Annotated in this window: 48 protein-coding genes and 1 pseudogene (2 of these 49 only partly in view); 22 read left to right on the top strand and 27 right to left on the bottom strand. The window is 72.5% G+C overall.

What is annotated here, in order from left to right:
- Both ACZ45T_RS08930 and ACZ45T_RS08925 read left to right on the top strand, forming a co-directional pair.
- Window positions 1–993, top strand: partial view of an HTTM domain-containing protein gene (locus ACZ45T_RS08930; protein WP_468438966.1) — the 3' portion only. 255 nt of this gene lie to the left of the window's left edge; the window shows 993 of its 1248 coding nt (coding positions 256–1248); its start codon lies off the left edge, out of view; its stop codon occupies window positions 991–993.
- A 63-nt stretch (window positions 994–1056) separates the two neighbouring features.
- Entirely contained in the window at window positions 1057–1815 is a 759-nt protein-coding gene (locus tag ACZ45T_RS08925) for a TrmH family RNA methyltransferase (protein WP_468438964.1), read from the top strand.
- On the opposite strand, the gene paaN is transcribed toward ACZ45T_RS08925, so the two are convergent.
- Complete coding sequence (gene paaN, locus ACZ45T_RS08920; RefSeq protein WP_468438962.1) at window positions 1812–3518, bottom strand: phenylacetic acid degradation protein PaaN; 1707 nt, start codon at window positions 3516–3518, stop codon at window positions 1812–1814. The genes ACZ45T_RS08925 and paaN overlap by 4 nt on opposite strands.
- A gap of 124 nt (window positions 3519–3642) precedes the next feature.
- Here paaN and ACZ45T_RS08915 point away from each other — a divergent pair, with 124 nt between their 5' ends.
- From ACZ45T_RS08915 to ACZ45T_RS08905, 3 genes are all read left to right on the top strand, one after another.
- Window positions 3643–5154, top strand: a complete 1512-nt coding sequence (locus ACZ45T_RS08915; RefSeq protein ID WP_468438960.1) for a 3-hydroxyacyl-CoA dehydrogenase — start codon at window positions 3643–3645, stop codon at window positions 5152–5154.
- Complete coding sequence (locus tag ACZ45T_RS08910) at window positions 5151–5759, top strand: TetR/AcrR family transcriptional regulator (RefSeq protein ID WP_468438958.1); 609 nt, start codon at window positions 5151–5153, stop codon at window positions 5757–5759. The genes ACZ45T_RS08915 and ACZ45T_RS08910 overlap by 4 nt, the downstream gene beginning before the upstream one ends.
- Window positions 5760–5849: 90 nt before the next feature.
- Window positions 5850–7532: a PKD domain-containing protein gene (locus tag ACZ45T_RS08905; protein WP_468438956.1), complete on the top strand. Its 1683-nt coding sequence runs from the start codon at window positions 5850–5852 to the stop codon at window positions 7530–7532.
- 94 nt (window positions 7533–7626) lie between these two features.
- Here ACZ45T_RS08905 and ACZ45T_RS08900 read toward each other — a convergent pair whose 3' ends face one another.
- Window positions 7627–8217 (bottom strand): Lrp/AsnC family transcriptional regulator, encoded by a 591-nt coding sequence (locus ACZ45T_RS08900; protein ID WP_468438954.1) that lies wholly within the window; start codon window positions 8215–8217, stop codon window positions 7627–7629.
- A gap of 178 nt (window positions 8218–8395) precedes the next feature.
- Between ACZ45T_RS08900 and pdhA (ACZ45T_RS08895) the strand changes: the two genes are divergently transcribed.
- The 3 genes from pdhA (ACZ45T_RS08895) to ACZ45T_RS08885 are packed head-to-tail and all read left to right on the top strand — an operon-like array spanning window position 8396 to window position 11900.
- Window positions 8396–9556, top strand: a complete 1161-nt coding sequence (pdhA, locus tag ACZ45T_RS08895) for a pyruvate dehydrogenase (acetyl-transferring) E1 component subunit alpha (protein WP_468438952.1) — start codon at window positions 8396–8398, stop codon at window positions 9554–9556.
- Window positions 9553–10572: an alpha-ketoacid dehydrogenase subunit beta gene (locus tag ACZ45T_RS08890; protein WP_468438950.1), complete on the top strand. Its 1020-nt coding sequence runs from the start codon at window positions 9553–9555 to the stop codon at window positions 10570–10572. The genes pdhA (ACZ45T_RS08895) and ACZ45T_RS08890 overlap by 4 nt, the downstream gene beginning before the upstream one ends.
- Window positions 10572–11900: a dihydrolipoamide acetyltransferase family protein gene (locus ACZ45T_RS08885; protein ID WP_468438948.1), complete on the top strand. Its 1329-nt coding sequence runs from the start codon at window positions 10572–10574 to the stop codon at window positions 11898–11900. The genes ACZ45T_RS08890 and ACZ45T_RS08885 overlap by 1 nt, the downstream gene beginning before the upstream one ends.
- Window positions 11901–12103: 203 nt before the next feature.
- Here the strand turns inward: ACZ45T_RS08885 and ACZ45T_RS08880 are convergent, their stop codons facing one another.
- From ACZ45T_RS08880 to ACZ45T_RS08835, 10 genes are all read right to left on the bottom strand, one after another.
- A complete protein-coding gene (locus tag ACZ45T_RS08880) occupies window positions 12104–13081 on the bottom strand; it encodes an NAD(P)H-quinone oxidoreductase (protein ID WP_468438946.1) in 978 nt (325 codons plus the stop codon).
- Between the two features lie 26 nt (window positions 13082–13107).
- On the bottom strand, window positions 13108–14208 hold the full coding sequence (locus ACZ45T_RS08875) for a potassium channel family protein (RefSeq protein ID WP_468438944.1): 1101 nt from the start codon (window positions 14206–14208) through the stop codon (window positions 13108–13110).
- Window positions 14196–15542, bottom strand: a complete 1347-nt coding sequence (locus tag ACZ45T_RS08870) for a molybdopterin molybdotransferase MoeA (protein WP_468438942.1) — start codon at window positions 15540–15542, stop codon at window positions 14196–14198. The genes ACZ45T_RS08875 and ACZ45T_RS08870 overlap by 13 nt, the downstream gene beginning before the upstream one ends.
- Complete coding sequence (locus ACZ45T_RS08865) at window positions 15539–16393, bottom strand: NTP transferase domain-containing protein (protein ID WP_468438940.1); 855 nt, start codon at window positions 16391–16393, stop codon at window positions 15539–15541. Before ACZ45T_RS08865 ends, ACZ45T_RS08870 begins: the two co-directional genes overlap by 4 nt.
- A 141-nt stretch (window positions 16394–16534) precedes the next feature.
- Window positions 16535–17074 carry a bacterial proteasome activator family protein gene (locus ACZ45T_RS08860; protein WP_468438938.1) on the bottom strand — a complete coding sequence of 180 codons (540 nt, stop codon included), beginning with the start codon at window positions 17072–17074 and terminating at the stop codon, window positions 16535–16537.
- Between the two features lie 92 nt (window positions 17075–17166).
- Entirely contained in the window at window positions 17167–19923 is a 2757-nt protein-coding gene (locus ACZ45T_RS08855; RefSeq protein ID WP_468439391.1) for an FtsX-like permease family protein, read from the bottom strand.
- A gap of 101 nt (window positions 19924–20024) precedes the next feature.
- Window positions 20025–20774 carry an ABC transporter ATP-binding protein gene (locus tag ACZ45T_RS08850; RefSeq protein WP_468438936.1) on the bottom strand — a complete coding sequence of 250 codons (750 nt, stop codon included), beginning with the start codon at window positions 20772–20774 and terminating at the stop codon, window positions 20025–20027.
- A gap of 25 nt (window positions 20775–20799) precedes the next feature.
- The gene (locus tag ACZ45T_RS08845) at window positions 20800–21459 is read right to left on the bottom strand and encodes a PadR family transcriptional regulator (protein ID WP_468438934.1); all 660 of its coding nucleotides are present in this window, start codon (window positions 21457–21459) and stop codon (window positions 20800–20802) included.
- Between the two features lie 108 nt (window positions 21460–21567).
- Window positions 21568–22038, bottom strand: a complete 471-nt coding sequence (locus ACZ45T_RS08840) for a hypothetical protein (RefSeq protein ID WP_468438932.1) — start codon at window positions 22036–22038, stop codon at window positions 21568–21570.
- 177 nt (window positions 22039–22215) lie between these two features.
- Entirely contained in the window at window positions 22216–23889 is a 1674-nt protein-coding gene (locus tag ACZ45T_RS08835) for a protein kinase domain-containing protein (protein WP_468438930.1), read from the bottom strand.
- A 229-nt stretch (window positions 23890–24118) separates the two neighbouring features.
- On the opposite strand from ACZ45T_RS08835, the gene ACZ45T_RS08830 reads away from it, so the two are divergent.
- Window positions 24119–25699, top strand: a complete 1581-nt coding sequence (locus ACZ45T_RS08830; protein ID WP_468438928.1) for a protein kinase domain-containing protein — start codon at window positions 24119–24121, stop codon at window positions 25697–25699.
- An 82-nt stretch (window positions 25700–25781) separates the two neighbouring features.
- On the opposite strand, the gene ACZ45T_RS08825 is transcribed toward ACZ45T_RS08830, so the two are convergent.
- Together ACZ45T_RS08825 and ACZ45T_RS08820 are read right to left on the bottom strand one after the other, a co-directional pair.
- Window positions 25782–26198, bottom strand: coding sequence for a pyridoxamine 5'-phosphate oxidase family protein (locus ACZ45T_RS08825; protein WP_468438926.1), 417 nt, complete (start codon window positions 26196–26198; stop codon window positions 25782–25784).
- A 107-nt stretch (window positions 26199–26305) separates the two neighbouring features.
- Window positions 26306–26965 carry a response regulator gene (locus ACZ45T_RS08820; RefSeq protein ID WP_468438924.1) on the bottom strand — a complete coding sequence of 220 codons (660 nt, stop codon included), beginning with the start codon at window positions 26963–26965 and terminating at the stop codon, window positions 26306–26308.
- Between the two features lie 323 nt (window positions 26966–27288).
- Between ACZ45T_RS08820 and pdhA (ACZ45T_RS08815) the strand changes: the two genes are divergently transcribed.
- The 6 genes from pdhA (ACZ45T_RS08815) to ACZ45T_RS08790 all read left to right on the top strand — a co-directional run bounded on the left by pdhA (ACZ45T_RS08815) (window position 27289) and on the right by ACZ45T_RS08790 (window position 33157).
- A complete protein-coding gene (gene pdhA / locus ACZ45T_RS08815; RefSeq protein ID WP_468438922.1) occupies window positions 27289–28488 on the top strand; it encodes a pyruvate dehydrogenase (acetyl-transferring) E1 component subunit alpha in 1200 nt (399 codons plus the stop codon).
- The gene (locus ACZ45T_RS08810; RefSeq protein ID WP_468438920.1) at window positions 28488–29468 is read left to right on the top strand and encodes an alpha-ketoacid dehydrogenase subunit beta; all 981 of its coding nucleotides are present in this window, start codon (window positions 28488–28490) and stop codon (window positions 29466–29468) included. Before pdhA (ACZ45T_RS08815) ends, ACZ45T_RS08810 begins: the two co-directional genes overlap by 1 nt.
- 12 nt (window positions 29469–29480) lie before the next feature.
- The gene (locus ACZ45T_RS08805) at window positions 29481–30890 is read left to right on the top strand and encodes a dihydrolipoamide acetyltransferase family protein (protein ID WP_468438918.1); all 1410 of its coding nucleotides are present in this window, start codon (window positions 29481–29483) and stop codon (window positions 30888–30890) included.
- A 91-nt stretch (window positions 30891–30981) separates the two neighbouring features.
- Window positions 30982–31353 carry a hypothetical protein gene (locus ACZ45T_RS08800; RefSeq protein ID WP_468438916.1) on the top strand — a complete coding sequence of 124 codons (372 nt, stop codon included), beginning with the start codon at window positions 30982–30984 and terminating at the stop codon, window positions 31351–31353.
- A gap of 75 nt (window positions 31354–31428) precedes the next feature.
- Window positions 31429–32367 carry a GNAT family N-acetyltransferase gene (locus ACZ45T_RS08795; protein WP_468438914.1) on the top strand — a complete coding sequence of 313 codons (939 nt, stop codon included), beginning with the start codon at window positions 31429–31431 and terminating at the stop codon, window positions 32365–32367.
- A gap of 373 nt (window positions 32368–32740) precedes the next feature.
- Window positions 32741–33157 (top strand): hypothetical protein, encoded by a 417-nt coding sequence (locus tag ACZ45T_RS08790; protein ID WP_468438912.1) that lies wholly within the window; start codon window positions 32741–32743, stop codon window positions 33155–33157.
- Window positions 33158–33265: 108 nt separating this feature from the next.
- On the opposite strand, the gene ACZ45T_RS08785 is transcribed toward ACZ45T_RS08790, so the two are convergent.
- The 4 genes from ACZ45T_RS08785 to ACZ45T_RS08770 form a co-directional block, all read right to left on the bottom strand.
- Window positions 33266–33688, bottom strand: a complete 423-nt coding sequence (locus ACZ45T_RS08785; RefSeq protein WP_468438910.1) for a PPOX class F420-dependent oxidoreductase — start codon at window positions 33686–33688, stop codon at window positions 33266–33268.
- Window positions 33689–33770: 82 nt separating this feature from the next.
- The gene (locus ACZ45T_RS08780; RefSeq protein WP_468438908.1) at window positions 33771–34976 is read right to left on the bottom strand and encodes a DUF1266 domain-containing protein; all 1206 of its coding nucleotides are present in this window, start codon (window positions 34974–34976) and stop codon (window positions 33771–33773) included.
- A gap of 75 nt (window positions 34977–35051) precedes the next feature.
- A complete protein-coding gene (locus ACZ45T_RS08775) occupies window positions 35052–35789 on the bottom strand; it encodes a hypothetical protein (protein ID WP_468438906.1) in 738 nt (245 codons plus the stop codon).
- 28 nt (window positions 35790–35817) lie between these two features.
- On the bottom strand, window positions 35818–37953 hold the full coding sequence (locus ACZ45T_RS08770) for a protein kinase domain-containing protein (RefSeq protein ID WP_468438904.1): 2136 nt from the start codon (window positions 37951–37953) through the stop codon (window positions 35818–35820).
- Between the two features lie 232 nt (window positions 37954–38185).
- Here ACZ45T_RS08770 and ACZ45T_RS08765 point away from each other — a divergent pair, with 232 nt between their 5' ends.
- On the top strand, window positions 38186–40084 hold the full coding sequence (locus ACZ45T_RS08765; RefSeq protein ID WP_468438902.1) for a C1 family peptidase: 1899 nt from the start codon (window positions 38186–38188) through the stop codon (window positions 40082–40084).
- Between the two features lie 29 nt (window positions 40085–40113).
- Window positions 40114–40440: a protease inhibitor I42 family protein gene (locus ACZ45T_RS08760; RefSeq protein ID WP_468438900.1), complete on the top strand. Its 327-nt coding sequence runs from the start codon at window positions 40114–40116 to the stop codon at window positions 40438–40440.
- Here the strand turns inward: ACZ45T_RS08760 and ACZ45T_RS08755 are convergent.
- Entirely contained in the window at window positions 40424–41623 is a 1200-nt protein-coding gene (locus tag ACZ45T_RS08755) for a DUF418 domain-containing protein (RefSeq protein WP_468438898.1), read from the bottom strand. The two genes, ACZ45T_RS08760 and ACZ45T_RS08755, sit on opposite strands and share 17 nt — an antisense overlap.
- Before the next feature lie 130 nt (window positions 41624–41753).
- Between ACZ45T_RS08755 and ACZ45T_RS08750 the strand changes: the two genes are divergently transcribed.
- Both ACZ45T_RS08750 and ACZ45T_RS08745 read left to right on the top strand, forming a co-directional pair.
- The gene (locus tag ACZ45T_RS08750; RefSeq protein WP_468438896.1) at window positions 41754–42395 is read left to right on the top strand and encodes a GntR family transcriptional regulator; all 642 of its coding nucleotides are present in this window, start codon (window positions 41754–41756) and stop codon (window positions 42393–42395) included.
- Complete coding sequence (locus tag ACZ45T_RS08745; protein ID WP_468438894.1) at window positions 42392–43729, top strand: MFS transporter; 1338 nt, start codon at window positions 42392–42394, stop codon at window positions 43727–43729. The genes ACZ45T_RS08750 and ACZ45T_RS08745 overlap by 4 nt, the downstream gene beginning before the upstream one ends.
- Before the next feature lie 16 nt (window positions 43730–43745).
- On the opposite strand, the gene ACZ45T_RS08740 is transcribed toward ACZ45T_RS08745, so the two are convergent.
- Both ACZ45T_RS08740 and ACZ45T_RS08735 read right to left on the bottom strand, forming a co-directional pair.
- Entirely contained in the window at window positions 43746–45638 is a 1893-nt protein-coding gene (locus ACZ45T_RS08740) for a HEAT repeat domain-containing protein (protein WP_468438892.1), read from the bottom strand.
- Between the two features lie 312 nt (window positions 45639–45950).
- Window positions 45951–46781: a maleylpyruvate isomerase family mycothiol-dependent enzyme gene (locus tag ACZ45T_RS08735; protein ID WP_468438890.1), complete on the bottom strand. Its 831-nt coding sequence runs from the start codon at window positions 46779–46781 to the stop codon at window positions 45951–45953.
- A 149-nt stretch (window positions 46782–46930) separates the two neighbouring features.
- On the opposite strand from ACZ45T_RS08735, the gene ACZ45T_RS08730 reads away from it, so the two are divergent.
- On the top strand, window positions 46931–47710 hold the full coding sequence (locus ACZ45T_RS08730; protein WP_468438888.1) for a carbon-nitrogen family hydrolase: 780 nt from the start codon (window positions 46931–46933) through the stop codon (window positions 47708–47710).
- A 4-nt stretch (window positions 47711–47714) separates the two neighbouring features.
- Here ACZ45T_RS08730 and ACZ45T_RS08725 read toward each other — a convergent pair whose 3' ends face one another.
- Window positions 47715–48080, bottom strand: coding sequence for a hypothetical protein (locus tag ACZ45T_RS08725; protein ID WP_468438886.1), 366 nt, complete (start codon window positions 48078–48080; stop codon window positions 47715–47717).
- A gap of 93 nt (window positions 48081–48173) precedes the next feature.
- Window positions 48174–48692 (bottom strand): LURP-one-related/scramblase family protein, encoded by a 519-nt coding sequence (locus tag ACZ45T_RS08720; protein ID WP_468438884.1) that lies wholly within the window; start codon window positions 48690–48692, stop codon window positions 48174–48176.
- Between the two features lie 32 nt (window positions 48693–48724).
- Between ACZ45T_RS08720 and ACZ45T_RS08715 the strand changes: the two genes are divergently transcribed.
- Window positions 48725–49540: an ATP-grasp domain-containing protein gene (locus ACZ45T_RS08715; RefSeq protein ID WP_468438882.1), complete on the top strand. Its 816-nt coding sequence runs from the start codon at window positions 48725–48727 to the stop codon at window positions 49538–49540.
- A 52-nt stretch (window positions 49541–49592) separates the two neighbouring features.
- On the opposite strand, the pseudogene ACZ45T_RS08710 reads toward ACZ45T_RS08715, so the two are convergent.
- Window positions 49593–49850 (bottom strand): annotated as a pseudogene (locus ACZ45T_RS08710) (Uma2 family endonuclease); the annotation flags it as partial.
- A gap of 65 nt (window positions 49851–49915) precedes the next feature.
- Between ACZ45T_RS08710 and ACZ45T_RS08705 the strand changes: the two are divergent.
- On the top strand, window positions 49916–51775 hold the full coding sequence (locus ACZ45T_RS08705) for an NHL domain-containing thioredoxin family protein (protein ID WP_468438880.1): 1860 nt from the start codon (window positions 49916–49918) through the stop codon (window positions 51773–51775).
- Between the two features lie 82 nt (window positions 51776–51857).
- Here ACZ45T_RS08705 and ACZ45T_RS08700 read toward each other — a convergent pair whose 3' ends face one another.
- From ACZ45T_RS08700 to ACZ45T_RS08690, 3 genes are all read right to left on the bottom strand, one after another.
- Window positions 51858–53150: a M18 family aminopeptidase gene (locus ACZ45T_RS08700; protein WP_468438878.1), complete on the bottom strand. Its 1293-nt coding sequence runs from the start codon at window positions 53148–53150 to the stop codon at window positions 51858–51860.
- Between the two features lie 99 nt (window positions 53151–53249).
- Window positions 53250–53978, bottom strand: a complete 729-nt coding sequence (locus ACZ45T_RS08695) for a hypothetical protein (protein WP_468438876.1) — start codon at window positions 53976–53978, stop codon at window positions 53250–53252.
- 191 nt (window positions 53979–54169) lie between these two features.
- Window positions 54170–55822, bottom strand: partial view of an acyl-CoA dehydrogenase gene (locus ACZ45T_RS08690; RefSeq protein ID WP_468439389.1) — the 3' portion only. Its footprint extends 174 nt past the window's final position; the window shows 1653 of its 1827 coding nt (coding positions 175–1827); its start codon lies off the right edge, out of view; its stop codon occupies window positions 54170–54172.

Here is a 55822-nt window from a genome sequence, read left to right as displayed (position 1 = left end):
ACGGCCTCCAACGGGGCCTTCACGGTGCTGATGTGGTCGGACTCGACGCTGTGGTTCGAGATCGTCTACGCGGTGGCCGTGCTGGCGAGCGCGGGGCTGCTGCTGGGCTGGCGGACGCGGGCGACCTCGGTGGTCTTCATGATCGGCGTGCTGTCGCTGCAGAACCGCAGCGTGTTCATGGGCGACGGAGGGGACAACGTCATCCACCTGATGGCGATCTACCTGGTGCTGACCCGGTGCGCGCAGGTGTGGTCGCTGGACGCGCGCAGGGTCCGTACGCGCGGCTCGGCGACGGCCGGGGCGGCCGGGCCGGCGCTGTGGGGTGTGCTGGGACTGGTGTTCGCGTACGGGGCGGCGACCGGGCGGTTCAGCGCGGGCTGGCTGGCGGCGTTCGCGGCGGTGTGGGTGGGCTGCGGGCTGTGGTGGATGGCCGACCGCTACGAGCCGGAGGGCGAGCGGCGGGCGGTCCTGGACGTCCTGGCCAACCTGCTGCACAACGCGGGGATGCTGGTGATCATGGCGGAGGTCTGCCTGATCTACGCGACGGCGGGCTGGTACAAGATCCAGGGCTCGCGGTGGCAGGACGGGACGGCCCTGTACTACCCGCTGGGGCTGGACTACTTCACCCCGTGGCCCGCGCTGTCGTCGCTGCTGGCGGGCAGCGGGACGCTGGTGATGCTGCTGTCGTACGGGACGGTGGCGGTGCAGGTGGCGTTCCCGTTCACGCTGTTCAACCGGCGGATCAAGAACGTGCTGCTGGCCGTGATGATGCTGGAGCACGCGGGGATCGCGGTGCTGCTGGGCCTGCCGTTCTTCTCTCTGGCGATGATCGCCGCCGACGCGGTCTTCCTGCCGACGGCGTTCCTGGCGTGGGCGGGGGTGCGGGTCGCCGCGCTCCGGCCCGACCGGGTCCCCGCGGGGCTTTCCCCCACCCCGCCCCTTCCCGAAGCCGGTCTCTGCCCGGACCCGGTCCTCAAACGCCGGACGGGCTGAAGGACGGCGGGCAGAGAGCCCCGCACAGCGGCCGATGGGGGCCCGGACCGTAGGGTCGGGGGCATGAGCGACGAGCAGAGTCCCGAGGAGAACGCGCGGCACTGGCAGGAGGCCGCCGGGCGAGGGGACCTCGTTCTGCTGGACGGGTTTCACGCGCTGAAGCACGCCCTGCGCTTCGGGGCCGATGTGCGCATGGTCGTCGCCGGTGATCCGGACGCCGTACGGGCCCTCGCGCGCGAGCTGGCTCCGGACGTCGAGGCCGATGTGGCGCGGCTGGTGCGGCGGGCCGTGCTCAAGGAGTTCCTGCCCCGCGTGCATCCCACCGGGGTCGCGGCCCTCGCCGTACGGCCGGACCGGGCGGCGGGCCTCGCGGGGCTCGGCCGGATGCCGAGGCCCGCGCCCGTCGTCGTACTCGACAACCCCCGCAACCTCGGCAACGTCGGAGCCGTCGTCCGGCTCGCCGCCGGCTTCGGCGCCACCGGCGTGGTGACCCGCGGCGACCTCGACCCCTGGCACCCGAACGTGGTCCGGGCCGGGGCCGGGCTGCACTACGCCACCACCGTCGAACGGCTCGCACTGGACGAACTGCCGCCCGGGCCGCTCTACGCGCTCGACCCGGAGGGCGAGGACATCCGCGCCCTCACCCTCCCGGACGACGCCCTGCTCGCCTTCGGCTCGGAACGCCACGGCATCTCGCCCGAGCTGCGCGCCCGCGCCGACCACCTGGTGTCCCTGCCGATGCGCCCGCAGGTCTCCAGCTACAACCTGGCCACCAGCGTGGCCATGACCCTCTTCCACTGGGGCGGGCCCCGCCAGGACTAGGCCTGGCGGCGGACCTCCACCACGCGGAAGCGGTTCGCGACGAAGGCGCCGTCGCACAGGGCCGCGTTGGCCGCCGGGTTGCCGCCCGAACCGTGGAAGTCCGAGAAGGCCGCGGTCTGGTTGACGTAGACCCCGCCGGTCAGGTTCAGCGAGAGCTGCGCGGACTCCTCCAGGCAGACCTCCTCGATCGCCCGCTCGGTGTCCGCCGACGTCGTGTACGCGCCCACCGTCATGGCGCCCTTGTCCCGCACCGTGCGGCGCAGCAGGTCCAGGGCGTCCGCGGTGGTGTCCACGGCCACCGCGAAGGAGACCGGGCCGAAGCACTCCGAGAGGTAGGGCGCGTCCGGGTCGGCCCCTTCCCAGTGTTTCCGTGCTGCGTCCAGCTTGACCATCACCGGGGTGCGGACCACCGCGTCCGGGAACTCGGGGTTCGTGACCTCGCGGGAGGCCAGCGCGACCTCGCCCAGGGCGGCCGCCGCGTCCAGACGGGCCTTGACGTCCGGGTTGACCAGCGCGCCCAGCAGCGCGTTGGCCCGGGCGTCGTCGCCGAGCAGACCGCCGACCGAGGCGGCGAGGTCGGCGACGACCTCGTCGTACGTCTTGTGGCCGGCGTCGGTGTCGATGCCCTCGCGCGGGATCAGCAGGTTCTGCGGGGTGGTGCACATCTGGCCGCTGTAGAGGGAGAGCGAGAAGGCCAGGTTGGACAGCATGCCCTTGTAGTTCGAGGTGGAGTCGATGAGGACGGTGTTGACGCCCGCCTTCTCCGTGTAGACCTGCGCCTGGCGGGCGTTGGCCTCCAGCCAGTCCCCGAACTCCGTGGACCCGGTGTAGTCGATCAGCTTGATCTCCGGGCGGACGGCGAGGCTCTTGGCGATGCCCTCGCCCGGACGCTCGACCGTGAGCGCCACCAGGTTCGGGTCGAAGCCCGTCTCGGCGAGGACCTCGCGGGCCACCTGGACCGTGAGCGCCAGCGGGAGGACGGCCCGCGGGTGCGGCTTGACCAGCACCGCGTTGCCCGTGGCGAGGGAGGCGAACAGGCCGGGGTAGCCGTTCCAGGTCGGGAAGGTGTTGCAGCCGATCACGAGTGCGATGCCGCGCGGGACCGCCGTGAAGCTCTTGCCGAGCTCCAGCGGGTCCTTCTTGCCCTGCGGCTTCGACCAGTCGGCCTGCCCCGGGACCCGGGTCTGCTCCTCGTACGCGTACGCCACCGCCTCCAGGCCGCGGTCCTGCGCGTGCGGGCCGCCCGCCTGGAACGCCATCATGAAGGCCTGGCCGCTGGTGTGCATGACCGCGTGCGCGAACTCGTGGGTGCGGGCGGAGATGCGGGCCAGGATCTCGATGCAGACCAGGGCGCGCGCCTCGGGACCCGCGTCGCGCCAGGCGGCCATGCCCGCCTTCATCGCGGGCAGCAGCACGTCCGGGTCCGCGTGCGGGTACTCGACGCCCAGCTCCGGGCCGTACGGGGACACCTCGCCGCCCGTCCAGCCGTCGGTGCCGGGCTGCCCCAGGTCCAGCCGCGTGCCGCGCAGGGCCTCGAAGGCGGCGAGCCCGTCGGCCGGCGCGGTCTCGCCGTAGGCCTTGGGGTGCTCGGGGTGCGGGGACCAGTAGGCGCGGCTGCGGATCGCCGACAGGGCCCCGTCCAGGGTGGGCCGGTGCTTGGCGGAGAGCGCGGACAGCTGGGGGACGGTGAGCTCGGCGGCCATCAGGGACCAACTCCTCGTTGAACCGGGCGAAGGAGAGCAGACTGGAGTTAGAGTAACCGAACGATCGGTCGGGACAAGAGGGCCCGGCAGACCTGTGGATAAGTCGGTGCGGGAGGATCAGGACATGACAGCAATCGAGCGGTCCCGCACAGTGGCGGTCGTCGGCGCGGGCACCATGGGGCAGGGCATCGCCCAGGTCGCCCTTCTCGCAGGTCACCGCGTGCTGATCTACGACATCAACGCCTCCCTCGCCGCCGACGGGGTCTCCTTCGTGCAGGACCGCGTCGAGCGGATGGCCGCCAAGGGCCGCCTCGACCACGCCGAGGCCGAGGACGCGATCGGCCGAATCGATTCGGCCGACGGCCTGGCGAGCCTCGCCGGCGCCGCCCTCGTCATCGAGGCGGTCGTCGAGGACGTCAGCGTCAAGCGCGCTCTCTTCACAGCACTCGAAGAGGTGGTTTCGCCGGACGCACTGCTGGCCACCAACACCTCCTCCCTCTCCGTCACCGAGCTCGCCGCCGGGCTCGCGCACCCCGGCCGCTTCCTCGGCCTGCACTTCTTCAACCCGGCCCCGCTGCTGCCGCTCGTCGAGGTGGTCAGCGGCTCCGCGACCGACCCGGACGCCGCCGAGCGCGCGTACCGCACCGTCCTCGGCTGGGGGAAGACGCCGGTCCGCTGCGCCGACACCCCCGGCTTCATCGTCAACCGGATCGCCCGCCCCTTCTACGCCGAGGCCTTCGCGGTGTACGAGGAGCAGGGCGCCGACCCGGCCACCATCGACGCCGTGCTGCGCGAGAGCGGCGGCTTCAAGATGGGCCCGTTCCAGCTGACCGACCTGATCGGCCAGGACGTCAACGAGGCCGTGACCCGCTCCGTGTGGGACTCCTTCTTCCGCAGCCCCAAGTTCACCCCGTCCCTCGCGCAGCGCCGGCTGGTCCAGTCGGGCCGCCTCGGCCGCAAGTCGGGGCACGGCTGGTACCCGTACGGCCCGGAGGCCGCCGCGGCGAAGCCGCACACCGCCGGCCCCGAGGCGGCCCCGGACAAGGTCACCGTCGTCGGCGACCTCGGGCCCGCGGCGGAGCTGGCCGAGCTGCTGGAGGAGGCCGGGATCGCGGTCACGGCCACCGAGCACGGGGGCCCGTACATCCAGCTGCCCGGCGAGGGCCAGCTGGTCCTCGCGGACGGGAAGACCTCCGTCGAGTTCGCGGACGTCGTCTACTTCGACCTCGCGCTCGACTACCGGGGCGCCACCCGGATCGCGCTCTCCGCGAGCGAGGACACCAGCGAGCGGACCCTCGCCGAGGCGATCGGCCTCTTCCAGAAGCTGGGCAAGGAGGTCTCCGTCATCGGCGACGTCCCCGGCATGATCGTCGCCCGCACCGTCGCGATGCTGATCGACCTCACCGCCGACGCCGTAGCCCGGGGCGTGGCCTCCGCCGAGGACATCGACACGGCGATGAAGCTCGGCGTCAACTACCCGCTGGGCCCGGCCGAATGGCACGACCGGCTCGGCCGGGACTGGGCCTACGACCTGCTGCACCACCTCGACGAGCGGGTCCCCGGCGGTCGCTACGCGCCCTCGCTGGCCCTCTTCAAGCTGGGCTACGCGGCGGGCGACGCGGAGGGGGCGCAGTGACCACGGCCAAGCGGGACACCTACACCCCCGAGACGCTGCTGTCCGTGGCCGTACAGGTCTTCAACGAGCGCGGCTACGACGGCACCTCGATGGAGCACCTCTCCAAGGCCGCGGGCATCTCGAAGTCCTCGATCTACCACCACGTCGCGGGCAAGGAGGAACTGCTGCGGCGGGCCGTCAGCCGCGCCCTCGACGGGCTCTTCGCGGTCCTGGGGGAGCCGGGCGCGGTCCGGGGCCGGGCGGTCGAGCGCGTCGAGTACGTCACGCGCCGCACGGTGGAGGTGCTGGTCGCCGAGCTGCCGTACGTGACGCTGCTGCTGCGCGTACGCGGCAACACGCGGACCGAGCGCTGGGCGCTGGAACGCCGCCGCGAGTTCGACCACCAGGTCGCCGACCTGCTCAAGGCCGCCGCCGCGGACGGCGACCTCCGGGCGGACGTGGACATCCGCCTGGCCACCCGCCTGCTCTTCGGCATGGTGAACTCCCTGGTCGAGTGGTACCGCCCGCACCCGGGCACGGGCCCCGACCAGCTCGCGGACGCGGTCGTCCACATGGCCCTGGACGGTCTGCGGACGGTGCGCCGAGCTCCGGGGGGACCGGCCTGAGCGGCCGCACGGGGGCTCTGTACGCTGAGCGGGATTTCAGTCCTGAGCGCGTTCAAAAGCCGTGTTCAAAGTGAAGAATATGGGGGGCCGGTGCGCAATCGCCGTCTCGTAGTTTCCGCTGCCGCCATCGTCGCGGCATGCGTTGGTTTCATCCCCGCTACGGCCCAGGCCGCGGACCCGTCCGCGCCCGCCGCCGGCCGCGCGGTCACGGCTCCTGACCTGACCAAGCTCGGCGCGTCGAACGCGACCACGTTCAAGAGCTCCGCCGACAAGACGGTCCGCACGACCCTGCCCGCCGCCAAGAACAAGGTGGCCTCCGCCCCGCAGGCGGCCGGCGCCGCCGCGGGCAACCCGGACCTGGCGATCGACATGAACGCCGGCAGCCACACCGCGCACGGGCTCGAGATGGAGACCACCATCACGAGCGCGCCCGCCACCCTCGAGGTCGTCATCGACTGGGGCGACGGGACCAAGGCCGTGGCCGCCGCGTCCGGCTCGACCGTGCTGAACCACCAGCACACCTACGCGAAGACCGGCGAATACTCCGTCTCGGTCACCGTGACGGACACCACGAACAACGTGCAGGCCGTCAACGACTTCATGTACCTGACGCCGGGCTCCGACTTCACGGCCCACGCCCCCACCCGGCTGCTGGACACCCGTGACGGCACCGGCGCCCCGGCGGCCAAGGTCCCCGCGTACGGTTCGACCCGCGTGAAGATCGAGGGCAACGGGAAGATCCCGGACAACGTCACCGCGGTGGTCCTCAACGTCACGGTCACCAACACCACTGCCGGCGGCCACATCACGGCCTTCCCCGGCAAGGGTTACGACCTTCCGACCACGTCGAACGTCAACTACGTGGCCGGCCAGAGCGTCCCGAACCTGGTGATCGTGCCGGTCGGCATGGACGGCTACGTGGAGCTGGCCAACCGCGGTTCGCAGTCGGTCGACCTGATCGCGGACGTCACGGGCTACTTCACCCGGAGCCAGTCCAGCGGCTACACCTCGATGACCCCGGCGCGCTTCGTCGACACCCGCGAGGGCCTCGGCACGGCGAAGGGCCAGCTCGCCGGGCGGGGCACCTTCTCCACCCAGATCGGCGGCCTGCGCGGCGTGCCCCAGGGCATCAAGGCCGTGGCGCTGAACGTGACCGTCACCAACCCGAAGCAGGCCGGGCACCTGTCGGTCTTCCCGGGCGGGTCGCAGACCCCCACCGCGTCCCACCTGAACTTCACCGCCGGTCAGACGGTCGCCAACTCGGTGATCGTGCCGGTCGGCGCGGACGGCAAGATCAGCGTCTTCAACGGCGCCTGGTCCCCGACCGACGTCGTCGTCGACGTCGTGGGCTACTACAGCACCGACAGCAAGGCGGCCTTCATGCCGCTGCCCCCCTTCCGGCTGGCCGACACCCGCGACCCCAACAGCAGCGTGTACGGGCCGCTGGGCGGCCGCAGCTACATCTACATGCCGCTCGCCGCCGGGGAGCAGGGCCTCGAGGGCTTCGTGCTGAACGCCACGGTCACCAACCCGGTCGGCAACGGGTTCCTCACGGTCGCCCCGGACCCGAACACGATCGAGGCCTACGACGGCGGCACCGAGATCTGGCCGACGCCGCCGAACTCCTCCAACCTGAACTGGACGAAGAACGCCACCGTCCCGAACCTCGTCCAGGCGAGCTCCGGCACCACCGGCATCATCGACTTCTGGAACCAGGGCTGGGAGATCACCGACCTCGTCATCGACCTCTTCGGCTACTACGAGAGCAAGTGATCCACCGGTAGGGCGTCGGCAGACGCCTCGCACAGCGCCCCGGGAACGGCCGTACAGGCCGCTCCCGGGGCGCTGTCGTGTCCGGGGCGGGTCCTCACTCCTCGGTGAGCGCCGGAGTGCCGGCCGGCCCGCCCGGCCCGACCGGGCCGGAGTCCAGGAGGTCCGTCTCCTCGAACACCAGCAGGGTGCGCGTGGAGAGCACCTCCGGGATGGCCTGGAGGCGGGTCAGGACCAGCTCGCGCAGGGTCCGGTTGTCCGGGGTGTGGACCAGGAGCAGCACGTCGAAATCCCCGCTGACCAGGGCGATGTGGGCGGCGCCGGGCAGCTCGCGGAGCTGCTCGCGGACCGTGCGCCAGGAATTCTGGACGATCTTCAAGGTGATGTAGGCGGAGGCGCCCTGGCCGGCGCGTTCGTGGTTGACGCGGGCCGTGAACCCGCGGATCACCCCGTCGTCGATGAGCCGGTTGATGCGGGCGTAGGCGTTCGCCCGCGAGACGTGCACCTGCTCCGCCACCGACCGTATCGACGCGCGGCCGTCCGCCTGGAGCAGCCGCATGATCGACCGGTCGATCGGGTCCAGGGGACGGGGTGCCACGGGTGGGACTCCAGGGGCCACGGGTGCGCCCGGCGCTCCCCCCGGTGGGACCGGCGCGGAACCCGCTCCGGCCATTTGTTCATCCGGCATTGCCCGATGCCTCCCTCTCCTGGACGTCCTGCATCCATCCCAGGGCCCCGGCGCCAGTTTGTCCACAGCCTGGAGCCGCCTGTAGCCAAAATGCGCAGACAACCGAACAATCGGTAGGTGAGGGGCCTCACACCCGGGGCATCCCCAGCCCGCTTCCCACGAGGAGGTGTACGCCGCCATGACGGTCCAAGAGCTGCCCGGTGCCGGTGCGTCCCACCGTTCCACCCCGCCGCCCGCCTGGAGGCCCCGTACGGACCCCGCACCGCTGCTGCCCGACGCCGAGCCCTACCGGGTGCTGGGTACCGAGGCGGCCGACCGGCTCGATGCCGCGCTGATGCGCCGCTGCTACGCCGAGCTGGTGCGCGGCCGCCGCTACAACGCCCAGGCCACCGCACTGACCAAGCAGGGCCGGCTCGCCGTCTACCCGTCCACCGTCGGCCAGGAGGCCTGCGAGATCGCGGCCGCCATGGTCCTGGAGGACCAGGACTGGCTCTTCCCGAGCTACCGCGACACCCTGGCGGCCGTGGCGCGCGGACTGGACCCCGTACAGGCCCTGACCCTGCTGCGCGGCGACTGGCACACCGGCTACGACCCGCGCGAGCACCGCATAGCCCCGCTGTCCACCCCGCTCGCCACCCAGCTGCCGCACGCGGTGGGCCTGGCGCACGCGGCCCGGCTGCGCGGCGACGACGTCGTCGCCCTCGCCATGGTCGGCGACGGCGGCACCAGCGAGGGCGACTTCCACGAGGCGCTGAACTTCGCCGCCGTCTGGCAGGCCCCGGTGGTCTTCCTCGTCCAGAACAACGGCTTCGCGATATCCGTCCCGCTCGCCAAGCAGACCGCCGCCCCGACGCTGGCCCACAAGGCCGTGGGCTACGGGATGCCCGGCCGGCTGGTCGACGGCAACGACATCGCCGCGGTGCACGAGGTGCTGGCCGAGGCGGTCCGGCGGGCCCGGGCCGGCGGCGGTCCGACCCTGATCGAGGCCGTCACCTACCGGATGGAGGCCCACACGAACGCCGACGACGCGACCCGCTACCGCGGTGACGCCGAGGTGGAGGCCTGGAAGGCGCACGACCCGATCGATCTCCTGGAGCGCGAGCTGACCGCGCGCGGGATCCTCGACGAGGCGGGCATCCAGACGGCGCGCGACGACGCCGAGGTGATGGCGGCGGCGCTCCGCGAGGCGATGAACGCGGATCCGGTGGTGGATCCGATGGACCTGTTCGCGCACGTCTTCGCGGAGCAGACCGACAGACTGCGTGAGCAGGCGGCGATGCTGCGCGCCGAGCTGGACGCGCACAGCGACGCGGAGAACGAAGCGGAGAACGGCGGATGACCACGGTGGCGGCGAAGACCGCGAAGTCGGGGGTCAAGCCCGCGACGATGGCGCAGGCCCTGACCCGGGCCATGCGCGACGCGATGGCCGAGGACCCGACGGTCCACGTCATGGGCGAGGACGTCGGGACGCTGGGCGGGGTCTTCCGGATCACGGACGGGCTCGCGAAGGAGTTCGGCGAGGAGCGCTGCACGGACACCCCGCTCGCCGAGGCCGGGATCCTGGGCGCGGCCGTCGGCATGGCCATGTACGGGCTGCGGCCGGTCGTCGAGATGCAGTTCGACGCCTTCGCCTACCCGGCCTTCGAGCAGCTGATCTCGCACGTGGCGAAGATGCGCAACCGGACCCGCGGCGCGATGCCGCTGCCGATCACCATCCGCGTGCCGTACGGCGGCGGGATCGGCGGCGTGGAGCACCACTGCGACTCCTCGGAGGCGTACTACGTGGCCACCCCCGGCCTGCACGTGGTGACCCCGGCGACGGTCGAGGACGCGTACGGACTGCTGCGCGCGTCGATCGCCAGCGACGACCCGGTGGTCTTCCTGGAGCCCAAGCGGCTGTACTGGTCGAAGGCCGACTGGTCGCCGCAGGCGCCGGCGGCGGTGCCGGGGATCGGGAAGGCGCTGGTCCGGCGGACGGGCACGAGCGCGACGCTGATCACCTACGGGCCCTCGCTGCCGGTGTGCCTGGAGGCTGCCGAGGCGGCGCGCGAGGAGGGCTGGGACCTGGAGGTCGTGGACCTGCGCTCGCTGGTCCCCTTCGACGAGGACACGGTCGTGGAGTCCGTACGCCGCACCGGGCGCGCGGTGGTCGTCCACGAGGCGAACGGCTTCGGCGGACCGGGCGCGGAGATCGCCGCCCGCGTCACGGAGCGGTGCTTCCACCACCTGGAGGCGCCGGTGCTGCGGGTGACGGGCTTCGACATCCCGTACCCGCCGCCGATGCTGGAGAAGCACCACCTGCCCGGTGTGGACCGGATCCTGGACACCGTGGCCCGCCTGCAGTGGGAGAACTGATGCCGCAGGTCATGGAATTCAAGCTGCCGGACCTCGGCGAGGGACTGACCGAGGCCGAGATCGTGCGCTGGCTGGTCGCGGTGGGCGATGTCGTCGCCATCGACCAGCCGGTCGTCGAGGTCGAGACGGCCAAGGCGATGGTCGAGGTGCCCTGCCCGTACGGCGGTGTGGTCACCGCCCGGTTCGGGGAGGAGGGCACGGAACTCCCCGTCGGCGCACCGCTGATCACCGTGGCGGTGGGTGTGGAGTCGCTCCCGGAGGCCCCGGCCGCCCCCGAGGCCCCGGCGGCCGAAGGCTCCGGCAACGTGCCCCGGCCCCTGATCGGTTACGGCTCGGACCACTCGCGCCCGGCGCGTCGGCGACGGGTGCGACCCGTCACCGCCGAGGTCTCGGCGTCGGTCACCGTGCCGACCGTGCCTGCCGTGCCGGCCGCGGCGCCCGTTGCGGCCGTCCCGGCGGGGCCGGTGCCCGTGATCTCGCCGCTGGTGCGCAAGCTGGCCAAGGACCACGGGGTCGACCTGCGCGCGCTGCGCGGGTCCGGACCCGAGGGCTTGATCCTGCGGGCGGACGTCGAGGCGGCGCTGGCCGCGCTGCGAGCCCCCGAGCCGGCCCCCGTCGCGGCTGCGGCCGTGGCCGTACAGGGCGAGCGGATCCCGCTCAAGGGCGTGCGCGGCGCGGTCGCCGAGAAGCTGTCGCGCAGCCGGCGGGAGATCCCGGACGCCACCTGCTGGGTCGATGCGGACGCCACCGAGCTGATGGCCGCCCGGGCCGCGATGAACGCCGTGGGCGGGCCCAAGATCTCGGTGCTCGCGCTGCTGGCACGGATCTGCACGGCCGCGCTGGCCAAGTACCCGGAGCTGAACTCCACCGTGGACCTCGCGGCGAAGGAGATCGTCCGGCTCCCGTCGGTGCACCTGGGCTTCGCCGCGCAGACCGAGCGGGGCCTGGTCGTCCCGGTGGTCCGGGACGCGCAGAGCCGCAACCCGGAGTCCCTCTCGGCGGAGTTCGCCCGGCTGACCGAGCTGGCGCGGGCGGGGAAGCTGGCGCCGTCCGACCTGACGGGCGGGACGTTCACCCTGAACAACTACGGGGTGTTCGGGGTCGACGGCTCCACGCCGATCATCAACCACCCGGAGGCGGCGATGCTCGGGGTGGGCCGGATCATGCCGAAGCCGTGGGTGCACGGCGGCGAGCTGGCCGTCCGGCAGGTCGTTCAGCTGTCGCTGACGTTCGACCACCGGGTCTGCGACGGCGGCACGGCGGGTGGGTTCCTCCGCTACGTCGCGGACTGCGTCGAATCCCCGGCGGTCCTGCTGCGCAGCCTGTAGCTCGGCGCGGGCCTCAGCGGGGTGCGGGGGTGCCGCTGCGCGGAGCTGGTCCCCGCCCCGCCCTTTCTCCGTATCCCGGGGATCCGCCCCGGACCCTCCCCCAGACTCCGTCCGGGGGTACCCCCGCGCCTCAAACGCCGGCGAGGCTGAAATCCAGCCCGTCCGGCGTTTGAGGACCGGGGTCCGGGGCGGAGCCCCGGCACTCAGACCGTCAGCAGCAGTTTGCCCACGTGGGCGCTCGACTCCATGAGCCGGTGGGCTTCGGCCGCCTCGGCCATGGGGAACCTCCCGTGGACCACCGGGTGGATGCGGCCCGCGGCGATCAGGGGCCAGACGTGTTCCCGTACAGCCGCGACGATGGCCGCCTTCTCGTCCAGGGGGCGGGCCCGCAGGGACGTGGCCGTGATCGCCGCACGCTTGGACAGCAGTGCGCCCAGGTTCAGTTCGGCCTTCGTCCCGCCCTGCAGGCCGATCACCGCGAGCCGGCCGTTGACGGCCAGGGCGTCCACGTTCCGGGCGAGGTACTTCGCGCCCATGATGTCCAGGATCACGTCCGCCCCGGCCCCGCCCGTCGCCTCGCGCAGCTCCGCCACGAAGTCCTGCTCGCGGTAGTCGATCAGGATGTCCGCGCCCAGCTCCTTGCAGCGCGCCAGCTTCTCCGGGCCGCCGGCCGTCACCGCGACCCGCGCGCCCACCGCCTTGCCCAGCTGGATCGCCATCGTCCCGATGCCACTGGATCCGCCGTGCACCAGCAGGGTCTCGCCGGGGCGCAGCCCCGCCACCATGAACACGTTGGACCACACCGTCGTGACGACCTCCGGCAGCGCCGCCGCCGTCACCAGGTCCACGCCCGCCGGGACCGGCAGCAGCTGGCCCGCCGGGACGGCCACCCGCTGCGCGTATCCGCCGCCGCCCAGCAGCGCGCACACCTCGTCGCCCACCGACCAGCCGGACACCCCCGGTCCGATCGCGGCGATCCGCCCCGAGCACTCCAGTCCCGGATAGCGCGAGGCGCCGGGCGGCGGATCGTAGAACCCCTGCCGCTGGAGTACGTCGGCGCGGTTCACGGCGCTCGCCGCGACCTCGACGAGGACCTCGCCCTCGCCCGCCACCGGGTCGGGTACGTCGGTCCAGACGAGGGCCTCGGGGCCGCCGGGCTGCTCGATGGTGATCGCATGCATGGCCCGGAGGCTACGCCAACTCGTGCCTACTCGGCAGGCCCCAGCGTCACCTGCGGCGACGTCGGCGCCGCCGCCCGCACGATGGTGATGAGACGGTCCGTCAGCTGGATCGGGCTCGCGTGCGGGTCGTCGTACGCGAGCAGCCGGTGCCCGCGCAGCACGCTCACGACGAGGTCGCTGGTGTCCCGCACGCTCTTGCCGACCTCGGACTTGAGGGCGGGCCGTTCGATGAGGTCGAGGCCGCTGCCCTGCTGGATCAGGTCCTCCATCACGGTGCCCGCGCTCGGGCTCAGTACGGAGAGGCCCAGCAGCCGGCCGGCCGCGCTGGCGCTCGTGATGACCGCGTCCGCGCCGGACTGGCGCAGCAGCGGGGCGTTCTCCTCCTCGCGCACCGCGGCGACGATCTTCGCGCCGCGGTTGAGCTGCCGGGCCGTCAGCGTGACCAGGACCGCCGTGTCGTCCCGCTGGGTGGCGATGACGATCTGACGGGCCTTCTGCAGCTCGGCGCGGAGCAGGACGTCGGAGCGGGTGGCATCGCCGACCACGCCCGTGAACCCCTCCGCGTTGGCCATGTCGATCACCTTGGCGCTGGGGTCGACGATGACGACCTGCTCCTTGGAGAGGCCGGTGGCGAGCAGCGTCTGCAGGGCCGAGCGGCCCTTGGTGCCGAAGCCGACGACGACCGTGTGCTCACGCAAGTTCTTCCTCCAGCGGTTCAGCCGCCACTCTTCCCGGGTGCGTTCCGTCAGGACTTCCAGGGTGGTGCCGACCAGGATGATCAGGAACAGCACGCGCAGCGGGGTGATAAGCAGGACGTTGACCAGTCGCGCGCTGTCGCTGTACGGGACGATGTCGCCGTAGCCGGTCGTCGACAGGGTCACGGTCGCGTAGTAGACGCAGTCGAGGAATTCGACCTTGTTGTTGGCGTTGTCGTGGTAGCCCTCGCGGTCGATCCAGACGAGCAGGACCGTCAGGCAGAGCACGAACAGGGCCATCAGCAGGCGCCTGGTGACCTGCCTCAGGGGTTGCTCGACGATGCGCTTGGGCAGTTTGATGCGCCGGGAGACGAGTTTCTCGTCGGCGCCGCGGGCCATGGAGTCCTGACCGTGCAGTTTCACGTGAAACATCCTCCCGAGGACCACGGCAGATCGAGGATTTCCAGGTCCTGCCCGGACCTCGCGCCCTTGGGCGGTACGACGGCCAGCGCGTCGGCGGCCGCCACGCCGCGCAGCATGGCGGGGCCGTGGTAGCGCAGCGGCACCGCGTGCTCGCCGCTCAGCAGCACCGGGACCAGCCGGGTGTCGTACGGGTGGCCGGGCACGTCGCTCTGGACCGGCGCCGTGTAGCGGGGGCGTTTGCGGCGGCCCGCGAGGGCGCGCAGCAGGGGTTCGGCGAGGGTCAGCAGCCCCGATACGGCGGCGAGGGGGTTCCCGGGGAGCCCGACGAGGTGCCGTCCGTCGGCCGGTTCGCCGAGGCGGGCCAGCAGCATCGGGTGTCCGGGGCGCACCGCCACCCCGTCGACCAGCAGGTCGGCGCCGGCCTGGCGCAGCACGGGGTGGACGTGGTCGACGGGGCCGGAGGCGGTGCCGCCGGTGGTGACGAGGACATCGGCGGTGGAGGTGGTGACGGCTTCCAGCAGGGCCGCGGCCCCCGCCGGATCGTCGCCGAGCCTGCGCACGGCGATGACCTCGGCGCCGAGGCGGGCGAGCCAGGGGCCGAGCATGGGGCTGAGCGCGTCGCGGATCAGCCCGTCGTGCGGGCGGCCCGCGGTGAGCAGCTCGTCGCCGAGCACCAGGATCTCCACGCGGGGGCGGGGCCTGGTCGTCAGCTCGTCGTACCCGGCGGCCGCGGCGAGTCCGAGTACGGCCGGGGTGACCAGGGATCCGGCGGGCAGCAACAGGTCCCCGGAGCGGCACTCCTGGCCGCGGGGGCGGATGTCCTGGCCGGTGAGGACGGGCCGGTCGGCGAACAGCTGGGTGCCCGCCTCGCGGCAGTGCTCGCTGCGGATGACGGCGGTGGTGTCGGCGGGGATCCGGGCGCCGGTGGCGATCGGTACGGCCTCGCCGTCCCCGAGGGGCTCGGGCCGGCCGGAGCCGGCCAGTACCCCGCCGCCGGGGCGGACGGTCCACGGGCCCGGGCCGGCGACGGCCCAGCCGTCCATGGCGGAGGTGTCGAAGGACGGCAGGTCGGTCAGTGCGTCCAGGGGGTCGGCCAGTACCTCGCCGAGGGCGTCGGCGAGGGGGACCCGGTGCGTACGGGCCCGTACGCCCGCCCCGGCGTGGAAGGCGGCCTCCCGGGCCCGCGGCCAGGCCGCCGCACGGTGGCCGCCGCCTGCGCCGCCGCCCGGGTCACCGCCCGTGCCGCCGCTTGTGCGGAGGCTCGTGTCGAGGCCGGGGCCGGGGTCGCGGCTGACGAGGGCCAGCGCCTGTTCGAGGGCCTGTTCGGCGTCGGTCGGGGTCATCCGGAGCCGTTCTGTTCGGCGTTCTCTTCGGCCGCCCAGCGCAGCGCCAGGTCGGCGGCCTTGCGGGAGGCTTCGGCGACGGCCCGGGCGGGGTCGGCGCCGGTGGCGGCGGCCTGGGCGGCCGCGTAGCCGACCAGGAAGGTGGTCAGCGGGGCGGCGGGCCGGGCGACGCCGTGGGCGGCGTCCCGGGCGAGGTCGAGCAGGGTTTTGGTGTCGACGGCGAGGTCGATGTCCAGCTCGGTCTTGACGGCGGTGATCCATTGGTCCAGCACGGTTCCATGCTCCCTGATCCGGGCTCGGGCGGCGGCGAGATCGTCCCAGGTGTCGCAGTCGAAGGAGGCGAGTGGCCGGGCCGTGACGGGGGTGAGGTCCAGTTCGGCGGTGAGCGCGCGGAGCGGGAGGCCGGTGAGGCTGCCGTGTTCGGTGGCGAGCAGCGCGATCTCGCGGCGCAGGGGTTCGGCGCGGTAGGCGGCGACGAGGGGCTGGTCCCGGCCGTCGGCGTCGCGCAGCATCGCCCCGTCCGGGCCGGGCGCGTGCAGCAGGGCCCGTACGGTGTCCCGGTCCAGGAACGGCAGGTCCGCGGAGAGTACGAGGACCAGTTCGGCGCTGGTCCGGCGCAGCCCGGCGTCCAACGCGGCCACGGGGCCGGCGCCGGGCGGGTCCTCCAGGGCCCAGTGGACCGGGCGCGCGGTGGCGCGGCGGCCGCCGACCACGACGGTGGTCAGGGCGTCCGGGCAGGCGTCGAGCACGCGGTCGAGGAGGGCGCGGCCGCCGACGCTCAGCGCGGGCTTGTCCGCCCCGCCGAGTCGCCGCGCGGCGCCGCCGGCCAGCACGATCGCGTCGTAGCTCATGCCGCCAGGGTATGCGGCCCGCCGTTTCTCCCGGGGCTCCGCCCCAGACCCCACGCCTCAAACGCCGGCGGGGCTGGATTTGGCAGCGGCGCCGCGCATGGCGAAGGCGGATCCGGAGAGCCGGACCCGCCTTTGGCGGCGCTACAGGTAAGGGCCCGAGCGGATCGCGCCGTGGCCGCCGTCATCGTCGTCGTCGTGCGGAGCACCCGGCGGGAGGGCGCGGCGCATCTGTTCCAGCTGGGCCCGCGCGGCCATCTGCTGCGCGAACAGGGCGGTCTGGATGCCGTGGAAGAGGCCCTCCAGCCAGCCCACCAACTGGGCCTGCGCGATGCGCAGTTCCGCCTCGGAAGGGATGGCCTCCTCCGTGAACGGGAGGGACAGGCGCTCCAGTTCCTCCACGAGCTCAGGGGCCAGGCCGTCCTCCAGCTCCTTCACCGAGGCGGCATGGATGTCCTTGAGCCGGACCCGGCTCGCCTCGTCGAGAGGCGCGGCACGTACCTCTTCCAGGAGTTGCTTGATCATGCTTCCGATGCGCATGACCTTGGCGGGCTGTTCGACCATCTCCGTCACCGGGACCTCGCGCGACTCGTCATCGGCGCCGCCGACCGGCATCCCGTCCTGTCCCACGATCAGGCCGTGCGGGGGGCTGTCCTGCGACCGTTCACTCCTCGGCATCTCCATGCCGTCATTCTCTCGCACACTTCCGTACTCACACGGTGTGCCCCCGTACAGTCGTGATCCACCCTGTACGGGGGCACCGGATCAGCCCCGTGTCAGCCCGCCGCCCGGCGGGCCAGTGCGCCGCTGGAGCGGGTGACCAGGGCCGCCAGCAGGGCCGCGCCCAGCGGGACCACGATGATCAGCCCGCCGAGGGTCTCCCACGGCACGGAGATCGGCACGTACGGCAGAGGGTCCGCCCCCGACGTGTAGCCGTGGTCCAGGGAGTACTGGTAGAGGCGTTCCAGCTCCCGCCGCTGCGTCAGGCGCAGCCCGACCGCGGGCAGGATTCCGGCCGCCGAGCCCAGGACGACGCCCATCAGGGCGACCACCCCGCACTGGAAGCCGCTCAGCGTCCGCCGCACCCGCGGCGCCGCGCCCACCGCCGCCAGGGTCTTCAGGTCGGCTTCGGCGTCGGCCTGGGCGAGCCCGGTGGCGATGCCGGCCGCGCCGATGGTGACCAGGCCCGCGAAGACGGTGAGGGCGAGCAGGCCCAGGCTGTCGTTGCCCTGGTAGCCCTCCTCGATGCGCAGGGAGGTTTCCACGCCCATGCGGTCGATGTCCCCGGCGAGCTTTTGCCGTTGCTCGGTGTGGAGCGTCCCGTCGAGGGTGAAGTACGAGCCGTACGGCACGGTGGCCAGCCCCGCCGTCTTGGCCGCCGCGGGCGGCAGGATCAGCTCGATGCCCCAGCTGTCGGCGGTGTCGGGCGCCTGGTGGACGGGGAGGACCCGGTCCTCACCGGGCAGTTCCTCGTCGCTGCCGCGCAGCTGGTCGGCCGCCGCGAGGTCGGTGACGAGCCGCAGGGTGAGCTTGCCGTCCTTGACGTTGCGCTTGTCGAAGGAGACGGCCTGGCCCGCCTTCAGGGCGGACACGGAGCCCGGGTCGGTGACCGCCAGTGCGGTCAGCAGCTTCTCGTCGGCGACGACGAGGGGATGCTGTGTGCCGTGCCTCATGTGGCGGCAGCGCCAGTCCTGGCGCAGCTGCTTCATCTGCTCCTCGGTGAAGGCGTCCCTGCCCTTGGCGTTGCCGTCGAGCGGGCAGCGCTGGTCCTTGGGCGTGATGATCTCGGCCCGGCCGCAGCCCGGGTCCATGGAGAAGGTGTCACAGCTCGGCTTGCCGACGACCAGCCGGTCGACGTCCACCCGCAGCGACAGCGGGAGTTGCTTGGAAAGGGCCTCGCGCAGGGCGGGCACGTCGTTGTACGCGCTGCCCTCCCGGGCCTCCAGCAGCCCCGTGCCGTGCGGCAGGTCGGCGACGTACTCGTGCCGGTTCTGGATGTCCCTGCTGTGCTCGTACGTGGCCACCGCGACGGTGCCGGCGACGGCGGCCAGTACGGCGGCCACGGCGGGTGCCGTACGCCCCCGGTTGCGCACGGCGTCGCGCAGCGCGAGCCGCGGCGACAGCGGCAGCCACCGTCCGAGCCGCCCGAACAGGCCGACCAGGACGGGGGTGAGGGCGACGACCCCGAGCTCGGCGAGGGCGCTGCCGCCCGCCACGACGGTGGGGCCCATGTCGGAGGCGGTGCCGTACAGGGCGATCGCGGCGCCGCCGGCGACGGCGAGCAGGCCGAGGACCGGCAGCACCCGGTTGGCGCGGCGGACCCCGCGGCGGCCGGTCAGCGAGGCCAGCACGGTCTGCCGGGACGCGGTGACCGCCGGGACGATCGCGGACAGCAGCCCGGTCACCACGGCGAGCAGGGCGATGGCGGCCAGTTCCAGCGGGCGGAAGTCGAAGCCGCCGAAGCGGTTGCCGAGCTTTTCCTCCAGCACCGGGCGGAGCCCGACGGTGAGCGCCACGCCGGCCACGGTGCCGGCTACGGCGGCCACGGCGCCGATGACGAGGCCGCCGGAGAGCACGATGGAGCGGATGTGGCGCCGGTCGCCGCCGTTGGCGCCGACGAGGCCGAGCTGGCGGCGCGAGCGGCGGGCACCGACCGCGAAGGCCGGTCCGGCGAGCAGGCAGATCTCCAGCATGGCCAGGCCCACGACGGTGGCGAGGACGGCCATGCGCGTGGTGCTGGTCTCGCCGCCCTCGGACCTCTCCTTGGGCTCCTGCTGGTAGAGCGGCACCTCGGAGTCGGCGGGCGGGTGGAGGGTGACGGCGCGGGAGACGACGACCAGGCCCTTGGTGTTGGCCGCCTTGACCATGTTCCACGTGAAACCGTCGCCGCCGACCTTCACCAGGTAGGCGTCCCGGGCTCCCACCCCGCGTGCCCCGGAGGCCTTCAGGGCCTCTTCGAGCGGGGCGATCAGGGTCCCGGGCGGGGCGAGGATCTCGTCCTTCCCGAGCTGGGACGGCAGCTCGTACGCACCGACGATCTTGTACGAGGAGGTGGCGCCGCGTGGGGTGACCGAGGAGCCGACGTGGAAACCGGAGTGCTTCAGGAAGGCGTTCGTCGCGATGAGCTCGCCCGCGCGCTCGGGCAGCCGGCCGCGGTCGAGCGTGATCAGGCCCGCCACCAGCGGGCTGTGCGTGTCGAGTTCGCGCAGGTCGGTGTCGAGCAGCCCGTGGGTGGTGCGGACCTTGGCGTAGCCCGCGGAGTCCTTGACGACCTGGGCCCCGGCCGGGAGCACCGTCTCGACCGGCGCCTGCGGCTCCCCGCTCTGCCGCAGCTGGCCGTTGAACTTGTAGCCGCCGACGGGGGAGTAGTTCTTGCCGTCGGGCTTCTGGTAGACGGCCGTGTCCATGAAGGAGGAGACCACCCGGGCGTCGGCGGCCCCCACCACGCGGGAGACGGACTGCTCGGGGGAGAGTTCGGCGCTGCGCAGCGTGAGGTCGGCGGCGCTGACCCCGACGATCGGCAGGGCGATCATCGCGAGGACGAGGGAGCTGCGGCCCTTGGCGCGCCAGGCGTCGCGGCGGGCTATGCGCAGGGCCGCGACCCAGGAGTGGTACCAGCCTCGGAGCGAGAAGGTCACTGGCCGGCCACCTGCCCGGAGAGCAGGGAGTCGGCCCCGCTGCGCAGGGTCTCGTCGACCACGCTGCCGTCGCGCAGGAAGACCACGCGGTCGGCCCAGGCCGCGAACCGCGGCTCGTGCGTCACGAGGATCCCGGCCGCGCCCGCGTCGCAGCGGGAGCGCAGCAGGGCGAGGACGGCCTCGCCGGTCTCGGAGTCCAGCGCGCCGGTGGGCTCGTCGGCGAGGACCAGGCGGCGCTCGCCCACGAGGGCGCGGGCGATGGCCACGCGCTGCTGCTGGCCGCCGGACATCTCGTCGGGGAAGCGGTCGGCGAGTTGGCTCAGGCCGATCTCCTCCAGCGCGGCGAGTGCGCAGACCCGGGCCTTGCGGGCGGAGGTCCCGTCGAGCTCCAGGGGCAGGGACACGTTCTCGGCGGCGGTGAGGGCCGGGATCAGGTTGTAGTCCTGGAAGACGTACCCGATGCTGCGGCGGCGCAGGGCGGCCAGCCGCTTGCGGCTCGCGGTGGTGATGTCGGTGCCCTCAACGAGCACATGGCCGCCGGTCGGGGTGTCGAGGCCGCCCGCGAGGGTGAGCAGCGTGGACTTGCCGGAGCCGGAGGGGCCCATGACGGCGACGAGTTCGCCGGGGAAGACGGAGAGGTTGATGCCGCGCAGGGCGTGCACTTCGGTGGCGCCGCTGCCGTGGGTGCGTACGAGCCGGTCCAGTTGCAGGACGGGCTGCTCGGGCTGGTGATGCTGGTCAGGCATGAAGGGTCCCCCCTGGAACGATGGTTCAGCCACGCCGCGTGCGGGCGGTGCGGGGCCGGGTGGTCGGGGCCGGAGCTTGCGTTTCTGATCCGGCTGAGGCGGCCTGTGGTGGCTCGGGTGCGGCGGCTCTCCGGTCGGCCGGCAGGGAGAGCCGGACGAGCCGGGCTTCACAGTGGTCGAGCCAGCGGGCCTCGGCCTCGGTCTGGAAGATCAGCTGTTCCAGGACGAGCAGCCAGGCCACATCGTCGCGTTCGCGGGACTTCCCGCTCTCGATCGCGGCGAGCGCCGTGGCCTTGAGCCGGGTGTAGTCCTGCATCGCCTTGATCGTGGCGTGCCGCTGGGCCTGGATGACGGCGCGGATGTCCACGCCGGGTGCGCCCACGGCCATGGCGAGCTTGATGGACAGCTCGTCGCGGGGCGGGTGGGAGCGGTCCACGGGGCGCTCGTACCACTCGTGCAGTTCGGCGCGTCCGGTGTCGGTGATGGCGTAGAGGGTGTGGCCGGCGGCGTCCTCGCCGCCGGGGGCGACGAGGCCGTCGCGTTCGAGGCGGGCGAGGGTGGTGTACACCTGCCCGACGTTGAGCGGCCAGGTGGAGCCGGTGCGGGATTCGAACTCGGTGCGCAGCTGGGAGCCGTACCGAGGACCCCGTTCCAGCAGGGCGAGAAGGCCGTGACGGATCGACATACCGAGTATGTATACCGAGTATGTTCACGCAGGGCAACCATCCCGGGTCGTACGCCGGAAGGGGGAGGGCAAGTGGGAGGGCGCGTGGGAGGGGTGTCGGACCGGGGGTCAGATGCCTCGGCGCAGCCGCATCCCGAGGTAGCCCAGACCCAGCCCCATCAGGGCGAATCCGGTCCCCAGCGGCAGTATGTGCGCGGCCAGGTCGGCGGCCCGCTCGTTCGGTTCGGTGCCGAGCGCGCTGATCACCTCGTGCGGGCTCGGGGTCGGGGCGGCGACGGGCGGCGGGCTCTCGGGCTCGGGGCGCGGGCGTACCGGCAGCGGCCGGGAGGCCACCATCAGCTCCGGGTTCGCGGGCTCCCCCGCCGGCCGCCCGGGCCGCTCGCGCCCGACGCCGGCGGCGCTGCCGGCCAGCTTCCCGTCCCCGTCCCCGTCCTCGTACGGATCGTCGGCCGCGGCCGCGGTGGCGGCGGGTACGAGCGCGGCGGCGGGCGCGACGGGTACGAGCGCGACGGGTACGAGCGCGGCGGCGATCAGTGCGGCGCAGGCCAGCCAGCGCGGCGGGCGGAAGCCTTGGATCACGGGGAGCCCCTCCCGTCCCTGGGGGTCCCCCCGGGCGAAGTCTGGGGGAGACCGAGCGTCCCGCCCAGAGTTGCATAATGGGGCAAAACCGGCATCCCGGGCGCCCCATCGGGGTGCCCGGGATGCCGGTGTGTCGTGATGCGCCGCCGTCGTGACGCGCAGGCGGGTGCCGGTCCGCTACTCGGGATTGCCGGTCGACACGGTCAGCGTGTACTCCGTGCCTTCCTTGTTGATCTTCTCGCCGGCGGCCGGCGACTGGACCAGCACGGTGTCCTTGCCGTACACGGCCTCGTCCTTCGTGATGATCGTGTACTTGCCGCCCGAGGCCTGGATGCACTCCTTCACGGAGAGCAGGTTCTTGTACGTGAGGTCCGGCGCCGAATATTTGCCGGCCTCGCTGTAGTGCTTCACCGGCTCCTTGCACTTCTTCGGGTCGATCGTGCGCGTGACGTCCGGCCCCTTGAACCCGGCCTTGGCGGAGGCGGACGCGGACGCGGAAGTGGAGCTTCCCGGGCCCGCGGTCACCCCCTTGTCCTCGTCGCCGCCGCTCATCGAGATCGCCGCGATCAGACCGCCGACGGCCAGCAGCGCCACCGCGACCGCGCCCACCACCAACGGCGTGTTCCGCTTGCCGTCGCCCGCGGCGGACGGGCTCGCCGTGGTCGCGGGGGAGATCGTGTACGGCGGCGGGGTGTGCGGCGCGTACTGCTGCTGCGGCGGGGGCGTGTGGGGGTACGCGTAGCCGCCCTGCGCGTGCGGCTGCGGCTGCGGCGGCGGCGTGGGCGCGTACGGGGCGGGCGTCGGGGTGTGCGGCGCCTGGTACGGCTGCTGCACCGACTGCGGCGGCGGCTGGAACCCGGAGTCCACCGGCGGGAACACGGCCGAGGCCACCCCCGCACCGCTGCCGCCCGTGGTGACCCCCTGCACGATGACCGGCGCCCCGGTCTGCCCGGAGGCCAGCACCCGCGCGACCTCGTCCCCCATGGCCGCGGCCGTGGGGAAGCGCTCGTTCGGGTTCTTCTTCAGGGCCCGCGCCACCAGCGCGTCCATCGCCGGGGTCAGCGTCCGGTTGATGGTGGAGGGAGCGACCGGCTCCTCCTGCACGTGGGCGTACGCGATGGCCAGCGGCGAGTCCGCGTCGAAGGGGATCCGCCCGGTCAGCAGCTGGAACAGCATGATGCCGACGGAGTACAGGTCGGAACGGGCGTCGACCCCGCGCCCCAGCGCCTGTTCGGGCGAGAGGTACTGCGGGGTGCCGACGACCATGCCGGTCTGCGTCATCGAGGTGACCCCCGACTGCATGGCGCGGGCGATGCCGAAGTCCATCACCTTGACCACGCCGCGCTTGTTGACCATGACGTTGCCGGGCTTGATGTCGCGGTGGACGAGCCCCATCTCGTGGCTGGTCTCCAGGGCGGCCAGCACATCGGCCGTCACCTTCAGCGCCTTGTCCGCCGGCATGGCCCCGTACTGGCGGATGTCCGCTTCGAGCACCGAGCCGAGCGGCCGGCCCTCCACGTACTCCATGACGATGTACGGCATCACCGCGCCGTCGCCCGCGCCGGAGCCGGCGAACGTCACTTCGCCCTCACCCGTGTCGAATACCGAGACGATGTTCGTGTGCGACAGTTTCGCTACAGCCTGCGCCTCGCGGCGGAATCGCTCGCGGAAGGACTGCTCCCGGCCGAGGTCGCTGTGCAGGGTCTTGATGGCGACCTGCCGGTCGAGTGCGGAGTCGTAGGCCAGGTACACGGAGGCCATGCCACCCGCACCCAGCAAGTCCCTTAGCTGGTAACGGCCACCGGCCAGAGAGCCGCCCGCGTACTGGCCCTGAGTGCCGTCCTGGCTCATGACTGTTGCTTCCCCTCGGGATGTGTCCCCACGCCGCTGGCTGGGCGCATGTGGCGCCCAGTCTGCCGGAGGGCAAGCACACGTCAAGCCAGGTGCCCGTTCCGTGACCACACGTGCACACGGTGGCCTTGTCCGAACGGTGACCGGTTCCGAGGCTGTAGCGTTCATCGGAGCACCAAGAAGAGGACTACCGCTGAGCGGCGGCCGAGACATACGACGGCGAGGACTGATGGCACCCGAACCCGAGGGAAACGGCGCCGGGATGACCGATGGTCCTGAGCACTGGGGCGCCGGCGGCCTGGTGGGGGACGGTCGTTACCGGCTGACGCACCGGCTGGGCCGCGGCGGCATGGCCGAGGTGTTCGCGGCCGAGGACGTGCGCCTGGGCCGCACCGTCGCCGTGAAGCTGCTGCGCGCCGACCTGGCCGAGGACCCGGTGTCCAAGGCCCGGTTCACGCGCGAGGCGCAGTCCGTCGCCGGACTGAACCACCACGCGGTCGTCGCCGTGTACGACTCGGGCGAGGACCGGGTCGGCCCGAACACCGTCCCGTACATCGTGATGGAGCTGGTCGAGGGCCGCACCATCCGCGACCTGCTGATCAGCGCCGAGGCCCCGGGCCCCGAGCAGGCGCTCATCATCACCTCGGGCGTGCTCGAAGCGCTCGCTTACTCGCACCAGCACGGCATCGTGCACCGCGACATCAAGCCGGCGAACGTCATCATCACCGAGACCGGCGCGGTCAAGGTGATGGACTTCGGCATCGCCCGCGCCCTGCACGGCGTGCAGTCGACGATGACCCAGACCGGCATGGTCATGGGCACCCCGCAGTACCTGTCGCCCGAGCAGGCCCTCGGCAAGGCCGTCGACCACCGCTCCGACCTGTACGCGACCGGCTGTCTGCTCTACGAACTCCTCGCGCTGCGGCCCCCGTTCACCGGCGAGACCCCGCTGTCGGTGGTCTACCAGCACGTTCAGGACGCGCCCGTGCCGCCCTCGCAGCTGCCGGAGGGTCACCAGATCCCGCAGGAGCTCGACGGCCTGGTGATGCGCTCCCTCGCGAAGGACCCGGACGACCGGTTCCAGAGCGCCGAGGAGATGCGCGGGCTGGTCCAGTACGCGCTCCAGATGCTGCACGACCAGGGGCCGAACACCGGCACCTGGAACACCGGCCCGGTCACCATGGCGCTGCCGCACGGGCGGGGCGGCGCCGCCACCACGGCCATGCCCGTGGGCGGGACCGGCGGGCAGCAGCAGTACCCCTCGAACGCCATGACCTCGCAGTTCCAGCAGCCCATGGTGCCGCCGCTGAACCCGGACGACGGCACGGCCTTCCCCGGCGGCCACGGCGGCCCGGGCGGCCACGGCGGCGGCTACGACGGTTACGACGACCGCGGCGGCAACGGCAGCCGGTGGAAGATGTGGCTGTTCGCGGTGCTCGCGGTCATCGCGATCGCGGGTGGCGTGGCCTACGCGGTCAACACCGTGAGCAAGGACAAGAAGACGCCGGAGACCACCCAGACCACTCCCGGTGGCCAGCCGAGCACGTCCGCCTCCCCGGACGCCTCGCCGTCGCAGCGCTCGCAGGACAACTCGCCCTCGTACAGCGACAACTCGCCGACGGCGACCCGCAGCAGGTCGGCGAGCAGCAGCCTGTCGCCCTCGCCGTCCGCGTCGCACTCCGCGTCCGCTTCCGCTTCGGCGTCGTCCTCGGCGACGACGAAGCCCCCGACGGCCACGGCGACGAAGCCCGCGACGACTCCGGCGACGAAGCCCCCGGAGACGGGCAACGGCGCCGAGTCCGAGGACTGAGGCGCGGGCACGGGCGTACGAGGACGGGCCCGGCGGAATTGAGTTTCCGCCGGGCCCGTTCCCGTTTCCACCCGTCGGATTGTCAGAGCGCGTGCTGGAACTGCCGGTCCGGATTTCCGGCGAGCGAGTGCACGGTGACGAACTGGGGTTCCATCCGCATGTAGACGGGGTCGAAGACGGCGCCGTCCACGAAATGCGGACCCGGTCCGAAGAGTTCCAGTTCGGCGGTGGTCGGTTCGATGACCTGCGCCGTTCCGGTGAACTGGACCGACCAGAGCCGGGGGTCCCGGGAATTGAAGTTGTCGGCTCCGTATGCCACCACACTGCCGTTGCAGGCCTGGTGGTAGCCGAATCCGGCGTGCATTCTCAGGACGACTTTTCGGTCCACCACGATGTGGCGGGCGAGTGCGAGGAAGGGCAGCGCGCGCATGCTGGTGGCCACCCGGCCGTACGGCACCCGGCGCAGCAGTTCGATGGCGTGGAGTTCCTCTGGGGACATGCCCACCACTGTCCGCGACCGGCGCGTCGCCGCGAAAGAGGAGCCCGCCCCGAGGATCGGGGACGTTGGTCCCGAATCGAACAAACCTCGCAGGGGGCAGGACCCCGCTAGCGCCGCTCCGCCTGCAGGCGCGCCACGTAGGCGGCGGCCTGGGAGCGCCGCTCCATGCCCAGCTTGGAGAGCAGGCTGGAGACGTAGTTCTTGATCGTCTTCTCGGCCAGGTGCAGCCGCTCGCCGATGACGCGGTTGGTCAGGCCCTCGCCGATCAGGTCGAGGATCTTCCGCTCCTGCTCGGTGAGGTTGGAGAGGCGGTCGTCGCCCTTGCCGTTCTTGCCGTCACGCAGCCGCTCCAGCACCCGGGCGGTGGCCACCGGGTCCAGCAGGGACCTGCCCGCGGCGACGTCGCGTACGGCGTTCAGCAGCTCATTGCCGCGGATCGCCTTCAGCACGTAGCCCGAGGCGCCGGCCATGATCGCGTCGAAGAGCGCCTCGTCGTCGGCGAACGAGGTCAGCATCAGACACTTGATGTCCTCGTTCTGGGAGCGCACCTCGCGGCACACCTCCACGCCGCTGCCGTCCGGCAGGCGGACGTCGAGGACGGCCACGTCAGGGCGGGTGGCGGGGATGCGGACCAGCGCGTCCGCCGCCGTACCGGCCTCGCCGACGATCTCGATGTCCTGTTCGACCGACAACAGCTCGTGAACACCCCGACGTACCACTTCGTGGTCGTCCAGGAGGAATACCTTGATTTTTCCGTCTTCGCGCACGAAGTCAGTTTCACACACTCACCCCTTCCCTGCCGGAGTTACCCGGGATAACGTGCCGTTGTTCCCGGCCCCTGCAAGGCTGTGACCAGTGGTTGTTCCCGCTTCAGTCGATTTACTTGGAAATCCAAGCAAAATCGCAGGTCAAACGGGGTTTCGCAGTTATGCGGCGCACTGGGTAACGTGCATTGCGCAGGGCACTCGCCGGGGCACCTGTCACGCCTGAATCCCTACGCGACGCACCCACCCCGTGCGCGCGTCACGGATCCAGGTGAGCCGCACTGGACCCCGGAGAACCCGGGTGCCGGACCGACGGAGGAGCACACGTGACCGTGGAGAGCACTGCCGCGCGCAAGCCGCGACGCAGCAGCGGCACCAAGCGGGCGGCAGGCGCGGCCAACGCCGCCAAGCCCACCGCTGCCACCGCGCAGACGCAGAACGCCGAACCTCAGCTCGTACAGCTGCTGACGCCCGAAGGGGACCGGGTCGACAACGCGGAAAACGCGGAGTTCGCCCCCTTCGTCGCCGACATCACCACCGAGGACCTGCGCGGGCTGTACCGCGACATGGTCCTGACCCGCCGCTTCGACGGCGAGGCGACCGCCCTGCAGCGCCAGGGAGAGCTGGGCCTGTGGGCCTCGCTCCTCGGCCAGGAGGCCGCCCAGATCGGCTCCGGCCGGGCCCTCAACGACGACGACTACGTCTTCCCGACCTACCGTGAGCACGGTGTGGCCTGGTGTCGCGGCGTCGACCCGACCAACCTGCTCGGCATGTTCCGCGGCGTGAACCACGGCGGCTGGGACCCGAACACCAACAACTTCCACCTCTACACGATCGTCATCGGCTCGCAGACGCTCCACGCGACCGGTTACGCGATGGGTGTGGCCAAGGACGGCGCCGACTCCGCGGTCATCGCCTACTTCGGCGACGGCGCGTCCAGCCAGGGCGACGTCGCCGAGGCGTTCACCTTCTCTGCCGTCTACAACTCCCCCGTGGTGTTCTTCTGCCAGAACAACCAGTGGGCGATCTCCGAGCCGACCGAGCGTCAGATGCGCGTGCCGCTCTACCAGCGCGCGCAGGGCTTCGGCTTCCCGGGCGTCCGTGTCGACGGCAACGACGTGCTGGCCTGCCTGGCCGTGACCCGCTGGGCCCTGGACCGGGCGCGCCGCGGCGAGGGCCCGACCCTGGTCGAGGCGTTCACGTACCGGATGGGTGCGCACACCACCTCCGACGACCCGACGAAGTACCGGCGGGACGAGGAGACGGCGGCCTGGGAGGCGAAGGACCCGATCCTGCGCCTGAAGGCCCACCTGCTGGCCAGCGGCGGCGCCGACGAGGCGTTCTTCGCGGAGCTGGAGGCGGAGAGCGAGACCCTGGGCAAGCGCGTGCGCGAGGCCGTGCGCGCCATGCCCGACCCCGACACCATGGCGATCTTCGAGAACGTCTACGCGGACGGGCACGCGCTCGTCGACGAGGAGCGCGCCCAGTTCGCCGCCTACCTCGCGTCCTTCGAGGAGGGTCACTGATGGCTGTCGAGAAGATGTCGATCGCGAAGGCGCTCAACGAGTCGCTGCGCAAGGCCCTGGACACGGACCCGAAGGTCCTGATCATGGGCGAGGACGTCGGCAAGCTGGGCGGTGTCTTCCGGATCACCGACGGCCTGCAGAAGGACTTCGGCGAGGAGCGGGTCATCGACACCCCGCTCGCCGAGTCGGGCATCGTCGGCACCGCCATCGGCTTGGCCCTGCGCGGGTACCGGCCGGTCGTGGAGATCCAGTTCGACGGCTTCGTGTTCCCGGCGTACGACCAGATCGTCACGCAGCTCGCGAAGATGCACGCCCGTGCGCTCGGCAAGATCAAGCTGCCGGTCGTCGTGCGCATCCCGTACGCGGGCGGCATCGGCGCGGTCGAGCACCACAGCGAGTCCCCGGAGGCGCTGTTCGCCCACGTGCCGGGCCTCAAGGTGGTCTCCCCGTCGAACGCGAGCGACGCGTACTGGATGCTCCAGCAGGCGATCCTCAGCGACGACCCGGTGATCTTCTTCGAGCCGAAGCGGCGCTACTGGGACAAGGGCGAGGTCGATGTCGACGCGATCCCCTACCCGCTGCACAAGGCGCGCGTGACGCGCGAGGGCTCGGACGTCACCCTGGCCGCCTACGGTCCGATGGTGAAGGTCTGCCTGGAGGCGGCGGCCGCGGCCGCCGAGGAGGGCAAGTCGGTGGAGGTCATCGACCTGCGCTCGATGTCCCCGGTCGACTTCGACGGGATCCAGGCGTCGGTGGAGAAGACCCGCCGGCTCGTGGTCGTCCACGAGGCCCCGGTCTTCCTCGGTGTCGGCGCGGAGATCGCTGCTCGCATCACGGAGCGGTGCTTCTACCACCTGGAGGCGCCGGTCCTGCGCGTGGGCGGTTTCCACGCCCCGTACCCGCCGGCCCGCCTGGAGGACGAGTACCTGCCTGGCCTGGACAGGGTGCTCGACGCCGTCGACCGCTCGCTGGCGTACTGAGGAGCCACGTTCATGACCATCCGCGAATTCAAGATGCCCGACGTGGGCGAGGGCCTCACCGAGGCCGAGATCCTCAAGTGGTACGTCCAGCCGGGTGACACGGTCACCGACGGCCAGGTCGTCTGCGAGGTCGAGACGGCCAAGGCCGCCGTGGAACTGCCGATCCCGTTCGACGGTGTCGTGCACGCGCTCCTCTTCGAGGAGGGCACCACGGTCGACGTCGGCCAGGTCATCATCTCCGTGCAGACCGAGGGCGGCGCCGAGCCGGAGGCGGTGGCTGCTGCCGCGGCTCCGGTCGCCGCCGCCGCCGAGCCGGCCGCCCCGGCGGCCCGCCAGCCCGTCCTGGTGGGCTACGGCGTCTCGGAGGCCTCCACCAAGCGCCGCCCGCGCAAGGCGGCCCCCGCGCCCGCCGTGGCCGCGCAGAACGGCACGTCCGCTCCGGCCGCTCCGCCGGCTCCGGCCGCGCCCGTGCTCCCCGCGGTCCCGGCGCAGCCGGCCGGCGAGCGGCCGCTTGCCAAGCCGCCCGTGCGCAAGCTCGCCAAGGACCTCGGCATCGACCTGGCCGCGGTGGTCCCCACCGGCGACGGCGGGGTCGTGACCCGGGAGGACGTCCACGCGGCGGCCGCCGCGGCGATCGCCCCGCAGGCCGCGCCCGCACCGGTCGCCGCACCGGCCCCGGTGGCGGCTCCGGCCGCCTCGGCCGCGCCGGTCGAGCCGTCCGCGCGGGAGACCCGTATCCCGGTCAAGGGCGTCCGCAAGGTCACCGCCCAGGCCATGGTCGGCTCGGCCTTCACCGCGCCGCACGTCACCGAATTCATCACGCTCGACGTGACGCGCACGATGAAGCTGGTCCAGGAGCTCAAGGACGACCCGGACCTCGCGGGGCTGCGCATCAACCCGCTGCTGCTCATCGCCAAGGCCGTCCTGGTGGCCATCCGCCGCAACCCGGACGTCAACGCGTCCTGGGACGAGGCGGCCCAGGAGATCGTGCTCAAGCACTACGTCAACCTGGGCATCGCGGCGGCCACCCCCCGCGGGCTGATCGTCCCGAACATCAAGGACGCCCACGCCAAGACCCTCGGCGAGCTGTCGGAGTCGCTGTCCTCGCTGGTCGCCACGGCCCGCGACGGCAAGACCTCCCCGGCCGACATGCAGAACGGCACCATCACCATCACCAACGTCGGCGTCTTCGGCGTCGACACCGGTACGCCCATCCTGAACCCCGGCGAGTCCGCGATCCTCGCGGTCGGTGCGATCAAGCTCCAGCCGTGGGTCCACAAGGGCAAGGTCAAGCCGCGTCAGGTCACCACCCTGGCCCTGTCGTTCGACCACCGTCTCATCGACGGTGAGCTCGGCTCCCGCTTCCTGGCCGACATCGCGGCGGTCCTGGAACACCCCCGCCGCCTGATCACCTGGTCGTAGCGGCACACCCCGCACCAACCGCCGATGGCCGGTCTCCCCCGTGGAGGCCGGTCATCGGCTTTCGCGTCCCGCTCGGATTGAAGTGAGGCCCGTGCAGATCGTCGACATCCGTGCAATTCCCGGCAGCCCCGGCGACGTGACCTTCACGAGTTCGGCGGGGCAGGCGTGGGGACGGTGGCACGGAGACCTGCCCCCCGACGGCACCTCGCATGTGGAGCTCGACGTCCCGGAGCCTGTCACGACGTGGCGGCCCGCTGACTCTCCCGACGTCCTGGCGGGTGCTCCGCAGTCGGACCTGACGGTATGCGCGGTGGTGGACTCGGTGGACGAGGACGGTGTGGTGGCGCTCCGGCTCGCGGCGGACATCGTCCTGGTCGACTGGGAGGCCGAGGCGGTCCCCTCGCCCGGGGAGCGGATCACGTTCGTGACGCCGGCGGTCGAGCTGTATCCGTACGCGATCTAGGGGGTGTCTTGTGCTGTGACCGTGCGCACGATGAAATCACTCGGCACGCGGAAGGCGGCGTGTGATCATCTCCGGATGATCTTTCGCGCTGCCACCGCAGACCCCGCAGACATCGACCGCGCCGTCGCCTACCCGGCCGACGGCCCCGTCGCCGCCCTCACCGCCGAGCGGATCCGTGAGGAGCTCGCCGGGAACCAGTTCCGCCCCGAGTGGATCTGGTTCGCCGAGGACGAGCACGGCGAGATCCTGGCCCGCGCCCTGTGGTGGGGCCGCGCCGACAGTGAGCGGCCCATCGCGCTCGACTGCCTCCAGGTGCGGGCCTCGGTGGCCGACCCGGCCGCCGTGGCCGCCGGGCTGCTCGCGGCCGGGCACGCCGCCTTCGGGAACCTGCCGGTCTACAACATCTCCCTGCCCCGCGGCTGGCGGGCCGAGCCGGAGCTGGCCGCCGCGGTCGCCTGGCGGCAGGAGGCCGCGTACAAGACCGGCCTGACGTCCGAGATCGAGCGGCTGCGCTACGAGTGGACCCCGCAGGCCGGGACCACCGAGCCCACCGGGCGGCTCCTCTTCCGCGACGGCACCGACGAGGAGTTCCTGGACGCCTTCGTCCGCCTGTCGGCCGGCAGCCTCGACCTGCACACGCAGACCGAGCTCCGGTCGATGGACGCGGAACAACTGGCCCGCGAGGACATCGAGTTCTACCTGGACTGCCCCGGCGAGCGTTCCTGGTGGCGCCTCGCCCACCTCCCGGACGGCACCCTGGCGGGCATGGCGATCCCCTCGGCGACCCCGTACCACCGCAACGTCGGCTACCTGGGCGTCGTACCGGAGCAGCGCGGCCAGGGCCTGATCGACGAGATCCTGGGCGAGATCACCCGCTTCCACGCGGCCGAGGGCGCGGAGCGCATCACCGCGACCACGGACACCGTCAACGCCCCGATGGCCGCCGCCTTCGACCGTGCCGGGTACCAGGTCTCGGAGATCCGCCTCGTCCTGGAAGGCCCCTCGGGGCGGTAACCTCCCGCCCGGGGAAGGGGGTCGGGGTGTCCATCGCCGAATTGCAGGTGTACTCCGTCGAGGAGGCCGACGTCACCGGCGGCGTGTGCGTGGTCCGGTGCGTCGGCGGCGTGGCGCGGACCGGGCAGGTCTACGCGGCGGGGGAACTCCGGCTCTGGCTGCGCCGCATCGAGCGGTACGGGCGGCCCGTCGGCTCCTTCGGGGCCGGGCACATCGCGAAGGTCCACCTCACGGGCACCGTGGTCGCGCTGCTCAGCAGGGGTCAGGTGCTGACCTCCGTGCCGCCCGAGGGACATTCGCTGGAGGAGCTGAGGCCTGGCTGGCCACCGGCCCGCCGCTGGAGGACGAGCCGCCGCCGCGGACCCTGCGCGTCATGGCGGTCGGGCGGATGCAGGACGAGCGCGGGCCCGACGAGGTCCGGCTGCGCTGGGGCCGGGTGGCGCTGGCCGCGACGTACCGCTGCGCGCGGGCCGAGGGCGCGGACGAGCTGGCCCGGGCGGCCGAACTGGCCGCCGTACGGGGCTACTTGATCCGTACCTTCGGCCCGGAGCGCGGCGGCGACCCGGCCGCCCTGTGCCGGGAGCTGCTGGACCTGATCGACCTGACCCCGGAGGCGGCGGTGGCGCAGGCCCGCGGCTGGCGCGACCTCCCGCACCCCCGGATCCTGCACCTGCGCCGCATCAAGATCCTGATCGCCCGGATGGCCCTCGTACGCCCCCACCTCCCGGCCGCGGGCCCCCTCGCGGAGGCGGTCGACGCATGGTCGGCGGCCCGGCCCCACCTGCCGTGAGTGGGAGCCCGTTGTACAGCCTCCAGGCCTGTCGGGGCTCAGTACGGGCGGTCTGGCGGTCGGTCCGGCGTCCCGGCGGTCCGGCGGTCTGGCGGTCTGGCGGTCGGTCTAGCGGTCGGTCCCGCGGGCGGCGTTGCCGAGGACCTTGGTCGGGGTGATGCGCACGACCACGCGGACGTCCTCGGCCGGGGCGTCCCGGTACTCCTTGCCGCCGCCCGGGCCGAGGTACTCCTCGGCGATGCGCACGGCCACCTCGCGGCCGATGTCCTCGGTGACGGTGGCCGTGCCGCGGATCTCGGCGTAGAGGAAGGGGTTGGCCAGGTCGAAGACGGTGAGGCCGACCCGCCCGTCCCGGACGATGTTGCGCTCCTTGCGGCGGCCCTGCGAGGTGGAGATCAGCAGCTCGCCACCGTCACGGGTCACCCAGATCACCGAACTCTGCGGGCTGCCGTCGGGGTTGATGGTGGACAGGACGGCGGGGTGCGGCGAATCGAGCAGCGCGCGCACGGTCTCGTTCAGCTCAACAGTCATGGCGGCGAGGCTAGTCGGGGCCGGGTGGGACCGCCGCCGGTTTTCGGCCGGGGCCGCCGACGACCCGACGCCGGTCACGTGGTCACTTGAAGGGGATGTTGATCCACGGGCTGGCCGGATCGGTGGTCAGCGTGAGATGCCCGGCGAGGGCGCTCGTGTACCAGGTGCCGAACTCCTCCTCGTCGAAGTGCAGGCACCGGCCGAGGATGTACCCGGCGGAGAACTCCGCCCACGAGCGGTACGTCCGCTGGGCCGCCTCCCCGGCACGCTGCACGGCCTTCTCCGCCTCGTGGAGGGTGCCGAAGCGGCAGCCGACGCCCCAGCGGGCCATCTGGGAGGCCCGGCCGATGTCCCAGCCCTCCACCGAGCGGACCCAGCCGTCCTCGGGGAGCAGCCCGTCGGCCCGGAAGCGCTGCTCGTAGCGGGCTATGCGGCCGATGAGGCGCTTGACGCCGGCGATCTCGCCCTCCACCTCGGCGGTGGGGCGCGGCTGGGCGACGGTGACCCCGTCGGGGGTGAGCTGCGGCTCGGCGGAGCGCTCGGCGCTGCGGCGCAGGCTGGCCTCGGCGGCGTGCCGCCAGTGCTCGACGTCCACGGGCCCGGCGAAGTCGGAGGCGAGGACGCGGCGGACGCGGAGCGCGTACTCCCACACGGGGCTGACCATGCCGGCGCTCAGGAGCTGCTCCAGCGTGGCGAGCCAGTCGGCCCGGTCGGTGATGCCCCACCACTGCTCGAGGCGGCGGCGCTCGCGGTGGTAGCCGTTGCCGTGGTAGGCGATGGAGTTCCAGAACTCGCCGTTCGACACGGCGAGATGGCCGCCGACGGCCAGGCCGTGCGCGATCGGCCCGTGCAGCGGTCCGCCGGTGAAGAGGGCGTGGACCTTCCCGTCGGGCAGGCCGTAGGAGGGGGCGGCGTCCGCGTGCGCGCGCCAGCGGGCCAGGTCGGCGGGGGTGGTGGTGAGGTAGGCCTCGGCGGGGGAGCCCGGGTTCACGGCGAGGAAGGCGGGATCGGTGGGGGCCCAGACCTTGGAGTACCAGCCCAGGCTCCGGGACTCGTAGACCGTCTCGGGCGTGGGCGCGGGCAGCATGCCGGCGGTGTGGACGACGAGCATGCGGTCCGGGGTGGCGTGGAAGAAGAGCGACTCGGGATGCGCGTCGGCCTGCAGGCGGGGCTGCGCGAGGTAGAGCTGCGCGCGGGCGAGGACGTCGAAGTACGCTGCCCAGTCGCCGGCGGTCTTGGCCTCGTACAGCTCTCTCTCGATGACGCTCGGCGCGATCCAGATCCCCATACGGGGACCTTATACGGGCGCCCGGAGGGCCTGCTCGGCCCATGCGGTCTTCCCGGTCGTGCGGCCCGGGGACGGTCAGCGCACGAGGGCCGCGCGCAGGGCGGTGGTCGTCCTCGCCGCTTCGGGGAGGTCGGCGGTGTCCGCGAGCCTGAGTCCGCCGAAGGTGGTGTCGTCGCTCCACGCGCAGATGGACTGGGGGCCGTCCGGGCCCTCGACGTGTCCGCAGCTCAGACGCCCGCCGGTCGGACCCGGCTCGAACGTCGTGACGTCGGATGCCTTCGCGGTGGTGAAGACGTCGCGGAACTGCTTCTCGATCGTGCCGTTCTGCTTCGCCTTGCGCAGGCTGGGGTCCGAGTCGATGGTGGTGACGAAGAGGAAGACGTGTACGAGCCCGTCCCCGTCCTTGTCGTAGTACCAGCGCTGTCCGTTCTTCCTGCCGGCTGCCTTCGCCTCGATGGCGTTGCGCTCGGCGGAGTCGGCGGTGAGCAGCCGATAGCCGGAGAAGCCGTCCGGCGCGCCGAGCGTGACCGCCTGCGCGGTCTCCTGCGGGGCGCTGCCCGGGTGGTACGAGGCCTTGGCCTTCACCCCAGCGGCGACGGCGATCAAGACCGTCGCGACGACGATGACCAGGTGGCGGTTGCCGCGCAGGCGCTTGCGCTCGGCGGGCGGGAGGGCGCTCTCCTCCTCGGCGTTGCGCCAGGACCTGGTGAGGCGCCAGAGGAACGCGATGGCGACGGCGCCGACGGCGAACGTCCCGAAGACCTGTCCGGCGGCATAGCTCTGCGAGGTGGTGTCCACGGACAGGGGGATCATGGACGGCATCGTACGTCCAGTCGATTGCCTACCGGGGTGGGGCGAGGGCGAAGACGGTGCCTCGGGACGAAGTGCTGTAGACGGTGCTGCCCTGGACGATCAGAGTGATGGGTCGGTTGAGGCCGGACCGGGTCGACTTCTCGGGGTCTCTGCGCGGGGCGCTGCGCCACAGCTCGTGCCCTGTTTCCGCGTCCCTGGAGACGATCTCGCCGTTCGTGGTCTGGACGTACACCCGGCCGTCCTGGACCACGGGCCCCTGCAGGGGGTCCGTGCCGGTGGACTCGGCCCACAGTTCCTTGCCGCCGGTGAGGTCGACGGCGCGCAGCTGCCCGTCCTCGCGGAGGTCGAAGACGGCAGAGTCGGTGACGACGGCCCGGCTGGTCACCTGGATGTCGGCCGGGCCGGGAAGATCCTTGCCGTCGGCCGCCGAGAGCTGGAGTACCTTGCGCGCCTCCAGTCCCTGCCTGCCCGGCGGGGCGGTCACGGCGACCAGGGTGCCCGGCCTGCCGCCGATGACGGCGAAACGCTGGTCGACGGGGCGCTGCCACTGGGTCTTCCCGTCCGCGGGCGAGAGCCGTAGCAGCACGGCCTCGATCTCGTCCCCCACGCCTGCCTTGAACCCCTCGACGAACAGTCCGTTCACGAGGCCGGACAGCTGGACGTTGGTGTACTCGGTGAACTTCCGTGTCCACAGCGGCTCTCCGGTGGCAGCGCTCCAGGCGCGCAGGACCGGGTTCTCCCGTCCGTTCGACGTGACGAGGGTGTCCCCCGCCAAGAACGCCTCCTCGCCGGCGGTGTCCGTGAGGTGCCGCTGCCAGCGGAACGTCCCGGTACTGGTGTCCAGGGCGAACAGGGTGCCCGACGGCGCTTCCCCGCCCTCCACGCCTCTGTCCGGCTTCATGAGGTAGGCGAGGCCGGTGGCAGGCGCGACCGCCAGGAGGTGGAGGCTGTCCTTGATGCCGTCGGCCGCCGTGGGGATGACTGCGCCGGTGCCACCGTCGAACTGAACGATGCCCACGTGCCCTTCGCAGAGGACGTCTTTGCCGGTTCCGAGGCAGCTGCCCAGCTCCGCTTCGGGGCCCGGGTTCTTGGCTCGTTGCGGGATCGGGGTCTCCCACCGGGCCCACCCCCCGGGTGCCATCGCCGCCGCGGCCTCCCGCGCCGGCCCTGCCGAAGGCGACGGGGAGACGGCCGCGGGCGGGGTTTTGGGCGGCCGGTCCGGGTACAGGGCCCAGGCAGTGGCCGAGGCCGCCGCCACCGTGAGGGCGATGCCCGCCGCCACGCCCGCCTTGACGCGCCGCCGCGGGCCTGCGGTGCGTACGGGCGGCGCGGCCCGGCCCGACTTCCTGCGGTGGGCCCGCGAGCCGAGCAGCGCGAGCAGTTCGTCCGCCGTCGGGCGGGCCGCCGGCTCCTTCGCCAGGCACGGCCCGACGATGGGCAACAGCGACTGCGGCAGGCCGTCGAGCGCGGGCGGCTCGTGTACGACGTTCCAGGCGATCGCATAGGCGGATTCGGCCTCGAAGGGGCTGCGGCCGGTCGCCGCATAGGCGAGCACCGAACCGAGCGCGAAGACGTCGGCGGCCCGGTCGGTCTCCTTCGGCGTGCGGAACTGCTCGGGGGCCATGAAGGGCGGGGTCCCGATGACCACGCCCGTCTGCGTGAGGGCGTCCGAGTCGGCGGCGCGCGAGATGCCGAAGTCGATGACCCGGGGGCCGTCCTCGGCCAGCAGGATGTTGCCGGGCTTGAGGTCCCGGTGGACGAGTCCCGCGCGGTGGATGTCCCGTAGCGCCTCGACCAGGCCGGAGGCCAGCTGCCACACCTCGTCGGCGGCCATCGGCCCGCCTGCGGCGATCTGTTCGGCGAGCGTCGGGCCCGGCACGTACAGGGTCGCCATCCACGGCTCGCCACCGCTCGTGTCGGCGTCGATGACCGGGGCGGTGAACGCCCCGCTCACGGCCCTGGCGGCCTCGACCTCTCGCGCGAAGCGGACCCGGAACAGCGGGTCCGCCGCGTACTGCTCCCGGATCACCTTCACCGCCGCCTGCCGGCCCGACGGCGAGACCGCGAGGTAGACGATCCCCATGCCGCCCGCGCCGAGGACCCGTTCCACCTCGTAGTGACCTACGTGGGTAACGCCCGGCACGGCCTGCTCGCTGAGCTCCACTGGATGCGGCTCCCCTGTCCCCCGGAATGGCTGCCGCACTCTATCGAAGGCCAATGCGTGACGGGCCGTGTACTCCCGTGGTTCCACGGGGCGTTGGGGAGCCGCGCGGGCCGACGCCGCCGGCACGCCCCCCGTGCCACCGCGCGACCGTGCGGACCCCCTTGACGGGTCCCTGCGGCAGGGAGACGCTCGCGGGTCTCGCATCCGAGCGGTTGCACACTGGGGGGCCGGTATGCCGGAGGAGTCTGTCCAGACAGTGGGGGAGCTGCGGGCGCAGCTCATCGCGTACGGGGCGCGGTGGTCCGTGAGCGAGCACCTCGCCGACGAGGAGCCCGTGCCGCGGCCCTCGCTCGGGCTCGTGCCCGGGACGAACCTGACGCCCGCCGAGGCCGTGGCGCCCCTGGACCTGGGGGCGCTCATCGGGCACGAGAGCGGCAATCCGCACCTCACCCGGCGCCGGGCCGCCCACGGGCTGATACCGGGCGCCGGTGCACCGACGGCCGGAGCGGCCCGGCCCGCCGCCGTCGACTGGCGCAGCCGCTGGGGCTGGCCGTGGATCACCAAGGTGAAGGACCAGAACCCGTGCGGTTCCTGCTGGGCCTTCGGCGCCGCGGGCCTGGTGGAGTCCATGGCCCGCATCGAGCACGACGTATGGGCCGAGCGCTCCGAGGGCGATGTGCACGACGGCTTGAGGTTCACCTGCGGCCAGGGGTCCAACCCCGAGACCGCGCTCGACTGGATCAGGGGCAACGGCGGGCTCGCCGACCCGGACTGCTGGCCGTACAGCACCCCGCCCGCGGGGCTCCCCGCCGCCCGCCGCGACGCCTGGCGCGCCGAGTACACGCCCAGCTGGGACCGCTCCGGCCGCACCGTCCGGATCACCGATTACGTCCGGCTCGGCGACGTCGAGCAGCAGAAGGTCTGGCTGGACACGGTCGGCCCGCTGACCGCCTGCTTCGACGTGTACGACGACTTCTTCGGCCTCGGCTCCGGGGTGTACCACCGCACCAGCGACCATCTCGCGGGCGGCCACTGCGTGTTGATCGTCGGCTACGACGACGCGGCCGGCTGCTGGCTGTTCAAGAACTCCTGGGGGACCGGCTACCACGTGGGCGGCTACGGCCGGATCGCCTACGGCGAGGTCAACATCGACTACTGGGCCAAGTGCGGCCTGCGCGGCACCAACATCGACCCGTGGACCAAGCGCCGCCTGCACACCGGCAACGTCTACGAGAGCGGCAACGGCCGCGCCCACCGCAACTTCGAGCTGCTCGCCACCACCACCGGCGCCCGTCTCCAGCACTGGTGGCGCGAGGGCGACGCGCCCTTCGCGTGGGCCCGCGCCGGCACCTTCGCCGGCGACGCCTCCGGCCAGCCCGCCTTCACCGGCACCACCTACAACCGGAACATGGAGTCCCTGCACGTGACCACCGGCGGCCGGCTGCGCCACTGGTACTACGAGCAGTCCGCCGGCGTCTGGCGCGACGGCGGCGCCTTCGGTCCGGGCGACGCGGCGATCGGATCCACCCCGGCCTTCATCCAGAGCGACTACGGCAAGCCGGGCAACTTCGAGGTGGTCGTCCGCACCGCCGACGGCCGCCTGAACCACTGGTGGCGCATCAACGGCGCCCCCTGGACCTGGAACGACGGCGGCCGCTTCGCCTCCGGCATCGCCCACTACGGGCCCGCCCTCGTGCAGACCCGCTCCCGCCACCTGGACCTGGTCGCCGCCCGCACCGACGGCCGCATGCAGCTGTGGTGGCGCGACGATCCGAACGGCTTCGCCTGGCGCGCCGGGGAGGTCTTCGGCAGCGGCACGGCAGCGGTCTGCGCACCCTGCCTGATCGAGGGGCAGTACGGTGCCGCGGACGAGGACACCGCCGGGAACTACGAGCTGTGCGTGGCCGTCGCCGGCGGGCAGGTGGAGCACTGGTGGCGCGGCAACGCGGGCGGCTCCGCCTGGCGACGCAGCGCGGTCTTCGGGCACGACGTCGCCGCCGTCACCGGGATGCTCCAGGGCAGCTTCGGGTTCAACCTGGAAGTCATCGTCCTGCGCACCGACCGCCGCCTCCAGCACTACTGGCGGGACGGCGCGGGCTGGCACGAGGGGCCGGTCATCGGCCCCGTGTGAGTCCGGACTACGGAGAGGAGCCGGCGGGCGTGGAGGTACGGAGCGTCGTGCTGAGCCCCGGTGAGCCGTACGAGCTGCGGCTCACCGGCCGCGGCGCGCGCGGGTACGTGTGGACCTGGCAGGTCACCGGGGACGCGGACCTGGTGACGGTGGCAGAGACGCCGCCCGCAGTGGCGCCGCCCGCGGTGGCGGCGCCGCTCCCCGGGGCGGCCGTGGAGCGGACGTACGTCGTACGGGGGCGTCCCCCGGGCGGCGGGCGGGCCCGGATCCGCTTCGCGCAGGTCCGGCCGCCCTACCCGCAGGAGGCCCCGTACGACGAGTTCGTGCTGGACGTGGAGATCACCGCCGCGCCCTGAGCACGGCGTGCTGTACGGCTTCCAGCGGGCCGCGGTCGAAGCGGTGCAGCCAGAGCCGGGAGCCGGCGGCCAGGGTGAGGGAGACCCCGGCCCACAGGGCGATCACCCACCAGGGGCCGCTGCCGCCCAGCCGCTCCGCGAGGCCGAGCCCGATGCCGTAGCAGAGCAGCATGCAGAGCAGGTTCTGGGCGACGTAGCAGGACAGGGCGGTGCGGCCGACGGAGGCGAGGGCGGTCGTCGCGGGTTTCGGGAGCCGGCGGCGGTCGAGGGCGACGCCGATCAGGCCGATGTAGCCGAGGGCGAGCAGCGGCGCGGCGCCGTAGCGGCCGAGGACGTAGAAGTCGTCGCCGCCGAGGGTGGTCGCGGCGTTCAGGGGCAGCCCGAGGCCGAGGCCCCAGGCGGCCATCCGGGTCCGGATGCGCCGGCCGCCCGCGGTGGCGGTGAAGGCGCCCGCGCGGTGCAGGCGCACACCGAGGAGGAAGAGGAAGACGAGCAGTCCGAAGGAGAAGACGGGCTCGATGCGCAGCGCGGCGAAGTGCTCCAGGCGGAAGGCGATCTGGGCGCCGTAGCCGCCGTGGGCGTACAGCTCGACGACATCCGCGTCCGGCGCCTTCGCCGGGGCGCCGCCGGTGTCGGAGCCGCCGGTGTCGGCGAGGGCCCCCAGCGTGACCAGGCCGACCAGGGTCAGGTGCACCCCCGCGGCCGTCCACATGGCCACGCGCCGCACCCGTTCGGAGCGGGCCAGCAGCCAGGCGACGAGGAGGGCGGTCACCGCGTACCCCATCAGCACGTCCCAGGCGAAGACGAGGACGAAGTGGACGGTGCCCTCGACGAAGAGGAAGGCGGCGCGCCGCGGGTAGCGGCCGGGCCAAAGGTCGCCGCGGCGTGCGGCGGAGTCGTACTGGATGGCAAGGCCCACGCCGAACAGGACCGTCAGCAGCGCCAGGAACTTGCCGTCCGCGAGGAAGCGGAAGACGGTTTCGGCGATGGTGGCGGCGGACGGGTCGGCGATCGGGTCGGGGAGTGAGAGCCCGCCCTGGAGCACGCTCCCTTCCGAGCCGGGGGAGGCGAAGATCCAGACATTGGTCATGAGCGTGCCGAGGATGGCGGCGCCGCGCAGGACGTCGAGGAGGGGGAGCCGGGCGGTCTTCGGGACCACCGGGGCGAGCAGGGTGTCGGCCATGGATCCAGCGTCCCGGCGCGCGGGGCCGTGTACGTCGTGCCGGTGGACGAACCCGCCGTACATCCTTCGATGCAGTCTTGGATGCTGAGACGCGCCAAGGCTGTACACGACATGTATCTATCCTGTGCCCATGCCAGCACCCGCACCCGCCGCCGACCGCGTCTACCGGCACATCAAGCAGGGCGTTCTCGACCGCCGGTACGAGGGCGGCACGCTCCTCACCGAGGGCGAGGTCGCGCAGGCCGTGGGCGTCTCCCGCACGCCGGTGCGCGAGGCGCTGCTGCGCCTGGAGACGGAGGGGCTGATCCGGCTCTACCCCAAGAAGGGCGCGCTGGTCCTGCCCGTGTCGGCGCAGGAGATCGCGGACGTCGTCGAAACCCGGCTGCTGGTCGAGGAGTTCACCGTACGGCGGGCCGTCCCGGCCCCGGCCGCACTCCTCGCGCGGCTGGAGGAACTGCTGCGGGAGCAGGAGCGGCACGCGGACAGCGGCGACCTGGCGGCGTTCGCGGCCGTGGACCGCTGCTTCCACGCCGAGATCGTCCGGCATGCCGGCAACCAGATCCTGTCCCGCCTCTACGACCAACTGCGCGACCGGCAACTGCGGATGGGCGTCGCGGTGATGCACGCCCACCCGGACCGGGTCGCGCAGAACCTCGTCGAACACCGCGAGGTCCTGGCGGCGCTGCGGGAGGGCGACGCGGACCGGGCGGCCGCCTGCGTACGGGGGCACCTGGGCCGGGTCGGAACCCTGATGCGCGGGGACGCCCGGTGAGCGCCCTCGATCCTCCCGGCGGGCGCAGGGCCGTCGCCGTCTGGAGCATCGGCGTCGCCGTCTACTTCGTGGCGGTGATCTTCCGTACCAGCCTGGGCGTGGCCGGCCTCGACGCCGCCGACCGCTTCCACGTCAACGCCTCCGCGCTGGCCACCTTCTCCCTCCTCCAGCTGCTCGTCTACGCGGGCATGCAGATACCGGTGGGCCTGATGGTCGACCGGCTCGGCACGAAGAAGGTGCTGACGCTGGGCGCGGTGCTCTTCACCGCGGGCCAGCTCGGCTTCGCGCTCTCGCCCTCCTACGGGATGGCCCTCGCCGCCCGTGCGCTGCTGGGCTGCGGCGACGCGATGACCTTCATCTCCGTACTGCGGCTCGGCACCCGGTGGTTCCCGGCCCGGCGCGGGCCGCTGATGGCGCAGCTGGCCGGGCTGGTCGGCATGGCGGGCAACCTCGTCTCCACCCTCGTCCTCGCGCCCGTCCTGCACGGGGTCGGCTGGGTGCCGGCCTTCGCGGGCAGCGCGGTGGCGGGGCTGGTGGTCCTGGTCCCGCTGGTGCTGTTCCTGCGCGACAACCCGGAGGGGCACGAGCCGGAAGCCGCGCCGCGGGGCGGCGGCGCGGGCTTCGTACGGCGCCAGATCCGGGAGTCCTGGAACGAACCCGGCACCCGCCTCGGCCTGTGGGTGCACTTCACCACGCAGTTCCCGGCGATGGTGTTCCTGCTGCTGTGGGGCATGCCGTTCCTGGTGGAGGCGCAGGGCCTGGCACGGACCACCGCGGGCGGGCTGCTGACGCTGGTCGTCGCCTCGAACATGGCGCTCGGACTGGTCTACGGCCAGATCGTCGGGCGCCGCCAGTCCGCGCGGATCCCGCTCGCCCTGGGCACGGTCGGCCTCACGGCCCTCCTCTGGGCCGCGGTCCTCGTCTACCCGGGCGACCGGGCGCCGATGTGGCTGCTGATCACCCTGTGCCTGGTGCTGGGCACCTGCGGCCCGGCATCGATGATCGGCTTCGACTTCGCCCGCCCGGCCAACCCGGCGGAGCGTCAGGGCACCGCCTCGGGGATCACCAACATGGGCGGTTTCATCGCCTCCATGACCACGCTGCTGACGGTGGGCATCCTGCTGGACGCCACCGGCGACGACTACCGCATCGCCTTCTCGACGGTGTTCGTGCTGGAGGCCGTCGGCATCACCCAGATCCTGCGCCTGCGGGGGCGCACCCTGGCCCGCGAGCGCGAGCGCGAACGCGAACGCGCCCGCGCCAGCGCGGCGATCCCGGGCCAGGGCGCGGCCCCCGGGGCCGTCCCGGCGCAACCGGGGCGGGCGCTGGCCTGAGCCGGCGGCGCAGGGGTCAGGCGGGCGGCTCCTGGCCGTCCCCGGATCCGGGTTCCTGCCAGGTCTTGATCGCTTCGTCGGCGAGCCGCTGCACCACCGGGTCCGGGTCGACCGACATCCGCACCAACTCCATGCCGTGGGCGGAGTCGCCCGGCAAGCCCGCCGTGAGGGCGTCGGCGGCCGCCGCGCGGACGCCTGCTTCCGTGTCGTCGGCCAGGTCGAGAAGGGCCTTGCGAACGATGGGGTCGCCCGGCCAGCCCTTCCCGAGCTGTTGCGCCGCCCACAGGCGGATGTCCGGCTCCGGGGCCTCGGCCAGGCGCAGGAAGGCGTTGCGGCCGGCGTGGTCGCCGGGCCAGCCCACGGCCAGCGCCTCGGCGGCGACCCGGCGGACGTGCAGGTCCGTGTCGTCGGCCAGGCGGAGGACGGCCTCCCGGGCCGTGGGGTCGCCGGGCCAACCGTCCTTGAGGCAGGAGACCGAGGCCCGGCGGACCCGGCTGCTGGGGTCCTCGGCCAGGCGCAGGACGACCTCCAGGACTTCGGCGCCCACCCAGTGTCGCCCGAGCCGCTCAACGGCGTACTCGCGGACGTGCAATTCCGGGTCCTCGACCAGGCGAAGGAAGGCGTGCCAGACCGAGCCGTGCTGCGGCCAGCCGTCCAGGAGCGCGCCGCCGGCGACCAGGCGGACGACGCCGTCCGGGTCCCCGGTCATGTGAAGGACGGCGGCCCGGGCCGTGTCGGCTCCGGGCCAGCCCGCACTGAGCGCGCCGGCGACGGTCAGGCGGACCTCCGGGTCCGGGTCGTCGGTCAGCCGTAGAACGACCTCCATCACCTCTGCATCGCCCGGCCAGTGTTCCCCGAGTGTTTCGGCGGCGTAGCTGCGGACGTCCGCGGCCTCGTCACCGGCCAGGCGTACGACGGCCTCCCGAGCCTCACGGGTGTGGGACCAGCGGGAGGCGAGTGCGGTGGCTGCAGCACGGCGGGCCTCGGGGTCGCTGAGGCGGGTCGAGGCGAGGAGGACGCCGAGTTCGTCATCGGGCTGGAGGAAGCCGTCCCCGGCGGCGACGGCGTCGCGCAGGGTCCGTACCGCCTCGTCCTCACGGGAGTTGACCTCGTGCGCCTTCGCCAGGGCCGCCGCGATGTCGTCGAGCGCGGGCCGGGTGAGGAGGTCACGGGCCAGGAGCGGCTGGGCAGGGCCTCCGGGGTCGGGGTGGGCGAAGGCGAGGTCGGCCGCGTCGGGATGCGCGGCGAGGCGGTGGATCTCGGCGCGTGCGCGGTCCCAGAGGTCCTCCAGGACGCGCATCCGGGCGGCGACGCGGTCGGCCTCCTGCTGGGCGGTCGACTTGTGGGCCAGGGCCTGCCGGGTTTCTTCGCGCAGGCCGGCGGCGTCCTCGGGCAGGGCCCGGATCTCCCGGACCTCGTTGCCGGCGATGATCTCGCGGAGGGCGCTGATGATCTGGAGCAGGGTCGACATCAGGACATTCGCGTCGCGCAGGGCGTAGCGCAGCCGGGTCTCCGCGTGGAGGCTGCGTTCGAGGTCCCGCTCCAGGGTCAGGACGGCGATGGTGTCGTCCGCCACCACCGCGGGGGTGCGGGGCGCCGGGAGGGCGGTGTCGGTCGCGGCCCGGAGCAGCGACCGCGCCTGATCGCAGCGGCTCTTGTGCTCCTGCTGGGTGAGGCGGGCGGCCCGGCCGGTGATGCGCAGGAACTCCAGGGTGAAGGGCCAGGGCGGCCTGGGCCGGGCCTGCGCGCCGAAGATGCGGTCGATGTGCGACTTGGAGTACGCCATGGCGCCGAAGCGCTGCGGATCCTCCCGGGCCGCATCCCTGAAGGCCTGCTCGATGTCGCGGGGGCCCATCCCGGCCCGGTCGGCCTGCGCGCGCAGGAAGTCACCGAACGCCTGCCACCCCATCGCGGCCCTCCCGCCTTCCGGCCCTGCCGTCCCCGGGCGGCCCAGCCGGTCCCGGACGGCGCCCGGACGTGCGCGCCACCGGCCTCCGGGATGTCCCAGGGCGTCCCGGCCGGTCCCTGCCCAGGTGGGGACCGGCCGTAAGCGGCCCATTGTCTCCTCAACGCAACTACCCCTGGAGGAGACCGACATGACGCACCTTCTGCTGGCCGCCGTGCCGGAGTTCCTGGGCGCGCTGGCCGCCGCCCTCGTCGTGGGCGCCGGCGCCTGGGCCCGGCGCCGGCTGTCCCGCCGCGACGAGCGGTGAAGGAACCGCTAAGGGGTGACGGCGAACTGCGTCAGGATGGCCTCCGCCAGCTCCGCGTCGCCCTCCACCTTCACCCGGTCGGCCACGAGGTGCGCCCGTACCCGCCCCGCCGCCAGCCGGACGTACGTCTCCCAGTCCAGCGTCAGCGTCACCGCCGGGCCGAGGGAGGGCGCCTTGTCCACGGTCCCGCGGCCGTCGGCGTCCACCCGTACCGTCCGCATGAACTCCAGCTGGCCGTGCACGTCGATGACGACCGCCGAGTTCGCCGGCGCCCCCGCCCGCTTGGCCACCACCTTCGGCAGCCCGGCCAGCAGGACGTCCCGCGTCACGTGGGCGCCCGGCGAGTCCCAGTTCCCCGGTACTCCCAGCGCCGTCCGCAGGTCCTGCTCGTGGATCCACACGTCGAAGGCCCGCAGCCGCAGCGCGTGCTCCAGCGTCACCTGGTCGCCCAGCGGCCCGCGCACGATCGTGTCCGGATCCCGCTTCTCGTTCCGCAGCTGCCGTGCACGCCGGATGACGGTGTACTCCAGCTCCGAGGTCATCTCCGGCGCGGTGTGGTGACGCCGTACGTCGACCTGCACCTCCATGTACCGGCTGAACTCGTCCACCACGTGCCGCAGGTCCCGCGCCACCGTGTGGATCGGCCGCGGGTCCCCGAGCTGCTCGCATTCGATGCCGATGATGTGCGACACGACATCGCGGACGGACCATCCCGGGCACGGGGTCGCCCGGTTCCACTCGCCCTCCGTCAACGGGAGGACCAGCTCGGTTATCGCCTCGATGGAGTGCGTCCACGCGTCGGCATAGGGCTTGAGGCTGGGATGCGGATGGACGGTCAACGGGACCCCTCGCGGTGCTGTTCAGTGGCGCGTTTCGGAAGCAGTGGACTCAGTTTCCAAAACTACGCTGCCGGTGAGCACCCCGGCAGTGCTTTCGTGTGACGATCGTAGGCCCGAGTTGACGGCTTGAATGCCAGGACGGTGGTAGTGTGCGCGCCTCGCTGATCCAAATCGCGGTGAATGAGGGCGAGTCGGTGCCTTCCCGACGTGCCCGGGTGGCCGAGCTCGTACGGGAGCAATCCGATTCCGACCTCGTCGTCCTGCCCGAACTGTGGACCGTGGGGGCCTTCGCCTACGAGCAGTTCGAGACCGAGGCCGAACCGCTGGACGGCCCGACCTACGAGGTCATGTCCAAGGCGGCGCGCGACGCGGGCGTGTGGTTGCACGCGGGCTCGGTCGTGGAGCGCGCGGGTGACGGCTCGCTCTACAACACCGCCCTCGTGCTCTCCCCGGCGGGCGAGCTGGCCGCCACCTACCGCAAGATCCACCGCTTCGGCTTCGACCAGGGCGAGGCGGTGCTCATGTCGCCCGGCGACTCGCTGACCACGGTGGAGCTGCCGGAGCAGACCCTCGGCATCGCCACCTGCTACGACCTGCGCTTCCCGGAACTCTTCCGCGGCCTGGTCGACGCCGGGGCCACCACCATGGTCGTCGCCGCGGGCTGGCCCGCGCGCCGCCGGTCGCACTGGACCCTGCTCAACCGGGCGCGCGCCGTGGAGGACCAGTCGTACGTCCTGGCGTGCGCGCTGGCCGGCACGCACGCGGGCGTCGAGCAGGCGGGGCACAGCCTGGTGGTGGACCCGTGGGGCGAGGTCCTGGCGGAGGCGGGCTCGGGCGAGGAGATCCTCACCGTGGACCTCGACCCGGCCAAGGTCGCCGAAACCCGGGCACAGTTCCCGGCCCTGAAGGACCGCCGCCTGGGCCGCTGACCGGTTAGCCGATGCGGAACCAGACCCAGATCGCGACGCCGGTCGGAAGCGGGCACGCCAGGGCGCCCAGGAGGAGCAGACGGGTCGAAACGGCCAGCCGGCGGATTCCGGGGACGAAGGCCAGAGCGGTGAGCACGGCGGCGGCGCCCACCGGGACCAGGGCGACGCGCAGGACGAGGCCTCCGACCGGCTGCCCGGCCGCCGCACCCCAGACGACGGCGATGGCGAAGAGGCCGGCCAGCCAGATGAGCGACATGCAGGTGATCGCCCACAGCAGGCCCGCGAGCGCGGCGACGAGGGGCCGCTCTTTCCGAGCGGGCTTCGTCGGCCGCCACGGGCCGTACAAGGTCGCGTACGTGTCGGGGTGCACCGTCGGCTCCTTCCCTGGGGACGTGCACGATCCTCGCAGCGGGAGCACCGCCCCGGCATGAGCTCGGATGCTCACCTCCCCGTGGGTCCGTACTCAGGCGTCCTCCCGCTCCTTCTTCGCCATCCGGATCACGCACACGGCGACCGCGATCAGCAGCGCCGCGTCCGCGTCCTCCCGGACCACGTCCACCGCGTAGGTATCGCGGATCCGGTACCACTGCCGCGAGATCAGCGCGAGCAGCTCCCCGTCGTACTCGACCTTGAACTCCCGGTCCAGGATCCGGCCGCTGACGTCCAGCTCGGTGCCCTCGGCCAGCGTCACGAGGTAGTGGTTGCGCAGCAGCGAGAACCGCTTCTTCCGGATCACCGCGAGCCGCTGGCCCGCGGCGGAGCCGCCATCGGACGCTGTCTGCTCCAGGGTCATGGCGTCGCGGAGGCTGAACATCCTCTCCCGCAGGGTGATCAGGATCCGCCCGTCCGGGTCCTTCAGCTCCAGGGTGTCCCGGAACCGCAGCGCCTTCCCGTCGACGAGGAAGGCATGGCGGCCGTCCTCGTCCTCGACCCAGTAGTCGTCGCCGACGGCCAGCACTTTGTCCCGTACGAGGTATTTCATGCGCTGATCAGTGCCCGCGATAGGTTTCCGCCATGCCACTCCTCTACGTGACCGACCTGGCGTACCCGGCGCGCGGCCGCCGGTACTGCGACGAGGACATATTCCTCACCTCCCGGCTGCGCGCCGCCGGCTTCGAGCTCGCCCTGTGCCACCCGGCCGACGCGGAGGCACTCGCACCCATGGGCTTCGACGCGGTGATCGTCCGCAACAGCGGCCCGGTCCTGCACTACCAGCAGGCCTACGACTCCTTCCGCGCGGCGGCCCTCGCCGCCGGCACCCCGGTCTACAACCCGCTCACCGGCCGCGCCGACATGGCGGGCAAGCAGTACCTCCTCGACCTCACCGCCGCCGGCTACCCGGTCATCCCGACCGTCGACGACCCCGCCCGGCTGTCCGAGGTGCCGCAGGTCCCGGAGTACGCGGTCAAGCCGAAGCAGGGCGCGGACTCCATCGGCCTCGCCTTCACCGCGGACCCGACGGGCCCGGCGGGGGAGATCCTCATCCAGCCGCGCATCGACTTCACGTACGAGGTGTCCTTCTACTTCGTCGACGACGCCTTCCAGTACGCCCTCTACGCCCCGGACCCGGCCCGCCGCTGGGAACTGCGGCCCTACGCACCGACCGAGGCGGACCTGGCCTTCGCCCGCACCTTCATCGCGTGGAACACCCTCGACCACGGCATCCAGCGCGTGGACGCCTGCCGGGCCCCCTCGGGCGAGCTGCTCCTCGTCGAGCTGGAGGACCTGAACCCGTACCTGTCGCTGGACCTCGTCCCGGCGGGGGTGCAGGACGCCTTCGTCGCGGCGCTCGCCCGATCCCTCCACTCCTTCCTCGGCGTCACCGCCTGATGTCGGATTCGCGGCCCTGGCGCCTCTTCGACCAGCCCGGCTAGAGCCCGCTGCGCTTGACGACGCGGTCGGTCTCGGCGTTCGACTCGGAGGTGACCTCGACGATCAGGAGGGTCTGATCGGGCATCAGTGCCGAGCCGCCGCGTGCAAGGTGGTCGGGCACCACAGCGATGTCGGGCACGTACCAGTTCAGCGATCCCGGCAGGTCGAGGTCGCCGGAGCCTGCCATGCAGCCGAGTGCCTCGACCACGTCCGAGAGCTGTGTGCGCAGCTCGCCCCGGACGCGCTTGTGATCCCAGTCGTGCGAGACGCAGTCGACCGCCGCCCGGCATCACCCGTGCGGGTGCACGTGTCTGCGGATGGCAAGCTTGAAGCATGAACGATGCCGCCCCGGCGCCCACCCCCGCGCCCGCGCCCCGACGTGCCCGTGTCCGTGCCCCCGAGCTGATCGGCAAGGGTGGCTGGCTGAACACCGGTGGCAAGCCGTACAACCTCGCCGATCTGCGAGGACGGATTGTCATCCTGGATTTCTGGACGTTCTGCTGCATCAACTGCCTGCACGTCCTCGACGAGCTGCGCGAGCTGGAGGAGAAGCACCGCGACACCGTCGTGATCATCGGCGTGCACTCGCCGAAGTTCGTGCACGAGGCCGACCACGCCGCCGTCGTCGACGCCGTCGAGCGGTACGAGGTGCACCACCCCGTGCTGGACGATCCCGAGCTCGCGACCTGGAAGCAGTACGCCGTACGGGCCTGGCCCACGCTCGTAGTGATCGACCCCGAGGGCTACATCGTCGCCCAGCACGCCGGCGAGGGGCACGCGCACGCCATCGCGCGGCTCGTCGAGGAGCTGGAGGCCGAGCACGAGGCCAAGGGCACCCTGCGGCGCGGGGACGGGCCGTACGTGGCGCCCGAGCCCGTCGCGAGCGACCTGCGGTTCCCCGGGAAGGCGCTGGTGCTGCCCAGCGGGAACCTCCTGGTCTCGGACTCGACGCGGCACCAGCTCGTCGAGCTGGCCGCCGACGGGGAGAGCGTCGTACGGCGGATCGGGACCGGGGAGCGCGGGTTCACCGCGGAGAGCTTCAGCGAGCCGCAGGGGCTGGCGCTGCTGTCCGACGGGAGGGTGGTCGTCGCCGACACCGTCAATCACGCGCTGCGCGTCCTCGACCTGGAGAGCGGGACCGTCGAGACCGTCGCCGGGACCGGGCGGCAGTGGTGGCAGGGGTCGCCGACCTCCGGGCCCGCTCTGGAGGTGGACCTGTCCTCGCCTTGGGACGTGGCCTGGTGGCAGGGCAAGGTGTGGATCGCCATGGCCGGCGTGCACCAGCTGTGGACCTGGGACCCGGAGACCGGGACCGTCGGGGTCGCGGCCGGTACGACCAACGAGGGGCTGCTCGACGGGCCCGCCGCCGAGGCCTGGTTCGCCCAGCCCTCCGGGCTCGCGGCCGCCGGGGACCGGCTGTGGGTCGCCGACTCCGAGACCAGCGCCCTGCGGTACGTGACGGACACCCCCGACGGTTACGTCGTCACGTCCGCCGTCGGGACCGGTCTGTTCGACTTCGGGCACCGGGACGGGGACGCCGGCCAGGCCCTGCTCCAGCACCCGCTCGGGGTGACCGCCCTGCCCGACGGCTCGGTCGCGGTGTGCGACACGTACAACCACGCGCTGAGGCGCTACGACCCCGCCACCGGCGAGGTGTCCACGCTCGCCACCGATCTGCGCGAGCCCAGCGACGCGGTGCTGGTCGGCCAGGACATCGTGGTCGTCGAGTCCGCCCGGCACCGCCTGACCCGGCTGCGGCTCCCGGAGGAGGCCGTACGGGTGGACGGGGTCGCCCACCGTACGCAGCGGGCCGCCACCGAGGTGGCCCCCGGCACGCTCCGGCTCGACGTGGTCTTCCAGGCGCCGAGCGGGCAGAAGCTCGACACCCGGTACGGGCCGTCCACCCGGCTGCTCGTCTCCTCGACCCCGCCCGAGCTGCTGGTGAAGGGCGAGGGCGCCGGCAGCGACCTGTTCCGGGAGCTCGCCCTGAACCCGGACCTCACCGAGGGCGTCCTGCACGTCTCCGCGATGGCGGCCTCCTGCGACGACACTGAATCCGACAGCGGCTCCGCCGCGGGCGACAACGAGTACCCCGCCTGCCACGTCCACCAGCAGGACTGGGGCGTCCCCGTCCGGATCACCCCGGGAGCGGCCACCCGCCTCCCCCTCGTCCTCGCCGGGATGGACGCCTGACGCGGGCCCGCACACCGACGGACGACCGGCGATCACTGCCGTGACCAGGCAGATCGCCGGTCGTCCGGTGTGCGGGCCCGCGTCAGCCCTCCAGGAAGGCCACCAGGGCGTTCGCCAGCATGAACGGGTCGTCGGCGCCGCACAGTTCGCGTGCGCTGTGCATCGAGAGGATCGCGACGCCGATGTCCACCGTCTGAATGCCGTGGCGGGCGGCCGTGATCGGGCCGATCGTCGTGCCGCACGGCATCGAGTTGTTGGAGACGAAGGTCTGCCACGGCACGCCGGCCCGCTCGCACGCGCTCGCGAACACCGCGCGCCCGCTGCCGTCCGTCGCGTACCGCTGGTTGACGTTGACCTTCAGGATCGGGCCGCCGTTGGCGCGCGGGTGGTGCGTGGGGTCGTGCCGCTCGCCGTAGTTGGGGTGCACGGCGTGCCCGGTGTCCGAGGACAGGCAGATGGTGCCCGCGAAGGCCCGCGCACGGTCCTCGTACGAGCCTCCGCGCGCGAAGACTGAACGTTCCAGCACGTTCCCCAGCAGCGGCCCGTCCGCGCCCGTGTCCGACTGGGAGCCGTTCTCCTCGTGGTCGAAGGCGGCCAGGACGGGGATGTGGTCGAGCTTCTCCGCGCCGGACACCGCGGCCAGCGCCGCGACTCCCGCGTGCACCGACAGCAGGTTGTCCATCCGGGGGCCGGCCACCAGCTCGCGGTCGCGGCCGAGGTACGCGGGCGGCTCGATCGAGTGGACCATCAGGTCCCAGCCGGCCACCGAGCCCTGCTCCAGGCCCTCTTCCTCCTCCAGGAAGGCGATCAGGTCGCCCTCCTGGACCTCGCCCAGCCCCCAGATCGGCTGCATGTGGCGCTGCTTGTCGAGCTTGAGGCCGTCGGTGTTCACCGACCGGTCCAGGTGCACGGCGAGTTGGGGCACGCGCAGCAGCGCGCGGTCCACGTTCACCAGGCGCTCGGTGCCGTCGCGCAGGGTCAACCGCCCGGCCAGGCCCAGGTCCCGGTCCAGCCAGGTGTTGAGCAGGGTGCCGCCGTAGATCTCGACGGCGATCTGCCGCCAGCCCTGCGAGCCCGTGTCCGGCAGCGGCTTGACCCGCAGGTTGGGGGAGTCGGTGTGCGCGCCGACGATCCTGAACGGGGTGTGCGCGGCCGCGTCTTCCGGGACGTACCAGGCGATGAGCGCGCCGCCGCGGAGCACGAACTTGCCCCCGGTGCCCGCATCCCAGGCGTCCGTTTCCGACAGCTGCCTGAAGCCTGCCTTCTCCAGCCGCTCAGCCGCGTTGGCCACGGCGTGGTACGGCGACGGACTGGCCGTCAGGAAGGTCATCAGGTCGTCGGTGTGGCCGCGGTCGAAGCGGGCGGGAGAGCTCATGTGGTTCACCTTAACGACGGTCGTGTTCGCCATGGCCGGACTGCGGGGGATAGCCGAGGATCGGGCCGCAGGGGGTGTGATCTGCGGTCCGGTCGATTCTCAGCCCGGCGGTCGCTCGAATCGGCGTTGCAGCTGTCTGCGCTCGCCCCGGCGGATGCGCGGGAGCATCTCCGGGGTCTGCGGGGAGCGCTGCGCGCGTCTCTTGCGTCCGGCGCAGAAGATACAGGCCTCGCCGGGAGGCGCGTCGGGGTCGATGGGGGCTCCGGGGTGTTCGGAGCATCCCGAGGCGTTGCGGGGCCGGGACAGTTCGCGGGCGACGATGAAGGCGCGGTGGAGGTCGTCGGCGATGCGGACGAAGTCCTCGGGGGGCGAGGACAGGCTCAGGTGGAAGCGCTGGTCCTCGACCGTACGCAGGCACGCGCGCAGCGCCGGGAGCGTGTACGGGCCCTCCGGTACGGGGTAGCCGAGGCGGCGCTGCTCGCCGGCGGGCCCGGCGGCCCGGGCGCCCTGCAGCCGCCGCCCGAGGCGGCGCCGGTCGTTGCAGATGAGGCAGCGGCCCCAGCCTTCGGGCGCCTCGGGGTCGAGGGCGCCGTTGGGGTGCTCGGGGCAGCCGGTGTAGCTCTTCGCGGGGGCCAGCCCGGCGGCGGTCTGGAAGGCCACGTAGAGCGCGTCGGCGATGCCGTCGTACTCGGCGGGGTGGGAGCCGTCGTACAGCTCCCGGAGGTGGTCGCCGAGGCTCCCCAGGGTCGCCTGCAGCTCCTTGAGGGCATACGGCCGCCCGGTGGGGACGGAATACCCCCTGCTGCCGTGCTGATCCTGTGGACTCATGCGTACGAGCGTCCCATGAACGACTGACAACGGGGGAAAGCCGCAGGACAGGGGCCTGGGGCCGGGGGCCGGGGACCTGCGGCGGGTACACGAGCGGCCGGGCCTCCGTTCGGAGACCCGGCCGCTGTGCGTACGTACACCGCGTACAGCTGTGGCGCGATCGGCAGGTGCGATCGGCGATGTGGCGCAGCCTAGAAGGCGGCCTCGTCGAGCTCCATGAGGGAGTTGTCGACGACCTCGGCCAGCTGGCGCTGGACCGAGACGCCCGGGAGGACCTGCGCCGCGAAGAACTTCGCGGCTGCGATCTTGCCCGTGTAGAAGGGGACGTCCTTCGCGGAGGCGCCCGGAAGCTTCTCGGCGGCCACGGCGGCGCCCTTGAGCAGCAGGTATCCGACGACCACGTCGCCGGAGGCCATCAGCAGGCGGGTGGTGTTCTGGCCGACCTTGTAGATGTTCTTGACGTCCTCGCCGGTGGCGGTGAGGTCGACGATCATCTGGCCGACGATGGCCTCCAGGTCCACGGCGGCCTTGGCGAGCGCGTCGCGGGCGTCGGCCAGCTCCTCGCCACCGACGGCCTCGGCCAGGAACTTCTTGATCGTCTCGGAGAGGACGTTCAGCGCCGCACCCTGGTCGCGGACGATCTTCCGGAAGAAGAAGTCCTGGCCCTGGATGGCCGTGGTGCCCTCGTAGAGGGTGTCGATCTTGGCGTCGCGGATGTACTGCTCGATCGGGTATTCCTGGAGGTAACCGGAACCGCCGAAGGTCTGCAGGGACTGCGCGAGCAGCTCGTAGGACTTCTCCGAGCCGTAGCCCTTCACGATCGGCAGGAGCAGGTCGTTCAGGCCGACGAGGGCGGAGGTGTCCTCGCCCGCGGCCTGCTTGACCTGGATCTCGTCCTGGACGGTGGCCGTGTGGAGGACGAGGGCGCGCATGCCCTCCGCGTACGCCTTCTGCGTCATGAGCGAGCGGCGCACGTCGGGGTGGTGCGTGATGGTGACCTTGGGCGCGGTCTTGTCCATGAAGTTCGCCAGGTCCGGACCCTGCACGCGCTCCTTGGCGTATTCCAGCGCGTTCAGGTAGCCGGTGGAGAGGGTGGCGATGGCCTTCGTGCCGACCATCATCCGGGCGAACTCGATGATCATGAACATCTGGCGGATGCCGTCGTGCTTGTCACCGATCAGCCAGCCCTTGGCGGGGTGCTGGTCGCCGAAGGTCATCTCGCACGTGTTGGAGGCCTTGAGGCCCATCTTGTGCTCGACGTTCGTGGCGTAGACGCCGTTGCGCTCGCCCAGCTCGCCGGTCTCCCAGTCGAAGTGGAACTTCGGGACGAGGAAGAGGGACAGGCCCTTGGTGCCCGGGCCGTGGCCCTCGGGGCGCGCGAGGACGTAGTGGAGGATGTTCTCCTCCATGTCGTGCTCACCGGACGTGATGAAGCGCTTCACGCCCTCGATGTGCCAGGAACCGTCGGCCTGCTGGATCGCCTTGGTGCGGCCGGCGCCGACGTCCGAGCCGGCGTCCGGCTCGGTGAGGACCATGGTGGAGCCCCAGCGCTTCTCGACGGCGATCCGGGCGATCTTCTTCTGCGCCTCGTTGCCCTCTTCGAAGAGGACGCCGGCGAACGCCGGGCCGGAGGAGTACATCCAGACGGCCGGGTTCGAGCCGAGCAGCAGCTCCGCGTAGGCCCAGATCAGGGAGCGGGGCGAGGTGGTGCCGCCGATCTCCTCGGGCAGGCCCAGGCGCCAGTACTCCGAGTCCATGAAGGCTTCGTAGCTCTTCTTGAAGGAGGCCGGGACCGGCGCGGTGTTGGTGGCCGGGTCGAAGACCGGCGGGTTGCGGTCGGCGTC

It is taken from the genome of Streptomyces sp. NPDC030995, assembly GCF_055571215.1.
This window is presented reverse-complemented; position numbering and strand designations above follow the sequence as displayed.

Excerpts from the sequence above, each read along its gene's own strand:
- ACZ45T_RS08880 (WP_468438946.1), bottom strand. The coding sequence starts at position 13,081 with ATGCATGCGATCACCATCGAGCAGCCCGGCGGCCCCGAGGCCCTCGTC.
- ACZ45T_RS08785 (WP_468438910.1), bottom strand. The coding sequence starts at position 33,688 with ATGACTGTTGAGCTGAACGAGACCGTGCGCGCGCTGCTCGATTCGCCG.
- ACZ45T_RS08900 (WP_468438954.1), bottom strand. The coding sequence starts at position 8,217 with ATGCCGGATGAACAAATGGCCGGAGCGGGTTCCGCGCCGGTCCCACCG.
- ACZ45T_RS08835 (WP_468438930.1), bottom strand. The coding sequence starts at position 23,889 with ATGAGCCAGGACGGCACTCAGGGCCAGTACGCGGGCGGCTCTCTGGCC.
- ACZ45T_RS08885 (WP_468438948.1), top strand. The coding sequence starts at position 10,572 with ATGCCGCAGGTCATGGAATTCAAGCTGCCGGACCTCGGCGAGGGACTG.
- ACZ45T_RS08860 (WP_468438938.1), bottom strand. The coding sequence starts at position 17,074 with ATGGAGATGCCGAGGAGTGAACGGTCGCAGGACAGCCCCCCGCACGGC.
- ACZ45T_RS08775 (WP_468438906.1), bottom strand. The coding sequence starts at position 35,789 with ATGATCCCCCTGTCCGTGGACACCACCTCGCAGAGCTATGCCGCCGGA.
- ACZ45T_RS08825 (WP_468438926.1), bottom strand. The coding sequence starts at position 26,198 with ATGTCCCCAGAGGAACTCCACGCCATCGAACTGCTGCGCCGGGTGCCG.
- ACZ45T_RS08795 (WP_468438914.1), top strand. The coding sequence starts at position 31,429 with ATGATCTTTCGCGCTGCCACCGCAGACCCCGCAGACATCGACCGCGCC.
- ACZ45T_RS08855 (WP_468439391.1), bottom strand. The coding sequence starts at position 19,923 with ATGATCGCCCTGCCGATCGTCGGGGTCAGCGCCGCCGACCTCACGCTG.
- paaN (WP_468438962.1), bottom strand. The coding sequence starts at position 3,518 with ATGGCCGCCGAGCTCACCGTCCCCCAGCTGTCCGCGCTCTCCGCCAAG.
- ACZ45T_RS08700 (WP_468438878.1), bottom strand. The coding sequence starts at position 53,150 with ATGAGCTCTCCCGCCCGCTTCGACCGCGGCCACACCGACGACCTGATG.
- ACZ45T_RS08705 (WP_468438880.1), top strand. The coding sequence starts at position 49,916 with ATGAACGATGCCGCCCCGGCGCCCACCCCCGCGCCCGCGCCCCGACGT.
- ACZ45T_RS08850 (WP_468438936.1), bottom strand. The coding sequence starts at position 20,774 with ATGCCTGACCAGCATCACCAGCCCGAGCAGCCCGTCCTGCAACTGGAC.
- ACZ45T_RS08805 (WP_468438918.1), top strand. The coding sequence starts at position 29,481 with ATGACCATCCGCGAATTCAAGATGCCCGACGTGGGCGAGGGCCTCACC.
- ACZ45T_RS08915 (WP_468438960.1), top strand. The coding sequence starts at position 3,643 with ATGACAGCAATCGAGCGGTCCCGCACAGTGGCGGTCGTCGGCGCGGGC.
- ACZ45T_RS08875 (WP_468438944.1), bottom strand. The coding sequence starts at position 14,208 with ATGTTTCACGTGAAACTGCACGGTCAGGACTCCATGGCCCGCGGCGCC.
- pdhA (WP_468438952.1), top strand. The coding sequence starts at position 8,396 with ATGACGGTCCAAGAGCTGCCCGGTGCCGGTGCGTCCCACCGTTCCACC.
- ACZ45T_RS08845 (WP_468438934.1), bottom strand. The coding sequence starts at position 21,459 with ATGTCGATCCGTCACGGCCTTCTCGCCCTGCTGGAACGGGGTCCTCGG.
- ACZ45T_RS08925 (WP_468438964.1), top strand. The coding sequence starts at position 1,057 with ATGAGCGACGAGCAGAGTCCCGAGGAGAACGCGCGGCACTGGCAGGAG.
- ACZ45T_RS08790 (WP_468438912.1), top strand. The coding sequence starts at position 32,741 with ATGGCGGTCGGGCGGATGCAGGACGAGCGCGGGCCCGACGAGGTCCGG.
- ACZ45T_RS08695 (WP_468438876.1), bottom strand. The coding sequence starts at position 53,978 with ATGAGTCCACAGGATCAGCACGGCAGCAGGGGGTATTCCGTCCCCACC.
- ACZ45T_RS08765 (WP_468438902.1), top strand. The coding sequence starts at position 38,186 with ATGCCGGAGGAGTCTGTCCAGACAGTGGGGGAGCTGCGGGCGCAGCTC.
- ACZ45T_RS08720 (WP_468438884.1), bottom strand. The coding sequence starts at position 48,692 with ATGAAATACCTCGTACGGGACAAAGTGCTGGCCGTCGGCGACGACTAC.
- ACZ45T_RS08870 (WP_468438942.1), bottom strand. The coding sequence starts at position 15,542 with ATGACCCCGACCGACGCCGAACAGGCCCTCGAACAGGCGCTGGCCCTC.
- ACZ45T_RS08890 (WP_468438950.1), top strand. The coding sequence starts at position 9,553 with ATGACCACGGTGGCGGCGAAGACCGCGAAGTCGGGGGTCAAGCCCGCG.
- ACZ45T_RS08750 (WP_468438896.1), top strand. The coding sequence starts at position 41,754 with ATGCCAGCACCCGCACCCGCCGCCGACCGCGTCTACCGGCACATCAAG.
- ACZ45T_RS08780 (WP_468438908.1), bottom strand. The coding sequence starts at position 34,976 with ATGGGGATCTGGATCGCGCCGAGCGTCATCGAGAGAGAGCTGTACGAG.
- ACZ45T_RS08755 (WP_468438898.1), bottom strand. The coding sequence starts at position 41,623 with ATGGCCGACACCCTGCTCGCCCCGGTGGTCCCGAAGACCGCCCGGCTC.
- ACZ45T_RS08830 (WP_468438928.1), top strand. The coding sequence starts at position 24,119 with ATGGCACCCGAACCCGAGGGAAACGGCGCCGGGATGACCGATGGTCCT.
- ACZ45T_RS08715 (WP_468438882.1), top strand. The coding sequence starts at position 48,725 with ATGCCACTCCTCTACGTGACCGACCTGGCGTACCCGGCGCGCGGCCGC.
- ACZ45T_RS08740 (WP_468438892.1), bottom strand. The coding sequence starts at position 45,638 with ATGGGGTGGCAGGCGTTCGGTGACTTCCTGCGCGCGCAGGCCGACCGG.
- ACZ45T_RS08865 (WP_468438940.1), bottom strand. The coding sequence starts at position 16,393 with ATGAGCTACGACGCGATCGTGCTGGCCGGCGGCGCCGCGCGGCGACTC.
- ACZ45T_RS08810 (WP_468438920.1), top strand. The coding sequence starts at position 28,488 with ATGGCTGTCGAGAAGATGTCGATCGCGAAGGCGCTCAACGAGTCGCTG.